Below are 49,066 nucleotides of genomic sequence, written 5' to 3' on the forward strand. Positions count from 1 at the left end.
ACACCAGCTTCGGCGCGGTGATCGGGGTGGGGCTGTGGCTGATCGGCATCCCCTCGCCCGCGATGTTCGGGATCCTGGCAGGGCTGTTGCGGTTCGTACCCTATATCGGATCGTTCCTGGCGGCGCTGGCGCCGATGGCGCTGGGTGCGGCGATATCGCCCGGCTGGGAATTGACGGTGTTCGTCGCGCTGCTGTTCGTGGGCGTCGATACATTGACCGGTTACGTGGTCGAACCGCTGCTGTACGGCCATTCGACCGGGCTTTCGCCGATCTCGGTGATTGTCGCGGCGATCTTCTGGGCGTGGCTGTGGGGCCCGGTCGGCCTGATCCTGTCGACCCCGCTGACGCTGTGCTTCGTGGTGCTGGGGCGGCACATCAAGGCGTTCGAATTTTTCGATGTGCTGCTGGGCGATCGTCCCGCACTGTCCCCGGTGGAAACGTTCTACCAGCGCATCCTGGCAGACAACGCCGACGAAGCGCTGGCGCAAGCCGAGCGCATGCTGGGGGATAAGCCGCTGGTCGACTACTACGACAGCGTGATCGTCCAAAGCCTGCGCCTGGCCGCGCAGGACGAAGCGCGCGGGACGCTCGATCGTGGCCGATTGGTCAAGATCAGGCGGCTGATGCTGTCGGTGATCGAGGATTTGCAACTGTTCCAGGCTGATACCGGCACGGCTCACTCCACCGCCCGCACCGCGATTGCACCCAGCCGGATCGTCTGCGTGGCCGGGCGCGGGCCGTTCGATGGCGCGCTGGCGACGATGTTCGCGCAATTGCTCCAAAGCGCCGGGCACACGGTGCGCGTGGTTTCCTATGAGCAGGTGGCCCGCGAATCGATTGCTGCGCTCGAACCAGATGGCCTGGCGGCAATCGCGCTGATCGGGCTTAATCCTGCGGGTGCCACCGCGCCGATACGCCACCTGATCCGGCGCCTGCGGATGCACGCCCCGAACAGCCGCATTCTGCTCGGGCTGTGGGGCGGACAAGGCTCCGAAGGCACAACCGAGCTGGACGACGCCGATTGGCGCCGCTCGATCGGCGCGGACGAGATCGTCGCCTCGTTGCGCGAAGGCACCCAACGCCTGCTGGCGGGCGCAGACGACAAGACCATCTTCGCACCACAAGCCGCGCTGGCCTGATCTCCCGCAGGATCAAGGAAGCAACAGCGACGAATCCCCATAGCTGTAAAAGCGGTAGCCCGTCGCAATCGCGTGAGCATAGGCCGCCTGCATTGCCTCGCGGCCCATCAGCGCACTGACCAGCATGAACAGCGTTGAACGCGGCAGGTGAAAATTGGTCATCAACCCGTCGATCGCACGGAAGCAGTAGCCGGGTGTGATGAAGATCGCGGTGTCGCCTTCGAACGGCTGGATTGTGCCGCTTTGGTCAGCGGCGGATTCGAGCAGGCGCAGGCTGGTGGTGCCGACCGCGATCACGCGCCCGCCGGCTGCCCGAACCGCATTGAGCCGCGCAGCCGTGGCGGCGTCGATCCGGCCCCATTCGGCATGCATGGCGTGCGCCTCGGTGTCGTCGGCCTTCACCGGCAGGAAGGTGCCCGCACCAACATGGAGCGTCAGCGTTTCGCGCCCGATCCCCGCGGCTTCGAGCGCGGCGATCAGCTCGGGCGTGAAATGCAGCGCGGCGGTGGGCGCGGCAACTGCGCCGTCGTTCTGTGCGAACATGGTCTGGTAGTCGGCCTGGTCGCGTTCATCGATCGCGCGCTTCGAGGCGATGTAAGGCGGCAACGGCATCGTGCCTGCGCGCGCCAGCAGCACTTCGACCGGCTCGTTCCCGCTGAATGCCAACGTGAAGCTGCCATCGGGATGACGCGCTTCGGCGGTGGCGGTCACATCGGCGCCGAAGTCGATGACATCACCCTCGTGCAGCCGCTTGGCATTGCGGATGAAGGCCTGCCAGCGTCGCAAGTCGATCCGCTTGTGCAGCGTGGCGCCGATTTTCGCATCCCCCCGCCGGCCTTCAAGCTGCGCCGGGATCACGCGGGTGTCGTTGAACACCAGCACGTCGCCGGCGCGAAGCTGCGCGGGGAGATCGCGCACCCCGGCATCGACCAGTGGCGCGTTCCCGAGCACGACCAGCATCCGCGCCGCATCGCGAGGCCGCGCGGGGCGGATCGCGATGTTTTCGGGCGGAAGCTCGAAATCGAACAGGTCAACGCGCATGGGGATACCCTGGGGGGTGGCAGCATATCATCGCCCTAACCCCGTTCGTCCTGAGCTTGTCGAAGGACTGCTTTTCTTTAGGGCGTAGCAAGCTAAGAACAGCCGTTCGACAAGCTCAGGGCGAACGGAAGTGCCTTGGGCCGATCTTCAGTTCGACTTCGATTTCGACAGCATGTCCGCCGTGATGCCGGCGCCAGCCGCAGTCGCCGGAGCCGCGCCGGGCAGTTTGGGCGGCTTGTGATCGGCCAGGATCGAGGCTTGCAGGATCTTGGTCGGCGCTTCGGGCGGTTCGCCGCGCTGGATGGCGTCGACCAGGTCCATGCCCGCGATCACGCGGCCGAAGTTGGTGTATTTCCGGTCGAGCGCGAAGCGCGGCATGAACATGATGAAGAACTGGCTGTTGGCCGAATCGGGTTCCTCGGTCCGCGCCATCGAGACGGTACCCCGCAAGTGCGGCGCGCCGTTGAATTCGGCCTTGAGGTCGGGCAGTTTCGATCCGCCCTGCCCGGTTCCCGTCGGGTCGCCGGTCTGCGCCATGAAGCCTTCGATCACGCGGTGAAAGATCACCCCATCGTAAAAGCCCTGCCGTGTCAGCGTCTTGACACGTTCCACCGAACCGGGTGCCCACTTGGGTTCAAGCCGGATCACCACGCGCCCGCCGTTGGACAAATCGAGCACCAGCACGTTGTCCTGGTCGGTTTCCTGAGAGAAATCGACCGTGAAAGACTGGTTCTGGATCGGCGCGGCGGCCGCCTGCGCAACCGCGTTCAGTTCGACCTTCTTGGACTTGCGGGCCAGCGCGGGGCTGGCGGCAAAACTTACCAGGATGGCACTGGTGATAACCAGCGTAGCAGTGCGGCGAAGACGCGAAACCATCAGCAAACCCATTTCCTCAACGATCTTTTGCGCCGATAGGCCGGGGCGACTTTCGTGGCAATGAACGAATGTGGATCAATAATCCCCAAGCCGCCCGATCGTGCCGACCCGCGCAACCACATCTTCGCGCACCGCCGGCGTGACGAAAGCCGAAATATCGCCGCCGAACAGCGCGATTTCCTTGACCAGTTTCGATGCGATCGGCTGGAGGCACACGTCGGCCATCAGGAAGATCGTTTCGATCCGGGCGTTGAGCTGCTGGTTCATGCCGGCCATCTGGTATTCGTATTCGAAGTCCGCCACCGCGCGCAGGCCCCGCACGATCACGCTGGCGCCCTGCTTTTCGGCAAATTTCATCAGCAATGCGTTGAAGCCGATCACCGTCACGTTGTCGATGCCCTGCGCAGCCACTTCGCGTTCAACGCAGGCCATGCGTTCTTCGGGGCTGAACATCGGGTTTTTCGATGGATTGGTGGTCACACCGATGATCAGCTTGTCGACCAGCTTGGCGCCGCGCCTGATGATATCCAGATGGCCGAGCGTGATCGGATCGAAGGTGCCGGGATAGACGCCGATGCGGGTGCCATCTGATGCGGGCATGGTCAGTGCTTCCTTTCGACGATGAACCGCGCCAGTGCGCGCAGCGTGTCGGCCTCTGGCCCATAGCGTTCGAGGTGCAGCACCGCCTGGTCGACCAGCATCGCGGCCTGCGCGCGCGCGCGTTCGGCGCCGAGCAGCGACACAAAGGTCTGCTTGCCGGCTTCGGCATCCTTGCGCAGCGCCTTGCCGGCGGCGGCTTCGTCACCCTCGGCATCGAGCAAGTCGTCGGCAATCTGGAACGCCAAGCCGATTGCGCGGGCATAGCCGCGCAAATGCGTGCGGCCTTCGGGCGGCAGATGCGCCAGGATCGCGCCCATTTCGACCGCCGCTTCAAGCAGCGCCCCGGTCTTGAATTGTTGCAGCCGGGTAACCGTGGGCAGATCGAACTGCCCGGATTCCTGGGCGGCTTCGGCAGCGATATCCATCATCTGGCCCAAGACCATGCCGCTCGCACCCGTCGCCCCCGCCAGCGTGCGGACAAGCTCGATCCGCACGAACGGATCGGAGCTGGTGGCGGGATCGGCCAGGACCTCGAACGCGAATGTCTGCAAGGCATCGCCCGCCAGCACCGCGGTGGCTTCGTCGAAGGCGCGGTGGAGCGTGGGCTTGCCGTGGCGCATGGCGTCGTCATCCATGCACGGCAGATCGTCGTGGATCAGCGAATAGACGTGGACTGCCTCGATCGCGGTGCCCGCGCGCACGGCGGATTCGAAGCCGACGCCGTGAAGCGTGGCGGTGGCGCTGAGCAGCAAGGGCCGCAGCCGCTTGCCCCCGCCGATCGCGGCATAGCGCATCGCTTCGGCCAGCCGCACGCGCGAATCACCCGCTTCGGGCAGCAGCGCATCGAAGGAGGTGTCTATCGCGCGCTGAATACGCGCCATGTCGCCCGCGAGCAGGGTTTCCGGCCCGGTGACCACGTTCATGCGCCCGTCGACTCGTCGAACGGCCGCGTGCCCACGGCGTTGCCTTCGCGGTCCGCCACGATGGCCTCGATCCGCGCTTGCGCCGAATCGAGCCGCGTCTGGCAATGCTTCCGCAGCGCATCGCCGCGCGCGTAAAGCGCAATCGACTGGTCGAGCGGCGCCTCTCCGCTTTCGAGCTTGCGCACCACGTCTTCGAGCGCCTTCAACGCATCCTCGAACGACAGCGAGGAAAGGTCTGCAAGCGTGTCGGTATCTGGCCCAAAATCTGTCAAAGCTATCCGCCCAAAAATCGTTTTGCCGAAGTATCCAGAACTCCCCGACCATTGACGGCGCGGTGCAGCCGGGTCAAGTTGCGAGCGGGGACCTTCTGCGATTTGACGAATATGACAACCGGCGCGCGACCGCCGGCTGTCCGAAGGGGGAACGGTCCATGTTCATCGGCCATTGGGCACCGGCACTGGTTGCGGCAACGGATCGGCGTGCGCCCTCGCTGGGCGTGCTGTTCATCGGTGCGCAGCTTCTGGACTGGGCGTTCTTTCTGTTCCTGCTGCTGGGCGCCGAACACATGCGGATGGTGCCGGGCATCACCGCGATGAATCCGATGGACCTGTACGACATGCCGTTCACGCACAGCCTGCTCGGTGCGGTGGTGTGGTCGGCGTTGTTCGCGGTGGCGGTGTGGCTGCCCAACGTGAACCGGCGCGCCGCGCTGCTGGGTGCGCTGGTGGTGTCCTCGCACTGGCTGCTCGACTTGGCTGTCCACCGCCCCGACCTGACGATCATCGGCGGCCCGCCCAAGCTGGGGCTGGGCTTGTGGAACATGCCGGCGGTGGAGATGCCGCTGGAGATCGGGATCATCGCGGCCGCGCTGCTGTTTTATCTGGCGAAAACGCGTGCCAGATCCCCGGCGAAATCGTCACGTTCGGCCCTGGCGATCGCGGTGCTGGTGCTCCTGCTGGCGGCGGTGCAGGCGATCAACTGGTTCGGCCCGCAGGCCACCGAGGTTTCGCCGGGCACGTCATGGCTGGCGTTCGTGGCCTATGGCACGGTAACCGGGGCGGCGTTCTGGCTGGGCAGCACGCGCGATGCAGGCAGCGCCACACGGCAGGCGCCGGGCGATTATCCGCTCTCGGACTAGCGTACCCGCGCCGGCGACGGTAAAGGCGCGCGCATGACCAATTCAGCGCCCGCAAACACCCCCACGATCACTGGCGAAATCGTCGCCCAGCACGGGCTTTCGCCGGAGGAGTACGACCGCGTCCTCCACGCCCTGGGGCGCGAGCCGAACCTGCTCGAACTGGGCATCTTCTCGGTGATGTGGTCCGAACATTGTTCGTACAAATCCAGCCGCATCCACCTGAAAAAGCTGCCCACAGAAGCGCCGTGGGTGATCTGCGGACCGGGCGAGAACGCGGGCGTGATCGACATCGGCGCTGGTCCCGACGGGACGAAGCTAGCCGCGATCTTCAAGATGGAATCGCACAACCACCCCAGCTACATCGAACCGTACCAGGGCGCGGCGACGGGCGTGGGCGGCATCCTGCGCGACGTGTTTACGATGGGCGCGCGGCCGGTGGCCAACCTCAACGCACTGCGCTTCGGGCGCCCCGATCACCCCAAGATGAAGCATCTGGTGCAGGGCGTGGTCGCAGGCATCGGCGGTTACGGCAATTGCGTCGGCGTGCCGACCGTGGGCGGCGAGACCAATTTCGACCCGGCTTACGATGGCAACATCCTGGTCAACGCGATGACCGTGGGCGTGGCCGACCAGACGAAAATCTTCTATTCAGCCGCGACCGGCGTGGGCAACCCGATCGTCTATGTCGGCTCGAAGACCGGGCGCGACGGCATCCACGGCGCAACGATGGCCAGCGCCGATTTTGGCGACGACATCGAAGAAAAGCGCCCGACGGTGCAAGTCGGCGACCCCTTCGTCGAAAAGCTGCTGATCGAAGCCTGCCTCGAATTGATGGCAACCGATGCGATCGTGGCGATCCAGGACATGGGCGCGGCGGGGCTGACCTCAAGCTCGGTCGAGATGGCGACCAACGGCAAGGCCGGCATCGTTCTCGACATGGACATGGTGCCGTGCCGCGAAAGCGGCATGACGCCCTACGAAATGATGCTGAGCGAGAGCCAGGAGCGGATGCTGATGGTGCTCAAGCCCGGCAAGGAGGCGATGGCCGAAGCAGTGTTCCGCAAGTGGGAACTGGACTTCGCGATCATCGGCCGCGTGACCGATCCCGGCCCCGATGGCGGGCACATGGTGCTCACTTTCAAGGGCGAAGTGGTGTGCGATATCCCGCTGGGCCCGCTGGCTGAGGACGCGCCGCTTTACGACCGGCCGGGCGCGACGCGTGAGGAATACGCCGCCTGGGCCAAAGTGCCGCCGCTGGGGGATGCGCCCGAATGCACCGATCTGGCGGGCGACCTCACAAAACTGATGGCCAGCCCCGCGCTCGCCTCGCGCCGCTGGATCTGGGAGCAATACGACAGCCAGGTTGGCGCCGATACCTTGCAGAAATCGGGCGGCGACGCGGCGGTGGTGCGGCTCCACGGCACGCAAAAGGCGCTGGCGATGACCACCGATTGCACCCCGCGCTACTGCTACGCCGATCCTTACGAGGGCGGCAAGCAGGCGGTAGCCGAGACATATCGCAATATCAGCGCGGTCGGCGCGCTGCCCTTGGCGATCACCAACTGCCTCAACTTTGCCAACCCGCAACGGCCCGAGATCATGGCGCAGATCGTCGGCTGCCTGGAGGGCATGGGCGACGCCTGCCGCGCGCTCGATTACCCGATCGTGAGCGGCAACGTCAGTTTGTACAACGAATCGAAGGCGACTGGCGGCGGCAGCGCCATTCTCCCCACCCCCGCGATCGGCGGCGTCGGGCTGATGGAAGACCATACCAAAATGGCCACGATCGCCTTCAAGGCCGAGGGCGAGATGATCGTGCTGCTGTGCCATTCGCAAGGCCATCTCGGCCAGTCGCTGTACTTGCGCGAATTGCACGGGCGTGCAGAAGGCGCGCCGCCCGCCGTGAACCTTGAAATGGAGCGCAAGACCGGCGAACTGGTGCGCGGGCTGATCGCGGACGGCCTCGTCAGCGCGGTGCACGATTGTTCGGACGGCGGCGCAGCGGTGGCAATGGCGGAGATGGCGCTGGCCGGAAATATCGGCTTCACCAGCGTGATCGCCCCCAACCTACCCCCCCTCGCCGGGCTGTATTTCGGCGAGGACCAGGGCCGCTATGTGGTCACCGCCAGCGACATGAGTGAAATCGCCGCGCGCGCAAAAGCAGCCGGCATCGCGGCCGTGCCGATCGGGCAGACCGGCGGTGAGGCCTGCGTGTTCCGCAAGCAGTCAGACGGCAGCGAAAGCCGCGTCACCATAGCTGCACTGCGCGAAGCCAACGAAGCGTTCTTCCGCGACTGGATGGAAGCCTGATGACGCGCGGGCGGACGGCCGTCCTGCGCTGATGAACGTCTGGCGCATCCTGCCGCAGGAGCTTGCCGATACACCGTCGGCGCCTGCATCAGCGCCAGAAGGTCGTTTCCATCATTCGGGGCAGATCGCGGCCTATGCCTCGTTGACAGCCGAGGGAGCGGAGGTTGCCATCAAGCGTTATCTCGACGTGCCGATCGCACGCGTGCTGGCTGCGATGCACCTCGATGCCGAGCGCATCGCCGACGAACGCGGAAATACGGCCGCTTCGGTGGTGTGGCAGGACATTCGCGCAGGCGGAGCCCGATCGCCCACCTGGCGGATTTCCGACGCTGCCCGCAAGGCCGGTGCGCAGGCCATGCTGTATTCGTTGCGGTCACGACCCGATTTGTCGCACGTCGTCGTGTTCGATCCCGATTGCCTGACCTACGTCGGGCCGACATCGGTTTTCCGCAACCGGCTGGAAGGCTGAGACAGTGGTTGCCCAACCCCCGGCCGGTTATTCGGGCACGCCGCTGGCAAAAAAGCTGTCGCTCAAGCCCGGCCTCACCGCCTGGTTCCACGCCATGCCGGCCAGCGTGCGCGCCGAAATCGGCGATGTTGGCGTGGTGGAGCAGGATGCACCTGCCGCCGGGGTGGAGGCGGTCCATGTGTTCACCACCTCGCGCGCGGAAATGGCCCGATTGCTCACGCAGCTCCGCCACACGATCGCGGCGCACGGCTTTGTCTGGATCAGTTGGCCCAAGAAGGCCGCGAAAGTGCCCACCGACGTGACCGAAGACACCATCCGCGAAGTGGCGCTGCCGATGGGCTATGTCGACGTAAAGGTCTGTGCCGTCGACGCCGTTTGGTCTGGCCTCAAGCTGATGATTCGCAAAGAGTTGCGCTGACCGGGAGCGTCGACGGCTGACGGAGGGGTTGGTTACGCCGCCTTCTTTACCGCACCCAGCAGGTCATACGGATCGATCCCGTTGGCGCGCCACATGGTGTGAACCTGGCTGTAAACCTTGGTCGGCGTGATGTTCAACTGGCGGCGCGCTTCATCGAGCGGCAGCGCGAGCAAGTCGCGGATCGACTGTTCGGTGATCTTCGGGCAGCCGGCGCCCAGCTTTTGCGCTTCGCGGACCGCGGCCAGCACGGGCACTTTCACGCTCTGCTTGCGGCTGATCTCCAGCCCGCCCAGGTAACCGATGAACAAGTGCCCCGGGCTGGGCTGCTGGCCATAAGTGAACGCCAGCACGCATTGTTCGCCCAGCGCATCGCGGCCATAACCGGTCAGCACGTGCTGAAGATCGTGCGTGTCGCGTTGGCGATCGAGGTACCAGGTGAACTGGTCCTTGAATTCGTAGCGACCGGTCCGGAATTTCATCGATTCGTCCACCAATCCGGCAGCCGACAGACCTTCACGCTCCATGAAATCGCAATAGGCGTGCGCGACCGAACCGGCGGGCAGCTTGCGCAGGCCCACGTGATCATCAAGCAGATCGGGCAGATACGGTTCGCTTGCGCGCAGCGCCTGGCCTTGGGGCGTGTTCAGAAAGCGTTCGGCCGCGGCGCGGGCGCCCTTCCAGGGCAGCGCTTCGAAGATGTAGAACACCTCTTCGGTGTTTTCCTTGTTCTTGAGCAGTTCGCGGAAGTGACGGTAGGCCTTGAGCGGCCGCGTGCGCGGCATCACGCGCGTGGGATCGAACATCTGCAGATCGGGCGCCGCCATCGGATGGATCGCGGCTGCAGGAGCGCCCCATTCGAGCGACGGATCGTCACTGGAGAGCCCGAAACAGGCGGGGGCGGCGGGCGAGATGGTTTCGTGCTGTTCCATGATTGCCATATGCGATTAACTGACATTGATGTCAACAAGCTTTTTGCATGGCCAGCGCCGAAACTTGCGCCCAGCCCTGCTACGTGGCACCTCCTGTTCCGCATGGGGTCGATATTTCCGAGGGAATGCTGATGGGCTTGGCGCGCAAATGGCCGCTCGCGTTCGGCGCGTTGGCTGGCTTCATTGCCTTGGGTGCGGCGCTGGCTGTGCTGGGCAACACGCCCGAAGGCTGGCGCCTTGCCGCGCGGCTGACGGCGCGGGTGGGCTTTCCGATCCTGCTGCTGACTTACGCCGCGTCATCGCTCGGCAAAGTCTGGCACAGCCCGATATCGCGCGCGATCTGGCGCGATAGGCGCTGGTGGGGCCTGGGCTTTGCGGCCTGCCACACCATTCATCTTGTTTCGCTGGTCACCGCGATCCGGCTAGGCGCGCCACCGCCGAAATTGCTCACGCTGGTCGGTGGCGGGGGCGGCTACGCAATCATGTACCTGATGGTGCTGACCTCGAACCGCGCTGCGATGCGCATGCTCGGGCGGAGCTGGAAGGGGCTTCACAGCCTGGGTATTCACTGGCTGTGGTTGGTGTTTCTGTTTTCGTATCTCAATCGCGTGGTCAGGCCGGAAACAGCGGCAGAAGGCGTGATCGGCTCTGTGCTGGCTCTTGCCGCGCTGGTCTTGCGGCTGGTGGCGAAGCGCCGCGTGGTTCCCGGTGGCTGGAAACCCGCGCGGACCTGATTTTCATGCGGTAACCCATTCGCTCTGGGGGATACCCAGCAGACGCAGGATCGCGGTGAGGCTCTCGCTTTCGACCCAGCCATCGGCGGCGAGCCGCGCCTTGGGTTTGGCGCGATAGGCCACGCCGTATGTGGCCGCCGCAATCATCGGAATGTCGTTGGCGCCGTCGCCGGTGGCGAGCGAAACGGTGCCGTCACCTGCCCGGGCCGCTTCCTCGATCAGCGTATCGAGCTTGGTGCCGCTGTGACAGATCGCGCCGAGCAACCCGCCGGTCAAGTGGCCGCCTGCCACCTCCAACCGGTTGGCGACCACGCGTTCGAACCCAAGCTGCGCGGCAACCACATCGGCGAACTGGTGGAAGCCGCCGGTCACCAGCACAGCGCGGCAGCCGTGCGCCTTGAGCGTGGCGACCAGCGTTTTCGCGCCTTCGACGGGGCGGATTCGTTCGGCCAGGCACTGGTCGATCGCCCCGGCGGACAAGCCCGCCAGCAGCGCCACGCGTTCGCGGAGCGCAGATTCGAAATCGAGTTCGCCCTGCATCGCACGCTCGGTAATCGCGGCGATCTGCGGCTTGAGCCCCGCGAAATCCGCCAGTTCATCGATGCATTCCTGCCCGATCATAGTCGAATCCATGTCCGACACGAATACGCGCGGGAGCGTGAAAGGTTGGTCCGACAGCAGCAGGTCGGCGCCCGGGAACGCTGCATCGAGCACCGCGCGGACCTCGGCGCGATCGCCCTTGGCCATCTCGATTTCGAGCACGTTCGAGCAGAATTCGAGCATCGTGGCCTGCGCCACCGGCCAACCGCGCGTGGCCAGTGCCGCGCTTGCCTGTGCCAGCCCGCTTTCCAGCGTGGCGGGCTCTGCTATCAGCCGAGCGATGAGCACCGAAAATTCCTCTGCAAGCATGCCAACCACGCATCCGAAGGTGGCGCTCATCGCAGGGCCGACCGCGAGCGGCAAGAGCGATTGTGCGGTGCGGCTGGCGCTGCTGGAACGCGCCGCAGGGCGCGATGCGGTGGTGATCAACGCCGACAGCGCGCAAGTCTACGCCGATCTGCAAGTGCTCAGCGCGCGCCCTTCCGAGGCCGAGATGCGTGGGCTTCCGCACCGTTTGTTCGGCGCCTGGGACGGCGCGACGGCCTGTTCTGCGGCGGATTGGGCAGCGGCGGCGCGCGCTCGGATCGATGCGGCGCACGCATCGGGCGCGCTGCCCATCCTGGTCGGCGGAACCGGGCTCTATATCCGCACGCTGGTCGACGGGATCGCACCGGTGCCCGCGATCGACGCCATGGTGCGCGATGCGGTGCGTGCGCTTCCAGTGGCCGAGGCGCACGCCGCACTATTGGACGAAGACCCCGATCGCGCCGCCGCGCTCAACCCCAACGACACCACCCGCATCGCCCGGGCACTCGAAGTCGTGCGCTCCACCGGGCGGACGCTGACCGACTGGCAAAGCGAACGCACGGGCGGGATTGCCGATCGGGTCACGCTTGCCCCGCTGGTGCTGCTGCCCCCTCGCCCCTGGCTTTACGCCCGCTGCGATGCGCGGTTTGCGGGCATGCTGGCCGGCGGCGGCGCCGATGAAGTGCGTTTGCTCATGAACCGCAAACTCGATCCCGCGCTGCCGGTGATGCGCGCCATCGGGGTGCGCGAAGTGGCGGCGTGGCTGGCTGGTGAAATGACGCGCGCGGAAGCCCTGACCGCCGGCAGCCAGACCACGCGCAACTACGCCAAGCGGCAATACACCTGGTTCAACCACCAACTCCCCGCCGACTGGCCACGCTGGAGTTCCGAAAGTTCCATTCCAAACGACAATCTTGTTTCTTTATTTCAAAACTAGCGCTTGACACGGCACATTCTGAATTCTAGCAGGCTCTCAATTGCCCTTGTCCGGTTCTGGGCGCGGGTGCCCGGAACGGGAGAGACGGCCCGGCGCGGTTAACCCCGTAGCTGGGCCGATTGTTTGAGTGGCGCCGGTCGTTGGTTATGGCGTGGCGCGAAACGAAGGAAGCAAGTCGGTGAGTGGCGAGCAATCGGCAGCAAGCAGCCCCCCACGCGAACGGAGCGGCGCCTCGATCCTGGTGGAGAGTCTGGTCGCCAAGGGCGTCGAATTCGTGTTCGGCTATCCCGGCGGCGCGGTCCTGCCGATTTACGATGCGCTGTTCGGTGATGAACGCATCCGCCACATCCTCGTGCGCCACGAAGCCGGCGCGGCTCATGCTGCCGAAGGCTATGCGCGGTCCACCGGAAAGCCCGGCGTGGTGCTTGTCACCAGCGGCCCCGGTGCCACCAATGCCGTGACCGGGATTGCCGACGCTTATATGGATTCGATCCCGCTGGTGATCATCACCGGCCAGGTCGCGACCGGGTTGATCGGTTCGGACGCGTTCCAGGAAGCCGATACCGTCGGCATCACGCGCCATTGCACCAAGCACAATTACCTCGTGAAGGATCCGGCGCAGCTTGCCGCGACGATCGACGAGGCGTTTCGTATCGCCACCGAAGGCCGGCCCGGTCCGGTGCTGGTCGATATCCCCAAGGACGTGCAGGTGGCGGTGGCGAACTATGATGGCCGCCCGTCGCAACAGCCGCAACGCTACAACCCGCGCACCGAAGGCAGCGCCGACGAGATCGCGCAAGCCGTGCACATGATCGCGCAGGCCAAGGCGCCGATCCTCTACACCGGCGGCGGCGTGATCAATTCGGGCCCCGAGGCCACCCGCCTGTTGCGCGAACTGCAAGCCGCGACCGGCGCGCCCGTCACCTCGACGCTGATGGGGCTGGGCGCCTTCCCCGCCGATCATCCGGCGTGGCTGGGTATGCTCGGCATGCACGGCACTTACGAAGCCAACATGGCGATGAACCGCGCCGATCTGGTCGTCTGCGTGGGCGCGCGCTTTGATGATCGGGTGACCGGGCGTCTCGATGCCTTCGCGCCCCATTCGAAAAAGATCCACATCGATATCGACCGCGCCTCGATCAACAAGACCGTCGCTGTCGATCTGCCGGTGGTGGGCGATTGCGGCAAGGTGCTGGCGCAGATCCTCGATGGCTGGAATAAAGCCAATAACGGACTTGGCCACAAGGGCGCTGACCTCTCCGAATGGAACGCGCGGATCGATGGCTGGAAGGCGCGGCAAAGCCTGGCCTATCCGCCGAGCAAGACCGAGATCATGCCGCAACTGGCGATCGAACGACTCTATGAACTGACCAAGCACCGCGATCCGATCATCAGCACCGAAGTCGGCCAGCACCAGATGTGGGCGGCGCAGTACTTCCCGTTCTTCGCGCCCAACAAGTGGCTGACGTCGGGCGGCTTGGGCACGATGGGCTATGGACTGCCCGCGGCGATCGGCGCGCAGCTTGGCAATCCGCAAGCGCTGGTGATCGACGTGGCCGGTGAAGCCTCGATCCAGATGAACATCCAGGAGCTGGGCACCGCCAGCCAGTACCGCTTGCCGGTCAAGGTGTTCATTCTCAACAACGAATGGATGGGCATGGTCCGCCAGTGGCAGGAACTGACTTACGAAAGCCGCTATTCGAACTCGTACTCGGACGCGCTGCCCGATTTCGTGAAGCTGGCCGAAGCTTATGGCTGGAAGGGCATCCGCATCGAGCACGAGGCGGACCTCGACGCGGGCATACAGGCGATGCTCGACCATGATGGCCCGGTGGTGGTCGATTGCCGCGTTTCCAAGACCGCCAACTGCTACCCGATGATCCCGAGCGGCGCCGCGCACACCGACATGATCCTTTACGGAGACGTGGTGGCCGGCACGATGGACGACGAAGCGAAGGCACTGGTGTAATGATGAGGATCCAGCTCCAGGCCGAAGAACGCCACGTCCTGACCGTGATGGTCGACAACGAAGCGGGCATCCTGGCCAAGATTGCCGGGCTGTTCACCGCGCGCGGCTACAACATCGACAGCCTGACCGTGGCCGACATTACGGAAAACCACTCGGTCAGCCGCATCACGATCGTCACTCACGGGCCGCCGGCGCAGATCGACCAGATCCGCGCGCAGCTCGAACGGCTGGTGCCGGTGCACAAGGTGACCGACCTCACCGAAATGGGGCCGTATGTCGAGCGTGAGCTGGCGCTGATCAAGGTCGCCGGCCAAGGCGAGCATCGCGTGGAAGCGCTGCGGCTGGCCGACGTGTTCCGCGCCAAAGTGGTCGATACCACCACGCAAAGTTTCGTGTTCGAACTGACCGGTGCGCCCGAAAAGATCGACAGCTTCGTGGCGCTGATGCGCGAACTGGGGCTGGTCGAAGTCGGCCGCACCGGCGTGGTCGGCATGATCCGCGGCGCGCTGAGCGCCTGAATTTTCGTTTCCATCCCGCCATTTTGAAGACCGAGGAATACCATGAAAGTCTATTACGACGCCGATTGCGATCTCAACCTGATCGTCGACAAGAAGATCGCGATCCTGGGCTATGGCAGCCAGGGCCACGCGCATGCGCAGAACCTGCGTGACAGCGGCGTCAAGGACGTGGCCATCGCGCTGCGCGCCGGATCGGCCACTGCCAAGAAGGCCGAGGGCGCCGGCTTCAAGGTGATGTCGAACCAGGATGCGGCGAAATGGGCCGATATCCTGATGATCCTCGCGCCCGATGAACACCAGGCCGCGATCTACGCTGAAGACCTGCACGCGAACATGAAGCCCGGCGCCGCCATGGCGTTTGCGCACGGGTTGAACGTCCACTTCGGGCTGATCGAACCGCGCAAGGACGTGGACGTGATCATGATCGCGCCCAAGGGTCCGGGCCACACCGTGCGCTCGGAATACGTCAAGGGTGGCGGCGTGCCGTGCCTGATCGCGGTCCACCAGGATGCCACCGGCAACGCGCACGACGTAGGCCTGGCTTACGCTTCGGGCGTCGGCGGCGGGCGTTCGGGCATCATCGAAACCAACTTCCGCGAGGAATGCGAAACCGATCTGTTCGGCGAGCAGGCCGTGCTCTGCGGCGGCATCACGCACCTGATCCAGGCCGGGTTCGAAACGCTGGTCGAAGCCGGCTACGCGCCCGAAATGGCCTATTTCGAATGCCTGCATGAAACCAAGCTGATCGTCGACCTGCTCTATGAAGGCGGCATCGCCAACATGCGCTATTCGATCAGCAACACGGCGGAATACGGCGATATCACCACCGGCCCGCGCATCATCACCGCCGAAACCAAAGCCGAAATGAAGCGTGTTCTGGCCGATATCCAGTCGGGCCGTTTCGTGAAGAACTTCGTGCTCGACAACCGCGCCGGGCAGCCCGAATTGAAGGCCGCGCGCAAGGCCGCCGAAGCGCATCCGATCGAAAAGACCGGCGCTCAACTGCGCGCGATGATGCCGTGGATCGGCGCCAACCAGTTGGTAGACAAGGCGAAGAACTGAACCCGATCCTTGCCACCCCCGGGCTGGCGGTTTGCCGCTCGCTCGGGGGTTACGCAAGAATCTTGCAAAACCGTCCCGGTTCGGTGCGCCGCGGACGTCAATAAGTTATTGCGTCCAATATGGATATTTCGCTAGTCTAACCCCGGGCCAATTGGGGAAGGACTGCAAAATGGGCACCAGGTTTCACCTGGGACTCGGATGCGTTGCGCTTGTCGCAGCGTTGGTTGGGTGCGGGCGCGCTGGCCAGCAAGCCGAACAGGCCGCTCCCGATACCACCATGATCAACGCCAGCGCCGCTTTGGTCGAAGCGCCAGCCGGTTCGGACTCAGCTTCTGCCACCAACACAGATACTTGCCAGTCAGCCAGGGCGCACCACTTCATCGGCCGGCTTGATGATCCCGCAGTCCGCACCGCGCTGGCAGCGGTGATCGGCAAGCGGGCCGTTCGCTGGATCAGGCCCGGAACCGCGGTTACGCAGGACTTTCAGGCGGACCGGCTCAACGTGATCGTGGTCGAAGACGGCCGGATCGGTTCGTTGCGCTGCGGCTGACCGGCCCGGCCATCCGGCTTCATCCCGGCTGGGCACTTGCAGCTTGCCCGGCGATCCGCGCCGCGCCATGCATGTGGTTCACGCCCGTCCGGAGAAAACCATGCCCAAGTTCACCCCCGCCATCCGCGTCATGATACCGGCCATGCTTGCCCCGCTGGCCCTGCTCGCGCTCGCCGCGCCGGGCGCCGCGCAGATGCCGATGGAACAGCCGGGCAAGCCCCTGCCGGCGCGCGTCACCGCCGGCACCTACACCGTCGATCCCAACCACACGCTGATCGGCTGGAAGGTCAACCACCTCGGGTTCAATGACTATTTCGGCATTTTCGGGATGACCACGGGCACACTGGTGCTCGATCCGGCGCATCCCGCGGCGGCGAAGCTCGACGTGACGATCCCCGTCTCGAAAGTCACCACCGCCAACGCCGGGTTGACCGCGCACTTGCTTCGCCCGGGCAAGGACGGCGGCAAGCCCGATTTCTTCGGCCCCGACCAGGCCGACGCGCACTTCGTGTCGACCGCGGTCAAGGTCCTGCCGGGCGGCCGCAGCGCAACGATCACCGGCAACCTGACGCTCAACGGCGTGACCGCTCCGGTGACGATCGCCGCCAACTTTTCGGGCGCCGGCATGGGCATGACCAAGGCGCTGACCGTCGGCTTCCACGGCAGCACCACGATCAGGCGCTCGGTGTTCGGGCTTGCCGGCTACGTGCCGCTGATTTCGGATGCGGTACGGCTCGATATCACCGCAGCGTTCGAAAAGAAGTAGAAGTGCGGCGCGGGGTCAGCGCATCGTCGCAAACCCCGCGCGCAATTCGGCCACGAACGCTTCGGGTTGTTCCCACGCCGCGAAATGGCCACCCTTCGGCATGTCGCCCCAGTGCGCCAGCGCCGGAAACACCCGCTCCGCCCATTTGCGCGCGGCGGGGATGATTTCCTTGGGAAACTGGCTGACCGCCACCGGCAGTTCGATCACTTGCGGCGCAAAACTGCCGAAGCTTTCCCAATAGAGCCGCGCCGACGAGGCGCCTGCCCCCGTCAGCCAATACAGCATCAGGTTGTCGCACATCGCATCGCGGGTGAGTGCATCCTCGGGCCGCCCGTTGTTGTCGGTCCAGGCCCACATCTTCTCGTAGATCCAGCCAGCCAGCCCCACCGGCGAATCGACCAATGCGTAACCGATCGTCTGCGGGCGGGTGCGCTGCTGGGTCGAATAGCCCGAATCCCACTGCTGGTAGTGCTGCAAGGCCGCCAGCGCGCGAAGTTCATCTGGCCCGGGATTGGCAAGGTCTTCCGCCTCGGGCCGCGCAATCGGCATGTTGAGGTGGATGCCCGCGCAGCCTTCGACCTTCTGGACGCCGATCGCGGTCGTCACCGCCGCACCCCAATCGCCGCCTTGCGCCAGCCAGCGGGTGTAGCCCAGCCGCTCCATCAGCGTGCCCCACGCACGCCCGATCCGCTCCACACCCCAGCCCGAAGCGGTCGGCTTGCCCGAAAAGCCGTAGCCGGGCAGCGCCGGGACCACGCAATGGAACGCGTCCGCGGCCTTGCCGCCATGCGCCTCGGGATCGGTCAGCGCCGCGATCACGCCGCGAAATTCGAGCACCGATCCCGGCCAGCCATGCGTCAGTACCAGCGGCGTGGCATTCGCATGCTTCGAGCGGACGTGGAGGAAGTGGATATCCACACCGTCGATTTCGGTGATGTACTGGCCGGTCTGGTTCAGCCACGCCTCGCACGGCCGCCAATCGTAGCTGTGCCGCCAGTGGTTGACGAAATCGCGCAAGGCCGCGAGCGGCACGCCTTGCGACCAATCGTCCACCGTCTCGCGCTCGGGCCAGCGCGCCATGTCGATCCGGCGGTGCAAGTCATCGAGATCGGACTGTGGAATGGCCAGCGTGAACGGCCTGATTGCGTCGGTCATCTGGCATTCCCCCACTCGATTCTGTCGATCGCAACTCTGGACAACAACCGGCAAGTTGGCCATAGGCTTGGCGCAATGACCTTGCGGCTTGGCCTTACCCTGCGACTTATCCGCCCTTGGGCGTGAGCTGACGCGACGCATCTGCGGCGCGCGCGGCGCCCAAGGGTTCCGATCCGCCGACCAGTTCCTTCGATAAATCAGTTCGAAAGCCCGCACGATGACGATGCTGCGCGACCCTTCGCCCAAATACCGCCCCTTCCCAGCCATCAATCTGCCCGACCGCAAGTGGCCGTCGCAGCAGATCACCAAGGCCCCGCGCTGGCTGTCGACCGACTTGCGCGACGGCAACCAGGCGCTGGTCGACCCGATGGGCGCCGAAAAGAAGATGCGTTTCTTCGACTTGCTGCTGAAGGTGGGCGTCAAGGAAATCGAAGTGGGCTTCCCGGCTTCGGGCGCGACCGATTTCGATTTCATCTCCGGCCTCGTCCGCAACGGCAAAGTGCCCGACGACACGATCATCCAGGTGCTGACGCAATCGCGGCGCGACCTGATCGAAACCTCGTTCGAAAGCCTTCAGGGCAGCCGCACCGCGATCGTCCACCTCTACAACGCGGTCTCGCCTGCGTGGCGCAAGATCGTGTTCGGGATGAGCAAGGAGCAGGTCAAGGAGATCGCGATCGAGGGCGCCAAAGTCCTGTGCGACCAGGCGGCCAAGTATCACGATACCGACTGGCGCTTCGAATACAGCCCCGAGACGTTCTCCACCGCCGAAGTGGAATTCTCGGTCGAAGTCTGCGCGGCCGTGATGGACGTGCTCCAGCCCACGCCCGAAAAACCGATCATTTTCAACCTGCCCGCCACGGTCGAATGCGCGACGGCCAACATCTATGCCGACCAGATCGAACTGTTCGGGCGGCTGATCCCCAACCGCGATGCGGTGGTGATCTCGCTCCACACGCACAACGATCGCGGCACCGGCATCGCCGCATGCGAACTGGGGCTGATGGCCGGCGCAGATCGCGTCGAAGGCTGCCTGTTCGGCAATGGCGAGCGTACCGGCAACTGCGATCTCGTCACAGTCGCTCTCAACATGTACACGCAAGGCGTTGATCCCGAACTCGATTTCTCGAACATCGACGAAATCGCCAAGACCGTGGAATACTGCAACCAGTTGCCCATCCACCCGCGCCATCCTTACGTGGGCGAACTGGTCTACACCTCGTTTTCGGGGAGCCACCAGGACGCGATCAAGAAGGGCTTCGCGCACATGGAGGCGAAGAACGATCCGCAGTGGGAAATGCCCTACCTGCCGATCGACCCGGCCGACCTGGGGCGCAATTACGAGGCGGTGATCCGGGTCAATTCGCAGTCCGGCAAGGGCGGCTTCGCCTGGGTGATCGAGCAGGACCAGGGGTTGAAACTGCCCAAGCGGATGCAGGCGCACTTCTCGCGCCACGTGCAGGAACTGGCGGATTCGGCGGGGCGCGAGTTGTTTGCCAATGACATCTGGGACGTGTTCCAGCGCGTCTACCGGCTCGGCGAACCACAGGCGCTGCACCTGATCGATTACGAGGAAACCCGCGCCAGCGACGGTACGCGCATCTTCGCTGGGAAGATCGGCGTCGATGGGCACGAACGCAGCGTCTCGGGCCGCGGCAACGGGCTGATTTCGTCGGTGGTGGCAACGCTGGCCGAGGCGTTCGGAGTTGCGTTCGAGGTCAAGGACTACGCCGAACACGCGATCGGCCAGGGCTCGGACGCACGCGCGGCGGCTTATGTCGAATGCCGGACCGCCACCGGCGCAACGGTGTGGGGCGTGGGCATCGATGAGGACGTGGCCACCGCCAGCGTGCGCGCGGTGCTTTCCGCCGCCAACGCCGCGCTTGGCTGATCGGTAACGCTGCTCCATAGTCGTGACCTGACGCCGCAACATCGGCGCGATTGTGGAGCAGGACCCGATGGCCGAGACGACCCCCCAACAGACTGTTGGCGAAGCGATCCTCGAACCCGATCTCAAGATCATCGATCCGCACCACCACTTGTGGGACTTGCGGCCGCTGCTGAGCCACTTCCCCGAACCGCGCCATCCGTTCATCGAAGCGATCGCTCGATCGGCCTATTACACGTTCGGCGATCTCTACGCCGATGTTACCGGCGGCCACAACGTGATCGGCACCGTGTTCATGGAATGTGGCGCTTTCTACCGCGCTGACGCGAATGATGCGCTGAAGGTCGTGGGCGAGGTCGAGTACGTCAACGGCGTCGCGGCGCAAAGCGCGAGCGGGCTTTACGGGCCTGGCCGATTGTGTGCGGCGATCATCGGCCACGCCGATTTGCGCTTGGGCGATGGCGCCGCACCAGTGCTTGAGGCGCTTCGATCCGCCTCGCCACGCTTCAAGGGCATCCGTCACAGCGCATCCTGGGACGCCGATCCGAACGTACTGGGCTCGCTCAATTCGGCGCCCGGCCTCTACCTCGATGCCACCTTCCGCGAAGGTTTTGCCCACCTTGGCCGCATGGGCCTGACCTTCGATGCCTGGCTGCTCGAACCGCAACTGGGCGATGTGCTGTCGCTGGCGCGCGCGTTCCCCGATCAGCCGATCGTGCTCGATCACTGCGGCAGCCCGCTCGGCATGGCCAGCTACCACGGCAAGTTGCACGAACGGTTCGACACCTGGCGCACTTCGATCAAGGCGCTGGGTGAATGCCCGAACGTCACGATCAAGCTGGGCGGGCTCGCCATGTCGTTCGCCGGCATGCCCGATCACGGCCCCGAAGCCGGCCTATCGTCCGAGACCCTTGCGGCGATGTGGCGGCCCTACATCGAAACCTGCATCGATGCCTTCGGCCCCACCCGTGCGATGTTCGAGAGCAATTACCCGGTCGACAAATGGGGTGCCAGCTACGCCACGCTGTGGAACGCGCTCAAACGATTGGCGCACGGGGCTTCGGCCGAGGAAAAGACCGCGCTATTCGCCGGCACCGCCGCGCGCGTTTACGGGATCGAACACCTGCTTGAACACGGCTAAGGCCGGGCAAGAACAGCAAGGAGGGATTTGAGATGACACGCTGGATGTTCGGCGCCGCGCTGGCGGCGAGCCTTTGCACCGCCTCCCCCGCGCTGGCTGAGGCGCCTGCCACTGCGCCAGCAGCAGCCCCGGCCCCAGTCGATCCGGCGCGGCTGGCGATCGCACGCACGACAGTCAATTCCATATTCCCGGTAGGTACTTACGCGCGGATCATGGACGGCACCCTGACCACGATGATCCCGCAGATCATGGGCGGCGTGGGCAAGATTCCGTTGCGCGATCTGGCCGGGATCGCTGGATTGAGCCAGGAAAAGGTCGCCGAAATGGGGCCGGGTACGATCAAGCAGATCATGGAAATCCTCGATCCCGCTTACGAAAGGCGCACGCAGGCGATGATGACGGGCATGTTCCGCGAAATGGGCGGGATGATGGCCAGCTTCGAACCGACCATGCGCGATGGCCTCGCCAATGCCTACGCTCGCCGCTTCACCGCGCAGCAACTCGCCGACATGAACGCGTTCTTCGCCACGCCTTCGGGCAAGGCCTATGCGGCAGATGCGATGACGATCTTCATGGACCCCGAAGTCATGTCGGCAATGCAGGCCTTCATGCCCAAGATGATGAAACAGATGCCCGACCTGATCAAAAAGGTCTCCGACAGCACCGCCGACTTGCCCAAGCGCAAGCACATGAACGACCTCACCCCCTCCGAACGCAAACGCCTCGCTGAGCTGCTGGGCGTGAAGGAAAGCGAGCTTGAGGCGAGCGAGGCGGCCAAGCCAGGCGCGTCATCCTGAGTGGGGCGACTGGTCGCCAAGTCCCCGAATTTTGCGCGGACCGAGGGTCAGGCCACACGCAATTGTGATTGCGATGCAGTGGCACCGAAGCAGGTCCCCGGCGCGGTGCGATGGGCCGCGAGGTTTGCACATTTTTTTGAAGGCGATGGGTGCAATCTAAGATTAGGATCGGAAGGTAGCTCTGACCGCCATCCGGCAGGCACTGGAGGAAAGCGGTCATTTCATTGTCCACCCGACGTAGCAGTCCTCATCGATTAATCCGATGAGCTTCTGACCATCCTTGCCCGTAAAGCTAACCTTCGCGACGTAACTTGTAGGGTCCTCGGCGACTGTGGCGGTATCAGACGCGAAGTTTTCCTGCTCAGATCGGACAGAGCGGCTCAGCATTCCTCGCTTCTGTTGTTGCGCCAATTGCACCGCAAGCGGATGAGACATGCCTTTGCAATCCGTTGATGAGATTAACGGCGAGCACGCTGATCCCATTCCAGCGAGGATTGCGACGATGAAGAACCGGGGGAGTCTCATAACGCGACCATGCCGAACGCGGCCAATGTCGGCAATTGGGCGGGAACCGCACTCCAAACAAATGTTACCCCGACCTCGCCCCCTAAATCCCGCTTCCCTGAAGGCAAGCGATCAACCGAGACATCTGCTGCGTTCCACCATGGCCCCCAGGCACATGGCGGCGATGCCGATGCCGACGAAGCGTTGGCAACAGTGGCGCCAATCAGCCCTTTCCTACATCGTCCGGCTTGTGCAAAAGCCGATTCATGGCGCTCCAAAGCACCTAAACTGTCTGCTGTTAAGCGCCAAGGTGGCCGCCCGGCGTTTTCCTCCCAGGACACCGTCAATTGCGTCAACATGTCACCTTGTGCCTTGCCCCATCGGCCCTTTGACAGCCCTCGCCCGGCCCCCTAAGTGCGCTCTTAATCGATCGCTTAACCCGAAAGAACCCGATGCCGCTGCCTTCGCTTTTTGCCAATCTGCGCCTGCCGGTGATTGCCTCGCCGCTGTTCATCATTTCGACGCCCGAGCTGGTCATTGCGCAGTGCAAGGCGGGCGTGGTCGGCAGCTTTCCCTCGCTAAACGCGCGGCCGATCAGCCAGTTGGACGAATGGCTGCACCGCATCACCGAGGAACTGGCCGCGCACAACCGCGATCATCCCGAAGCGCCGGCGGCGCCGTTCGCGGTCAACCAGATCGTTCATCGCACCAACAACCGGCTCGACGAGGACATGGCGATGTGCGCCAAGTGGCAGGTGCCGCTGCTGATCACCTCGCTCGGCGCGCGCGAGGACGTCTATAACGCCGCGCACGGCTGGGGCGGGATCGTGCTGCATGACGTGATCGACGATCGCTTTGCGCGCAAGGCCATCGAAAAGGGCGCCGATGGGCTGATCCCGGTGGCGGCGGGCGCGGGCGGTCACGCGGGCATGCAATCGCCGTTCGCGCTGATGCAGGAAATCCGCCAGTGGTTCACCGGGCTGGTCGCGCTGTCTGGCGCGATCGGGCACGGGCGTTCGATCCTGGCGGCGCAAGCGCTGGGCGCGGACTTCGCCTATATCGGCTCGGCGTGGATCGCGTGCGAGGAAGCCAACGCCATGCAGGGCTACAAGGACGCGATCGTGGCGAGTTCGGCGGGCGATATCGTCTATTCGAACCTGTTCACCGGCATCCACGGCAATTACTTGCGCTCCTCCATCGTCAACGCCGGGATGGACCCCGACAACCTGCCGGTCAGCGACCCGACCGCGATGAACTTCGGTTCGGGCGGCAACACCGAAGCCAAGGCATGGAAAGACATCTGGGGTTCGGGCCAGGGCATCGGCACGATCGACGCGGTCGAACCGGTGGCGGCGCGGGTCGATCGGTTCGCGGCTGAATATCACGAGGCGATCGCCGCGCTGGCAACCAACACCGCTCCGTTCAAGCGCTGAGCGGTTCGTCAGTCGCGCCCCACAGCGCCTCGGCCATCGCATCGAGATGGCTGAAATTGAGCGCGGGATCGCGTCGGTTGAGCGGCCTCGAACGCCAGCAGGCCGGATCGAGCAACTCGCGCCGCAGCGCCTTTTGCAGCGCGTCAAGCGCGACCAGCGCTCCGACCCACGCGACATGCCCGTGGCTGCGACTCCACTCGCGCTCGATCTCGCCCACCCGTTCGATGACCATCTTCGTGTAGATGGCGTGGGGTCCGCGGTGCAGCGGAAGGCCGATGCGCATCGCCTCGATCTCGTTCGATGGGAGCAGCAGCCCGTTGCGGCGAAAGTCGTTCATGCCGACCGGTTCGGGACCGAGCGCGGCGAACATCCTCGCGAAACCCCGCTCGCGCTGTACCTGGCGCGGTAGAATGTGATGGCGTTGGAGACCGGGCCGGTGGGTTGGTAAACCGGGTCGGTTAACCGAGCTGAAAGGCATCGGCCCCGGCCTGTCGCGAACGACGGACCGTGGCCGAACCATCACCTGCGGCGCGCCTCTATCATGCCGCCGGGTTCGCAAGATATCCACACCGATCCGGCACCTTCCAGCTCAACGTCGCGGGGGGTGGCAGGAGCGCCGTGGGCGACCAGCCAATCGGTCAGCCGGATGGCGATGCGCGCGGCATCGTCGGGGGCAAGATCGCCGCAACCGGTCAACCGGAAGTCATGCCCGATCAGGAAGTCCAGCCCACGGCTGGCCAACGTTCCCTGCTCGCCGCGTTCAAGCGCCGACAGCGCAAGCGCGGGGAACGGGCCACCCTTGACCCACGCCTGGACGGCGGTTGCGAACCAGTCCGGGCGTGTGGCGCAATCGGCCGGCAGCCAGGACACCGAAAGTACGCCGGGAAGTGCCGAAAGCGACGCCACCAGCGTTGCGGCCACACGCACGACCGGCAGCAGATGCTCGGCCCCGGCCAGATGCGGCCCCACTGCCAGCGTGATCGCGGCGGCACCGTCGGGCACCGGCTTGACGCCGTACCAGTTGGCAAGCGTTGGCGCCGCTATCACCGGACCAGGCGCAAGGCCTGCCAGGTCGAAGGTCAACCCGTCGCTCAACAATTCCACCCAGCCGGCATCGGCAGACATGGCATTCGAAATCGAAAAAGCCCCAAGTTCGGCCAAACGTGCAACTCCCGCCGCGTCGGGGCGAGCATCGGTTTCGACCAGCAGGCACGCCAGCCTTGTCCCACGCTCGAATTCACCCGTCGCACTCAAGAGAACATCGCCCCGCCCCATTACCAAACGATTGACATAACGCTCAAATCCGAGCGGCTTCTGCAATGGCCTACTTCATCCATAACGAACTAATGAAGCGCATTCGTTTCAGAAAACGCCCAGTGCCAGTCCTTCGGCCAGGGCTTGTCCCATTTCGTGACAGCTTGCCAGTGTCGCGGCATCGACACGCTTGGCCGCAAGGATGGCCTCGGGCGTCTGCGCGTGCGTTATGGCGATGAGCGGTTCCGCCACGCGACGCAACCGCCAACCGGTGGCGATCCGATCGATCTGTGCTTGCGCGCCCGATCCATCCGAACCGGCTGCGATCAACGTGGCATAAGCGCGGCCCTCGATCCGCCCGAGCAGCGGATAGTAGCACCGATCGAAAAATTCCTTCATCGCCCCCGACATCGTGGCAAGGTTTTCGGGGCAGGCAAACACAAACGCATCCGCCAACAGCAGCGCTTCGGGCTGAGCGGATTCGGCTGCGATCAGAACCGCCTCGCCGGCCTCGCAGGCGCCGGTATATGCCGCTTCGGCCATCGCGCGCGCGGCGCCGGTGCGGCTGTGCCAGACGATCGCGAGCACGCCGATCAGGCCTTCTGGTCCGGACGCATCGGCACAGCTGCCCCGAAATAAAACGCGAGTTCCTGCACGAGCGCAATGCGACCATCGCGGCAAGCGCATGTCAAGGCTGTCGCCCATTCGCGCAAGTCGGTCCACAACCCTGCCCGCGCGCCTCTTCCCTCGCTCGCGCAACTGCGATAGCGCCACGCCATGCCCGCAATCAGCGCCGATACCCGTTCGATCCTTGGCCAGCAGTGGCGCTGGCGCGGCGGCAACATGGACCTGGCCTCCGGAACCGGTGACGCCATCGGTGACGGCAACGCCGCGGCCTTCGGCACCGACCTGGTCGACCAGATGCTGATGGCGCGGGGCGTGGCGCGGGATGACCTGCCCCGTCACCGCAAGCCGACCTTGCGCGAATTCCTGCCCGATCCGTCGATCTTCCGCGACATGGACGCAGCCGCCGAACGCCTGGCGCAAGCCGTGCTCGCGGGTGAACGGATCACCATTTATGGCGATTACGACGTCGATGGCGCAACCAGCGCGGCACTGCTGATCCTGCTGCTGCGATCGCTGGGCGTGGAGGCGGCGCATTACATCCCCGATCGCCTGCTCGAAGGTTATGGCCCTTCGCGAGAGGCCTTGGTCAAGCTGGCGCAAACCGGATCGAGCCTGATCGTCACGGTCGATTGCGGGGCGATGGCGCACGAGGCGCTGGCCGCCGCGCACGACGTCGGGGTCGACGTGATCGTGGTCGATCACCACAAGTGCGCGTCGGTGCTTCCGGTGACGGCGGCGCTGGTCAACCCAAACCGGCTCGACGAAAGCGACGAGGCCGCCGCATACGGGCACCTGGCGGCAGTGGGCATGGCCTTCCTGCTCGCGGTGGCCACCGTACGCAGCTTGCGCGCCAGTGGGGCTTTAAAGGGGCGTCAGGAGCCCGACCTGATGGCGTTGCTCGATCTTGTCGCGCTCGGCACTGTGGCCGATGTGGCGCAATTGCGCGGACTCAACCGTGCGATGGTGGCGCAAGGGCTCAAGGTCATGGCGCGGCGCGACAACATCGGCATGGCCGCGCTGATCGACACCAGCCGGCTCAGCCGCGCACCGACGTGCAGCGACCTGGGCTTTGCGCTCGGCCCGCGCATCAACGCCGGCGGACGGGTCGGCGAAGCGGACCTGGGTGTCCGCCTGCTGACCACGCGCGATCCCGACGAGGCCCGCGAGATCGCCGCGCGTCTGTCCGATCTCAACGAACAACGCCGGTCGATCGAAAAGCTGGTTCAAGAAGAAGCCGAAGCGCAACTGCCCGCGCAGCACAATCGCTCGGTCGTGGTGGTGGCAGGGCTTGGCTGGCATCCTGGCGTGATCGGCATCGTAGCCGGACGGATCAAGGAAAAGACCGGCAAGCCCACTGTGGTGATCGCGCTGGAAACCGACGAGGCGGGCCACGGCAAGGGTTCGGGTCGCTCGGTAAGCGGCGTGGACCTGGGTGCGGCAATCATTGCGGCCAAGGATGCGGGCCTGCTCAACGCCGGCGGAGGCCACGCGATGGCGGCCGGGCTGACCGTGGCGCGTGGCGGGCACCTTGCACTGGGCGAGTGGCTCGACGAGCGACTGGCGCGCGATGTGGCTGCGGCGCAAGGCAACCACGCGCTGCCGGTCGACCTGTCGGTAACCCCGCGCGGGCTCAATCCCGAACTGATCGAAGCGCTCGAACAAGCCGGCCCGTTCGGCATGGGCTGGCCCGGCCCGCGCGTTGTGGTTGGGCCGGTACGGCTGCTCAAGGCCGATCTGGTCGGCACCGATCACGTCCGGTTGATCGTGAGCGGTGATGATGGCGGGCGCTTCAAGGCCATCGCCTTCCGCGCGGCCGAGACGCTGCTGGGCCAGACACTGCTCCACGGCATCAGCGGACGCAAGCTGTGGCTGGCCGGCCGGCCGAAGATCGACGATTGGGGCACGCGGCCCGCTGCCGAACTCCATCTCGAGGACGCGGCATTTGCTGACTGAAAGGGAAGTTTTCCCGATCATGCTTGACGTTCCCGTGACCCCCAATTAAGGGCGCACACCTTGCCAACGGCGTTTCGCCGAACTGGCCCCATCGTCTAGCGGTTAGGACGCGGCCCTTTCACGGCTGAAACACGGGTTCGATTCCCGTTGGGGTCACCATTACTGCTTCGCAGGCAACCGCGAGGCCCGGCATTGCCCCCAAGGGCAGAGCCCGGCATCACAAACGTCGGCGCGGCCCCATCGTCTAGCGGTTAGGACGCGGCCCTCTCACGGCTGAAACACGGGTTCGATTCCCGTTGGGGTCACCAGCCGAATAAAATGGCTGACCCCACTGCAATGCAGATTCGTCCAACCCATCCGACTTTCGCATTCGTCGCCCAAACCATCTCTGGCCGATGGCTGCCTGCTCTTGGCCCTTGGCCCTTGGCTCTCGATGCTGGCGCGCCAGGGTACTGCGGCCCGATGGCCATCCGGCAGGTGGCAGCAACAGCGTCGCCAGCAGTCTCGAATGCACTTTGGCAGCGCGATTGCCTCACTGAAGCCCTTGCGGGTGTAAACGCGCGTAATTTCTCTGACCTCCTGTTGAATGCCGATCCCAAACTTCATTTGTACGCTTGTTGACAACTTGGCGGCTCGTCGTTCCAAAGAGGGACGGTTACGATATTAACTACATCTGTATACCGACAGCCGCTTTGTTTTGATGCAGGCGCTTTCACACATCAACCCGATGTGAGGCAGGAGCATCCGATGCGCGATCTTAACATGGACGAACTTGAACAGGTTTATGGTGCTGGCATCTTCGGCCTTTGCGGCTGTGGTAGCTCGCCGACGCCACCCTCATGCAGCAGCTCGTCGAAGGTGAAGCGCAGCCTGGCCAAGCACAGCAAGGCCAAGTCGAAGTCCAAGAAGCACAGCATGAAGTGCCACTGAGCGATCCGATCGGTTCGATCTGGGCGTAGTTGTGGGGCGGGGGTGCATCTCCCGCCCTTACACTTGGGTAAGACAAGCCTGTTAAGCACGGCGGATGACTTACCAGTATGACGCCAAGGCCTTTCAAGGCGAGCAGGATTGCGGCACCTCGGACACGGGCGCAGCACGCTCGATGGTCTGGCTGCGCGGGCAACCGCACCTTGAGGATTATCTCAGCTTCTATCGCAAGAAGGTCATCGGGGGGGACAAGGCTGATCCCCGCATGCTCGCCACGCGGTGGCGCGAAGCCAATGACCTCTACTACCAGCTCGAGCAGGACGAGGCCGGGATTGCGGACAGCATTTCGTGCAAGCCGCTCGACAAGCGCCTTGCCGGACTGGCGGCCACGCTCGAAGACCATGCGTGGTTCCGCAGCTCGTTCGACATCCTGCCCTACAGCATCGAACTGGTTGAGCTCGACAAGCTTGTCGTCTCGCAGATCCAGGTGGAGAACGGCTTTTCGCATGCCATCGCCAAGCGCCTCGGCGCGAAACCGACACCGGCACAACTGTTCCGCTTCTGCCTTCCGATCGAGCGCGATCTGGCACCCGTCAAAATCCAGCGACTCTCCGCCAACCGCTATCAATTCAGCTCGCCATCAAGCGACTTTCGGGCGCACGACACGATCCTGCTGCACGATCCGGATCTGGCTGGCGTAACGCTGCCCGGCCCCGCGGCTGCAATGCTGGGCATATCGGTCGGCTTCGGCTCCAATTTCCTGAGCGCGGTGCGCAGCGAATCGCGCGTGGTGCTGCAGAACGGCTATCACCGCGCCTATGCCCTGCGCAGCGCCGGCCTTACCCACGCCTGGTGCGTTGTCGAGCATGTCACCCGCAAGGATGAGCTGCGCCTAAGTGCAACGGAAGAACTCCTCAGCGACCCGGCGTTCTACCTTGCCGCAAAGCGACCGCCGATCCTGCGCGATTTCTTCGATCCCAGGATTGCCGAGCAGGTGCTGACCAAGCCGGTGGAATGCCTGGTCGAAGTCGAGATCACCGTTCGCTCGACCACCGTCACTCCGGACTGAGCACCCTGATCAGGTCGAAAGCCAGCCCGTAACCGCAAACCGGCGGCGCGGTGCCGCCGGCATCACCATACTGACACTGTGATAGCGCGGGATGGAGAACAGGTTGAGCGTGTTGAACTGCGGCACGACGCCCGACAGTTCGACCGCGCCGATCTCGTGGAACAACAGCAGTCCGCCCCATTCCGGGCGCCATTGTGGTGCCAGGCCCAGCACGAACGCGGCCTGTCGGCCCGAACCGGCGAGGTCGTCGTCATGGCCGGTCAGGAAGTCTCCCGGGCCATAGGCCGTGACCTGGCCGTCGGTGAAACGCGGCGCATCGAGGCCGGTGATCGCCCCCAGCACTCCCATCACTTCGGGCGAGCGCATGAATGTTGCCAGTGCCGTCAGGTAAAGGTCGTGCGAGGGTTCGCCCGGCGGCGGAATGCGCAAGGCAGAATAGCTGTACTGGAAGCCGTCGCGTGCCCGTTCATACATGGCGCGCTCGATCCGCGCCCTTTGCCGCGACCGTGGGCTCGTCCATTTGCTCAAGGCAAGTTCATGGGCCCCTTCGTCGTGCTTGATAAGCTGAATCCAATCGGGGCTGTCGCACAAATGGCGATAGAGATCCGGCGCCCCGCTTGAAAGGAAGCGCTCGATCCGCACGTGCCCGTCGCGGCGGAACACCTCCTGCAAGGCCGGGATGTCGATCTCGGGGTTGATCCGCAGATCGGCGCGCAAGTGGACGCCCCCGGGTGACATGTCGTTCATGGTGCCTTCGCCTTCCAGCCATCCTGTTGGACGCGATCGTCCGGCCTCGCGCCATTTTCCGACCGCCCCTGTTCGCGCTGGGTCACTTTGCCGTTTTCGACATGGAGCACGATCTGCGCGACAGCGACAAGCGCCGGGCGGTGCGAAACGGCGATCCGCGTGATCGGCGTGGCGGCGATCCGCTGCGCCAGGATATGCTCGGTCTTCTCGTCCAGATTGGCCGTGCCTTCATCGAGAAACAAAACATCCGGATCGCGATACATGGCGCGCGCAAGCAGGATCCGCTGGCGCTGGCCCGATGACAGGGCGGTGCCCATGTCGCTGACCAGGCTGCTGTACGACATCGGCATCCTGGCGATATCGTCATGGATCAGCGCATATCGCGAAACGGTCTCGATCGCCGCCTGATCGGGTTGCGGATGAAAGAAGCAGATGTTGTCGCCTAGCGTGCCCGACAGCAGGTAATCGTCCTGCATCACGGCGCCGATCCGTTCGCGCCAATCGCCCATCGTGGCCGGGCCGAGCGGCAATCCGTCGATCTCCAGCGTGCCCGATTGCGGCGTCAGCAGCCCGAGCAGCAGCCGCAGCAGCGTAGTCTTGCCGGCACCGGATGGACCGACGATCGCCACCATCGCGCCGGCCGGTATCGTGAAGTTGACCTTGTCGAGCACCGGGCCATCATCCGATGCATAGGCAAACGTCAGATTTCTGGCGGTGATGGCGGGCGCATTCCCGACTGGGCCGCGGCGGTTCGAGTGGGTGATGGCTTCCTTCTTTTCGCCGATGATATCCGACAGACGCTCGAGATGAACGCTGAGCAGGCGCCATTTCTGCCACTGCTGGACCAGCGCGGTCGCGCTCGAGGTGAAGCTGCTGCGATAGGACATGAACGCCAGCAGCATGCCCACGGTCAGGTGCTGGTCGATGACGGCGCGGGCCCCGATGAACACCGTGATCAGGAACGAGAAGCTGAAGACCAGATCTTCGAAGAAGCCCAACTGCAAGCCGGCCATGCGCGCCTTGTAGGTTGCGGAGATGACCTCGGCATAGCGGTTGCGCCAACCGGCTTCGCGCTCGGCCTCGAACCCGTGCAGCTTGATCGCCCGCATCGCGCGCAGGCTTTCCATCTGGTAGCTTTCTTCCTGCGCGCGCGCGACCAGTTGTTCTTCGGTCCTGACCTTGATGGTCGGATAGACCAGTTGGCTGCCGGCCAGATATACCAATGTGCACAACACCACGATCAGCGCGAGCGGCAGGCTGATCATGGCCATCACCACCAGGGTTGCGATCAGCAGCGTCGAATCGATCGCGGCATCGACCAGCCCGCGCGTCAGCAGTTCCTGAATCGGCTGGATCGACCCGACCCGCGACAGGATATCGCCGACATGGCGCCGCTCGAAGAAGCCCATCGGAAGCCGCAGCAGGTGTCGCACGATGTTGCCGCCAAGCTGGAACGTCAGCGATTCGCCCAGGCAGAGCGTGACCCAGCTTCGCAGAAAGCGGGCAATGGCCTGCAGGATATAGACAAACCCGAAGCCGATCAGCAGCAGCGTCAGGAAGCTGATGTCCCCCTGGTTCACCGCTTCATCGATCACCAGTTGAATGAACAGCGGAACGAGCAATGCCGCCAACTGCACCAGCAGCGACAGCACCAGCACCTGGACGATCGCCGGGCGGAAGTTGCGCAGATGGCTCCACAAGTCCGACAGCCGCGTCTTGACCTGTGCCTCGAGCCGCACGAAGTTGGCGGTCGGCGTCAGTTCGAGCGCCACACCGGTAAAGTGGCGGCCCACCTTGGCCGGCGACATGCGCCTGCGGCCAAGCGCCGGATCGAGAATCCAGACGCCGCCGCGATCGACCTTTTCCACCACCACGAAATGGTTGAGATCCCAGTGCAGGATCGCGGGCAGCCGCAACTGGCCAAGCTCCTCGACCTCGAGCCGCACCGCGCGCGCCGAGAGTTCCAGTTGCGAGGCGACGGCCATGACTTGCCGCAGCGTCATGCCCTTGATCGAGGTGGGAAATAGCTGGCGCAAGCCGGCCAGGTTGACCCGGTGGCCATGATAGCGCGCCACCATCGCCAGCGAAGCCAGCCCGCACTCGGCGGCTTCGGATTGCAGGATCGGGTCGAGCCGTCCCGACCAGGGCCATTCGAACTCTGCCATCACCTGAAGGTCTCGAAAACGGGGCCAAGAAACACTTGCCACAAATTGCGCCGCTCAAGCTGGAGCTTGCCGGTCAGGGTCATGCCCGGCCGCAGGTTCGCCGCGGTGAATTCCGAGCGTTGCGACACGTCCTTGATGCGCACGCGGACGCGGAACACGGGCTCGGTAATCGCCAGCCCCGGATCGACATTCGCCGGATCGGTCGCAACCTGGGCGATTTCGGTCACGACGCCGGCCCCGGAACCATATTTTTCGAATGGAAAGGCGTCGAACTGCAAGCGCACGAGTTGCTGAAGATGGGCGGCGCCAACCGCGCGCGATGGAGCGTAAAGCCAGATTTCCTGCGAGCTGCCCTCGGGAATGATCGACGCGACCGTGCGTTCGGGCCGGGCCAATTGGCCGATCTCGACACCGATATCGCCCACCACACCATCGACAGGGGCGGTCAGCACCAGTTGTGCGGTGCGCGACAGCGCCGCTTTCTGCTCCGAGAGCGATGCGCGCTGGCCGAGCAGGACCGACTGGTTGCGTTCTGTTTCGAGCTTGAGACGCCCGCGTTCGGCTTCGTTGGCCTTTAGCTGGTTACCCTCGGTGATGATCTGCGCGCCAAGCACCTCGGCCTCTGCCCGCCGGGCGAGCATGGCCGAGCGGCTGTCCTCGATCTGTCGCTGCGTACCAGCGCCTTCGCGTGCCAGCCGTTCGGCCCGCTTGACGGCGGCGTCGGCAATGCGGACCTGTTCGCTGGCAATGCGCTGCTGGCGCGACAGCGAACCGATCGTGGCCGTTATCCCGGCATGCTGCACTTCAAGCGCCGAGATCGCCGATGCAGTCTGGACGACGCCCAGTTCGATCTGGCGGCCAAGTTCGGAATTCTGCCGGTCCATCTGGTCAAGCTGGGGTGCAACACCGCCCTGCCCCTGGGCGACCGAGAGCGTGGCAATCGCTTGTCCGGCCTTGACCTTCTCACCAACATGCACATGGATCGCAACCACTTCGGCGGGTGCGCGTGGATAGATCCGGGCAACGCCCGCGTTGTAGGCCACCAGACCGCGCACCGTCGCGGTGCTCGCGTAGCTGCCCAGCGTGAGGATCAGCAGGAAACCCAGCGCGGCAAACAGCACCAGCCGCGTGTAATGCCGCGAAGTTGGCGGGACGGCGGCAATCACCGTCCCGGCCAGCCGATTCCGGCCGGCCTCGATTACCTCGTGTCTGAATAGACGTTCCTGGATCATGCCCCGCGCGGATTCCGATACTTCAATCCACGACCGCTAGGCGCAAAGCCTGAAAACAAGGTAAACCTGGCGTTATCGATGAAGGGCTCAGCCCGGCACGCCAATGGCTCAGGCTATCTTAACGCCTTTTGTCTACCACCGCGGCATGTCGTACCGTCAGGTTCCGGCGGGGATCCTCGTCATCGCCTTCTCCTGCGCAAGCTGCGTTCCCACCGCGCAGCTTGCCAGCGTGCATCCAGTCGAATCCGCCCAGTGGAGCATCGAGGCTGACAGCCTGCCCGCCGAGCAGCGGGCGGTCCCTGCCGATATCGCCGCGCTTCTAGGGTCGCGGGATCTTGCGGAGCTGACCGCAACCGCACTGGCACACAACACCGATATCGCGATTGCCGCCGCCGGGGTCGACCGGGCTTCGGCGCTGCTGAGCGCGGCGCGGCAAGCTGCGTTGCCGGCGATTTCGATTTCGGTCGGCGCGAGCCGCGAGTCAGCCAGGACACAATCGGGCTTCGATTTCCGCTCGACTTTCGCCAGCCTGGATCTCGAATGGAACCTCGATCCTTTCGGTCGGATCGGCGGCGCGAAAAGTGCCGCGCTCGCCCGCACGAGAGCCGCAGAGATCCAGCACGAACTCGTCACGCTGGCAGTCGAAACCAATGTCGCGCAAGCCTGGGTGCTCAGGGCGTCGCTGGCACGCCGCGTCGAAATCCAGGACCAGACCATTTCGCGCGCGGTTGAACTGGAGCGAGTCGTCCGCGTCCGATACCAGGCCGGCGCAGCGACGCGGGTCGATCTGGGCCAACAGTCGATGCGGGTCATGAACCTGCGACGAAGCCGCACCGAACTGGTCGAGGCGCTGGATCAGACCCGCACCGCACTGGCCGTGCTGTGCGGCACCGAGGCGCCCCCGTTCACCTCTGCGCCCGCCAGCATCACCGCCTTCGCCGTGCCTGAACTTGCCCAGCCGAAGCCGTCGGCGCTGCTTGCGGCGAGGCCCGATGTCCGCGCACGAGAAGCCATCATCGCCGCCAGCAAGGGCGATGTGCGCGCTGCGAGGGCGGCGTTCTTCCCGTCGATCGGCATATCGGCGCAGGGCTTGCTGGCCGATGTGTCGGGCGGACTCCTGACGAAGTCTGTAACGATCGGCGCGGCGGTCCTCGCACCGATCTTCAATCGCGGTCAACTCCGCAGCAACCTCAAGGTCACGCAGGCCGATCAGGCCATTGCCGTGGAAGAATACCGCGCGACGGTCCTGGCGGCGCTGTCGGAAGTCGAAAATCTTCGAAAAACGAAGGCCGCGGCCCGGGAAAGGGCTGTGCTTCTCGGCACGATCATCGACGAGGCCCGCCTTACCGCGCGCCTAGCCCGTGCGCAGTACATCGAGGGGCAGGAGGATCTGTTGACGCAGATCGATGCCGAACAACTCCTTGCGAACGCGGAAGATGCGCAAGTGGTCAGCTTGCAGGAACGCCTCCTGACCCAGATTGCCCTGTACCGCGCGATGGGCGGATATTGTGCGTGGTCGACGGGTACTTGCGCCCGACCGTCCGGCTTGCCGACCCGATCGCTTGCCCTTTCCGCGCTCGACAGAGCGCAAGTTTCGCCGTGATGATAGCGGGCTGACGCATATTCATCGCGTCGACGCCCTCTGGAGTAACCGGAACGCATTCCTGGCAATCGTGCCGGCTTTGATCCAGGCGGCAATGTGGCGCTGGCAAGTCGAGGATTTCGCGCAGCAACGGGTTTGGGTATGGAACCGAAGCCGCACCGCCAGTTCAGTCCGTTCGTGGCTGAAACACCGGTTCGATTACCGCAGGGCGTCTCCAATTCATCAGAAGCTTCGCAGGAGTGTCCGATCCTGAATTCACCGGTTCGCGAATGATCCAGACGCTCAATGGTTTTGCGGAATCGCAAAACGGATCGTTTCACTGTGCGCGCTGCAGGCTGCCCCGCCGGTTGGGCGGAAGCTGGCTTCGTAACGGACACCGCGCGCCACTTGTGAGGCCGCTTCCACGAACACGAACGGAGGATAGGCGATCGTCGGACGCGGCGCACCCGTCGTGCCATCGGCATTGATGTTGAATTCCACGCGCACCCAGCCTTCGAAGCCCATCTGCATCGCCTCTGCCGGGAACTTGCTATCTGCCGCACCGGCGTTGCGCAGTGCGGGGGTCGGGCCGATCAGCGAGCATTGTTCCTCGCTCAGCCCGGTTCGCTGGAAAAAGCCCTGTGCTGCGGGGAAATCGCGTTCCACCACCGCAAGATTGGCCAGCTTGAGCAGCGCCAGTTGCCGCAACGGATGGCCGCTGCCCACCCGTTCGTCATCGGCCACACGGCGCAGAAGGGCCTGCGACGGTGCAGTTTGCCCGCGCACTGCAAGGCGGGGCAGCGACAGGATCAGCGCCGTGTCCTGCAGCAAGGGATCGCCCGCGGCAGCAGGATCCTGAGCCAGCGCAGCGTAAGTGTCGCTCGCCATCCGCTCGATCGTCATCCGCCCCGGTCGCCGGCTGGCGAAGTCCCCGGCGAGTTCGGCTTCGGCCTTGGCCAGCCGCAGAAATCCGGTCGCATCGGCCGGCGCCTTGGCGGATTGCGCCAGCGCCAGCGCACGGTCGATCCGGTCGCGCGCGGGCTTGCCCCTCGCCGGTTCGGCCAGTGCGAGCACACCCAGCGCGGCGATGGCACCGGCGGCATCGTGACGGGCATCGGCATCATCGACGATGCGGTGCATCACCTCCACCTCGCGGCGGCGCGTCATGTCGGCAAAATCGGCGTTGGGGATCTGGGCCGAAGCCCATTTCAGGAAGCGCTGGCGCAATGGACTGCTGATATCGGGTACGCCGCCGCCGCTGGCGCTGCATCGCAATTCGACCCGTGTCGAACGCCGGTAGAACGCCGGCACCTTGGCCAGGCTGTCGGGGTCCCAGAACCAGTGGCTGACCGCGCGGGCGAACGCCGATGCCATTGCGTAATTGCCGCGCGAATAGATGGTTTGCGCATGATCGACGGTGCCGTTGGCGCCGATGCCGAATTCTACGATGGCCACGTCTTCGGTCGCCAGTCCCGTTTCGGGCCCGCATGCCGGCAGGTCCATCGCCGCAGCCATGGCGAACGGCGATTCTGCAATGCGCCCGGCGCCGGTATAGGCAAGGTAGGTCCGCGCCTGGTCCTTCCGGCCGACCAGCAGCGCCGCCTGTGCCAGGTCTGCGCGCATCGTGGCCTGTTCGATGCTGACTTTGGTGGTCAGCCCACCCGACAGCCCCAAGACCTGCTGGAGTTCGGTGTAGGCTTCTTTGGTACGGCCCTGGTTGAGCAACACGCGCGCATGCAGTGTTTGGAAACCGGCCTGCTGCAACTTGTTCGGCGCGGGCATGGCGGCCAGAACCCGCATGCCTTCCTCTGCATAGGCCAGCGCCTTGCCATCACCGTCGAACGACAGAAGCTTGGCCAGGCGGCTGAGTGGGCCGATACGGTCGACACCGGTCACCAGCGCCAACGCGGCTGTGTAGTGACCGACTGCGGCATCATGGTCCCAGCGTTCCGCGGCGATGTCGCCCAGCATGGTTTCGCCCAGCGAAACGTCGGCGGCCAGCCCAGGCCCGCCATTGCGCAAGATTGCGACGCCGCGCCCGATCGCGCTTTCGCCCTCTTCGGTCGAACCGGTGCGCACCAGGCACTGGCCCTGGCGCAAGGCGATGGCGCCGGCGGGGACGGTGCCCGGCTTGATCCGCGGGTCCACCGCCAACCGCGCGAAGATCGGCAGCGCGGTGGCGCAGTCGTTGGCTTCCCAGGCTTTGGTTGCTGTATCGAACTGGACTTGCAGCGGAGCCGATGCGTCAGGTGCGGCAACTGGGGAAGCGGCGACGGGGGCAGCGGCCAGCGCAAGGATCGACAATACCAACACGCTGCACTCTCCACTGGTTCGATTGGCGGCTTTGGCCGATTGCTTTAGACGATTGCATTGGCCGATTGCTTTACAATGGCGAGATCGTGATCGCATGGCTAGGTTGCGTCAATGTTCCTGCGTACGACGGTGGCATTTCTGATCGGGATGGTGTGGGCCATGGCGCCGCTGGCCGGCGCCGATCCCGTGCGGGCCGGGCATCCTCCGGCGGCGTGGCCCGCATCGCGGCTGGTCCTGTTCGGCGCCCGCTGGTGCGCGCCCTGCATCGCCGAATTGCGCGATCTGGGACCGCTGGCCATCGCCGCCCACCCGAAAGGTCTGGTGCTTGGCTGGATCGATCGGCCGATCCGCACGCTGGCTGCTGCAAAAGGCATCGAGGCCATGCCGCCCGACGTGGCGCTTGACCTTGCCGAAGTCATCGCCGGGCGCGGTTTCGGCTTGCCGCTGGCAGTGATGACCGACGATGTGGGCAGGCCTTGCGCGGTGCGCCATGCGCGGGTGCTGCCAGGCGACGTGGCCGCGATGCGCGCCGAATGCGCGAAGGGCGTGGCAAAACCCTGATCAATTCGAAGCCGAAACCGCCACCCGCCGCGCCGTCACGATCTTCACCGGCGCGGCCAGCATCTGGCCCTTCATCACGCCTTCGCCCTTGGTGGCCGAAAGCGGCGCGTCCCAGATCTTGCGGACCACATCCATGCCTTCGACCACGTGCCCGAACACCGCGAACCCGGCCTGGGCATCGGGCGTGGTGCCCTTGGGATCGGCGTCGAGCCCCGGCTGGTCCGATAGCATGATCGAGAAATCCCCCGTCGCCGTACCCGGCGCGAACCGCGCCATCGACAGCGATCCGGCCTTGTGGAGCAGCCCGGTCTGGCTGGTCGGTTCGTGCACAATCGGCTTGAGGATGCGCTTGGGATCGCCTTGCGTGCCGGCCTGGATCAGCCCGTTGGGCGGCTCACCCCACGGCAGGTGCATCGCGCGATAGAACACGATCCCGTCGAACCGCCGCTGATCGACATAGCGCACGAAGTTGGTCGCGGTAATGGCTGCGTGCTTCACATCCACCTCGACCACGATCGGCCCCAGCGTGGTGGTGAGCGCCACCCGTACCGCGTCGGGCAGCGGGGCTGGTGGCGGCGCATGCACCACCCGATGCGGCGCGGCGCCAGTGAGCAACAGCGCCAGCGGCGCGGCGAAAAGAGCGAATCGGCGGTCCATGCCCGCGATCATGCCCCGGTCCTCCGCTTGCGCCAAGGCGACGCGCAAAGGTGACATGTTGACGCAAGTGACGGTGTCCTGGAACGAAAGGTGAAGGCGCGGTCGCGTCGCACAATGACAGTTTTGGCAAGGCAGATCGAACGGCAGGTCATCCAAGGACTCTATCCACGATCGAGCATTGTAGGACAGGACAATCGCGTCGGCCACTTCGTGCGCATCACCCAGGCGGTTCATCGCGCTGTGGCGGTTGACGATCTTCGCGAAGAGCGCGGGGTCTGCCTCGACATAGGGATCGACCATCTCCGAATGGCAATATCCCGGGCAGAGCGCGTTTACGCGAAGGCGTTGCTGCGCATAGTCGATGGCGGCGCCCTTGGTCAGGCCGATCACGCCGTGCTTGCGGGCAGCATAGGCGGACGTGCCGATGTCGCTGCCGTTAAGCCCGGCACGCTGACTTTGGCCTCGCGCGCAAGGCCTTGCTTCGGCCGCTTCGCCATCAGCGCTGGACCGCCGAAGCGCGCGGCGGGATGCTGCGGAGCGGACCAGGCTAGTGCGGCGTATCTCGCAACAGTTGTAACAACGCCGCGACGATTCGCGACATGGCCATGTCAGGATGATGTAACTCGCCAGCCATATTGGTAATCTCCGGGGCTAAGCATTGACACATTCGTGTAAGGAACATCACGATGACTAATAATAAGGTCGCCAATTCGCATTTTTACATTCGAGCGGCAATCCTTGCCGGAGCGATTGCTTTCATCCCACTGGCAGCCCACGCCCAATCGGTGGGCGGTGCGCATGTCGAAGTGCAGGGCGGATACGATCACCTCTCGATCCCCGACCAGACCGGCACCGCGCCCGCAGGCAGCACCGGGGGTGGACATGGCATCTATGGCTTTGGCGCGGGCTATGACGTTGCGCTGGCCGGTCACGTGATCGCCGGGGTGGACGCCAATCTCGATTTTGGCGCCGGTTCGCAGTGCGCCAGCGGCGTGGTGGCCGCATCCGACCAGTTGTGCAGCAAGCTGCGCAACGATTTCGATGTCGGCGCGCGGCTGGGTTACCAGGCCGGGCCGGCGCTGTTGTACGGGCGCGTGGCCTTCAACGACACGCACGTGCGATCCAGCTACACCGACCCACTCGGCAACGTCACCACCGCCAGGGGATCGCAGCAAGGCGTGCGGCTGGGCGTGGGCGGCGAATACGGACTGGGCGGCGGCGCCTACCTCAAGACCGAATATCGTTACACCCCGTCAAGCCAGCTTGGCGACCAGCAACAGGTGATCGGCGGCATCGGGCTTCATTTCTGACCGGTTCGGCGTCGGCGCGCGAGGTCCCGCACTCCATCCCCGCGCGCCGCCGTCGATCCAAAGACGTCGATCCGAAGTGGTCGATCGGACCACAAAGCCATCAGGCCAGCACGATCACGTTGCCTTCGCGCCCGAGAACGCGTGCAGGCCGTTTCGCCATCAGCGCGGTTCCGCCCGTCCGGTCGAGCAAGGCGTCCAGCCGTGTGCGATCGGCGGGTGGCAACGCGTCAGCCAGCGCTTGCGCGCGGGCCAGGTGCCACAGCGAGTGGACGTGGCTGGCGCGGCGCATGGTGACGCCGCGCCAGGCATATTCCACGGGGCCGACGTCGGGGTGGACCGAGCGTTTGCCTTGCCTCGAAACCACGGTTCCGGCGGGCGGGTTGCCTTCGGCTGCCACCCAGGCATCGACCGCGGCGGCGTCTGCGGCAAGGCCCGGCGTCCACTGTTCGAAGGCGACCTTGAGCACGGCTTCGAGCGTGGCGGAAATTGCGTCGTCTGCCGGGAACAGCGGATCGGCGGCGGCATCGGGGTAGTCCGGGTCTGCGAACTCGTCCGCGTTCATCCGCTCGGTCCAGCGCGCGACTTGGGGGGCGGTGGTGCGCATCAGCATGGCCGGGACCGGATCGCGCGCGAGATGCGCGTAAAGCGGCGCCACCATCCCGAAATCGGCCAGCGAAGGGCGCGCGCCGAGCAAGTAGGGATAGACGCGGAAATGCGCCTCGAGCACGGCGAGCAGTTCGGCGTAGGCTGCCTCCATCGCCGGGATCACTTCGTGCGTGACCCCGAGCGGGCCGAGCATTCCGGCGAACCGCGTCATCAGCTTGGCGGCGGTTTCGAGCCGTTGTTCGTAAGGCATGCCGATCGAAATCGCGCGCGCGAATTCGGTGCGCAGGAACAGCTCCTGCCGGTTACGGTACGACCAGCGGTAATGCATCGCCAGCGGCAGCAGGTAGTTGGAGCCGAACGCATCGAGGAAATGCGCGACGACTTGCTGTACCGGGCCGGGCGGGGTGATGGCGGGTTCGGGGTGGCGCGTTTCGAGCACATCGATGATCGCGGTGGTATCCTGCCACACCTCGCCATCGGCGGATTCCAGCACCGGGATCACATTGTGCCCGACCCTGGGCAGCACCTCGTCCGCAAAGCGCGGATCGGACGGCGTGGCCTCGCGAAAGGCGATGCGCTTCTTGATGAGGTAGCTGCGCACCTTGCCTGAATAGAGCGAATGCGGGGTTTGCCAGAGCGTGCAAGTCATCGCTTCAGCCCACCCGGTTCGCGACCAGGTCATCGACCACCGCCGGGTCGGCCAGCGTCGAGATGTCGCCCAGGCTGCTCACGTCCCCCTCGGCGATCTTGCGCAGGATGCGGCGCATGATCTTGCCGCTGCGGGTCTTGGGCAGGCCGGGGGCGAACTGGATTTTGTCGGGGCTGGCGATCGGGCCGATTTCGGTGCGGACCCAGGCGCGCAATTCGGTGCGCAAGGCGTCGCTGTCGGGCTCGCCGGCGTTCAGCGTGACATAGGCGTAGATGCCCTGCCCCTTGATCTCGTGCGGCATGCCCACGACGGCAGCCTCGGCCACCTTGGCGTGCGAAACGAGCGCGGATTCGACCTCGGCGGTGCCCATGCGATGGCCGCTGACGTTGATGACGTCATCCACCCGGCCCGTGATCCAGTAATACCCGTCCTCGTCGCGCCGACATCCGTCACCGGTGAAGTAGAGCCCGGTATAGGTGGTGAAATAGGTCTGAAAGAAGCGTTCCTCGTCGCCCCATACGCCGCGCATCTGGCCGGGCCAGCTTTTGGTGATGCACAAGTTGCCGTCGGTGGCGCCGTGAAGTTCCTGCCCCTCGGCATCGACCAGCAGCGGGTGGACACCGGGCAGCGGCAGCGTGGCCGATCCCGGCTTGGTTTTCACCGCGCCGGGGATCGGCGCGATCAGGGTGGCGCCGGTTTCGGTCTGCCACCAGGTGTCGACGATTTCGCAGCGGCCGTCACCGACCACGCGGTGATACCACTCCCACGCCTCGGGGTTGATCGGCTCCCCCACCGAACCGAGCAACCGCAGCGACGAGCGATCGTACTTGTGCACAAACGCATCACCCTCGCGCATCAACGATCGCAGCGCAGTGGGGGCGGTGTAGAACACCGTGACCTTGAGCCGCTCGATCGTCTCCCAGAAGCGGCCGTGATCGGGGTAATTGGGCACGCCGTCGAACATCACCGTGGTCGCCCCGCACGCCAGCGGGCCATAGACGACATACGTGTGCCCGGTAACCCAGCCGACATCGGCGGTGCACCAGAACAAGTCCTTTTCGGTGGCCGAGAACAGCAGGTCGAAAGTCCACGCCGCCCAGAACAGGTAACCGCCGGTGGTGTGCATCACGCCCTTGGGCTTGCCGGTACTGCCGCTGGTGTAGAGGATGAACAGCGGGTCCTCGGCGTTCATCGGTTCGGGCGGGCATTCGGGCGCCATGGCGTCGCGGTGTTCGTGCCACCACACGTCGCGGCCGTCCTCCATCGCCACCGGGCGGCCGGTGCGGCGCACGACGATCACGCTTTCGATCGACGGGCAGTGCGCCAGCGCCTTGTCGGCATTGGCCTTGAGTGGAATGTGCTTGGCCCCGCGCAAGCCTTCATCGGCGGTGACCAGCAGCTTCGATCCGCAATCCTCGATCCGCCCGGCCAGGCTTTCGGGGCTGAAACCGCCGAACACCACCGAATGGATCGCGCCGATGCGGGCGCAGGCCAGCATCGCCACCGCGGCTTCGGGGATCATCGGCATGTACAGCGTGACCCGGTCGCCCTTCACCACGCCTTGCGCTTTCAGCAGGTTGGCGAAGCGGCAGACGTCCTCGTACAGTTCGCGGTAAGTGATGCGGCGGCCTTCTCCCGGCTCGTCACCCTCGAACACGATCGCGGTCTGGTCGCCGCGCGTGGCGAGGTGGCGGTCGAGGCAGTTGACGCTGAGGTTCAGTTCACCATCGGCGAACCAGCGCACGCCGAAATCCTCCCGGTGGAACGAACTTTCATCGGCGCGGGTGGGCGCGCGGCTCCAGTCGAGCCGCTGCGTGGCTTCGGCCAGCCAGAACGCCTCGCTGTCCTGCGCCAGGGCCGCTTGCATGGCCGCCAGTCGCTGCGCCGCACCGTCGGTCATTGTCACTCTCCCATTCGCGATTCCGTCGCTACACCCATGGCACAGCCCCTGCGGCGCGCCAATCTCCCGTAGAGTTGGCCGCTCGTCTTGCTCTTGTCACAATCGCATGGCTATGCCCCGGGTTCGCGCCGCCGCCTTCCCTTCGTAACCGGTCCCCTGCTGCCGATGAACCGCCTGCAAGACCTGTACTGGCCCCCGATCGCGCTCGCGCTGGCGGGTGCGCTGGTGCTCGTGCTGAGCGGGACCGAGCCGTTCCTGGTGATCGCGGTGCTGGTGGCGTGGATCGGATCGCTGTGGCTACGACGGCGCCAGGCGAAGATCGAACCGCGTGCAGCCGATAGCGGCGTGCTCTCGAACAGGATGATGATCGACCTGATCGAACCGTTCGGTCTGCCGATCCTGATGCTCGACAAGGACCGCATCGCCGGCGCCAACGCCGCCGCGCGCGAGGCGCTGGGGCAGCACGTCGTCGGTCAGGATGCGCGGGTGGCCTTGCGCCACCCCGAGGCGATCGCACTGCTCGAAACGCCGTCCGGAACGGTCATGGTCAAGGGCCTGACCGCGCCGCGCAGCATCTGGCAAGTCAGCCGCGTGCCGATCGATGCGCGCTTTTCGCTGATCGAACTCGTCAACCGCACGGCAGAGGCCGATATCAGCCGTGCGCACACCGATTTCGTCGCCAATGCCAGCCACGAATTGCGCACCCCGCTGGCCTCGATCATCGGCTACATCGAAACGCTGTCCGACCCCGATGCAAAGGTCGACAAGGCCACATCCAAGCGCTTCCACTTGATCGTGCTGCGCGAGGCAAGGCGGTTGCAGACGCTGGTCGAAGACCTGATGGCGCTCTCGCGCATCGAAGCGGAAAAGCACGACCCGCCGCGCAATCCGATCGACCTGGCGATGCTGGCAAGCGGCATCGCGCTGGAAATCGCCGAATCCACCAGCAACGACAGCGATGGTGCACACCGCGTCATCTATGCCGGTGTTGAAGAAGGCCTCACCGTGGCGGGAGATCGCCAGCAGCTCGATCAACTGGTGCGCAACCTTGTCGACAACGCGCTCAAATACGGCGATCCGGTCAAGCCGGTGGTGGTGGGCGTGGCGCACGAGGGCAACGAGGCCGTGCTGACCGTGCGCAACGAAGGCGAAGGCATCGCGCCCGAGCACCTGCCTCACCTCACCCGGCGCTTCTATCGCACCGACCCCGGCCGCAGCCGCGCCGCCGGCGGCACCGGGCTGGGGCTGGCGATCGTCAAGCACATCGTCGAACGGCACCGCGGGCGCTTCGATATCACCAGCAAGCTGGGCGTGGGAACCACCGTCACCGCGCGGTTCAAGCTGACTGCCACGCCGGCGCTTCCGCTGGCCCAGGCTGCCGGATGATCGGCAATACGACTTTCCGCGCGATTTCGAAGACTCGCGCGATCTGCTAAACACACGATCAAAGAGGTGAAATCATGGTTGCACAACACACCGTAAAGGCTTTCGACGACGAACTGGCCCGCCTTCACGGGTTGATCGCCGAGATGGGCGGCCTGGCCGAGCTTTCGGTCCACGAAGCGATGGACGCGCTGGTCAGCGGCAACCTCGAACTGGCGCAACAGGTGATCGAGCGCGACAAGCGGATCGACGCGCTCGAGGCCGAAGTCGACCGGTTCGCGATCACCGTATTGGCGTTGCGATCGCCGGTAGCGGACGATTTGCGCGATGTGATCGCAACGCTCAAGATCGCCGGGATCATCGAGCGCATCGGCGATTACGCCAAGAACATCGCCAAGCGCGTCGGCCAGATCAGCGGGCGCCGCAAGTTCGAACCGCTCACGCTGCTGCCCGCGATGAACGACCTGGCCGCCGAAATGGTCCACGACGTGCTCACCGCCTTCGCCGCGCGCGATGCCGAAGCCGCCGCCGAAATCCTGACCCGCGACAGCCGGGTCGACGCGTTTTATGACAGCATCTTCCGCAACCTGGTGTCGTACATGGTCGAAAACCCGGCCACGATCAGCACCGCCGCGCAATTGCTGTTCGTGGCGCGCAACATCGAACGGATCGGCGATCACGCCACCAACATCGCCGAAGTCGTGCATTACTCGGTTACCGGCAAGACCCTGCCCGAGCGCGAGAAAGGGCCGCTGCCGGTTTGATGGAAACGAGCCCGCGAATGTGACAATGTGGTTCGCCGCACCGGATATGTCATTCAAATGTAACGTGCGTGGTGTTGGCACAGGGTACATTCGCGGAGTCTGAAACGACATGCCTGCCCCCAAGTTGCTTCTGGTCGAAGACGATCTCGCGCTCGCCGAACTGGTCGAATACCGCTTTCGCGGCGAAGGCTATGCCGTGCGCACCACCGGCGATGGCGATGAAGCGCTGCTGCTCGCCACCGAAGACGTGCCCGATCTCGTCCTGCTCGACTGGATGATCGGCGGCACCAGCGGCATCGAAGTGTGCCGCCGCCTGCGCCGCAACAAGGCCACCGCGCACGTGCCGATCATCATGCTGACCGCGCGCAGCGACGAGGAAGACCGGGTGCGCGGCCTTGAAATCGGTGCGGACGATTACGTCACCAAGCCGTTCTCCCCGCGCGAACTGATCGCCCGTGTCGGCGCCGTCCTGCGCCGCGTGCGCCCGGCGCTGGCAGGCGAAACGCTGGTGGTGGGCGATATCTCGCTCGACCCGACCGCGCACCGCGTTGTCCGTCGCGGCCAGGTCATGAAGTTCGGGCCCACCGAATTCCGGCTGCTCAAGCACCTGATGGAACACGCCGGCCGCGTGTTCTCGCGCGGGCAATTGCTCGACGCGGTGTGGGGCAGCGGCAGCGACATAGAACTGCGCACGGTCGACGTCCACATCCGGCGGTTGCGGCAAGCGGTGGCGCTGGACGGCGCGGCCGATCCGATCCGCACGGTGCGCTCGGCGGGCTATGCGTTCGAGGCGGTTTGAGCTTGGACTGGCGTACGGGATGCCACTTCCCCCTTTCCTACCAGCCCCCCGCCTGATACGCGCGCCCGGCCATTTGCCTGCCGGAGTTACCAGCCCATGTCGGATATCAAGCGCGTCGTCCTGGCCTATTCGGGCGGTCTCGACACATCGGTGATCCTCAAGTGGCTGCAGGTGACTTATGGCTGCGAGGTCGTCACGTTCACCGCCGATCTCGGCCAGGGCGAGGAACTCGAACCCGCGCGGGCCAAGGCCAAGCTGATGGGCCTGCCCGACGAGCACATCTACATCGACGACGTCCGCGAGGAATTCGTCCGCGATTTCGTGTTTCCGATGATGCGGGCGAATGCGCGGTATGAAGGCGATTACCTGCTCGGCACGTCGATCGCGCGGCCGTTGATTACCAAGCGGCTGATCGAGATTGCGCACGAAGTCGGCGCCGATGCGATCGCGCATGGTGCCACGGGCAAGGGCAACGACCAGGTGCGGTTCGAACTGTCTGCTTATGCGCTCGATCCCAACATCAAGGTCATCGCTCCGTGGCGCGAGTGGGAGCTGACCAGCCGCACCGCGCTGATCGCCTGGGCCGAGGCGCACCAGATCCAGGTGTCCAAGGACAAGCGCGGCGAAAGCCCGTTCTCGACCGATGCCAACCTGCTGCACACTTCGTCCGAGGGCAAAGTGCTCGAAGACCCGTGGGAGGAAGTGCCCGATTACGTGTTCAGCCGCACGGTGAACCCCGAGGACGCGCCCGACGTATCCGAATACATCACCGTCGAATTCGAAAAGGGCGACGGCGTCGGGCTGAACGGGGTGGCGATGAGCCCAGCCACGCTGCTCACGGCTTTGAATGAACTGGGTCGCAAGCACGGCATCGGCCGGCTCGACCTGGTCGAGAACCGCTTCGTCGGCATGAAAAGCCGCGGCATGTACGAAACCCCGGGCGGCGAGATCTACGCCCGGGCGCACCGCGGGATCGAAAGCATCACGCTCGATCGCGGCGCGGCGCATCTCAAGGATGAGCTGATGCCGCGCTATGCCGAACTGATCTACAACGGCTTCTGGTTCGCCCCCGAGCGCGAAATGTTGCAGGCCGCGATCGATCACAGCCAGGCCAAGGTCTCGGGCACGGTGCGGCTCAAGCTGTACAAGGGCAATGCCTCGGTGGTGGGGCGCAAGTCGGCCAATTCGCTCTATTCCGAACGCCACGTCACGTTCGAGGACGATGCCGGCGCTTACGACCAGAAAGACGCGGCAGGCTTTATCAAGCTCAACGCGCTCCGGCTTCGTTTGTTGGCGCAAAGGGATCGCTAAACTCACCGGAATCGTACCGCCCCAAAGTTATCCAGAGTTGTCCACCGCGAATGCGGCGGCCTGTGGATAACTGTGCCGTTTTGCGCTTGCGCGACTCGGGATCGAGGCGCAGCATTTGTGTGTCGGAAGCGAGGATCGACCCTGGCAATCAAGGCGCAAGCCTCTGAAAATCAGAGACAATCCCACGTATCGATGCAGACTTTGATGGCTTTGCGATCGACCAATCCAGCAGATCCGTTTCGGCGGAATTGCTGCGGCGGAACATTGCAGCACGATGGTCTCGAAACCGGTTGGCCAAGGCTTTCCGAGGTGTAAAATTCAACCGCGCTTCGGGGCGGAAGAACGAACCATCGACGGTGCCGAAGCCAGCCGGATGATCCTTCCCTTGCGGAAGGCCGTCCGAAGCGGATGCCGCGAGGCATCGCGGCTGAGGGAGCGGCGTCGCAGCGGAAAGATCAACGCCCATCCCAGGCCGCAAGGCCGGTGGAGCGGCGATGGCGCCCAGCCAGGCTGGCGCAGGAGGCTTCCTGCAAAGGAGCAGCCTTCTGCAAGCGCAAGGCAGCGTGGCGGACCGGGCCCCGGAGCAATCCGGAAGTGCGGCCTGCGATGATCGAAGGCGAAATCGTGGCTTGCCAGTGGTGAGCGAGCGTGGGGGCCGGGAGCAATCCCGGCCCCCATTTGCGTTTGCCGCCCACACGGCCCCGAGTGACTGGCCCCGAGTGACTTGAATTGGCCCCGAGCGACTTGAGCTCGGCCGGCAAATCACCCCCCTCTCCCGCATCCTCGCCTTCCTCCGCAGCATCGGGCGGGAGCAGCGCGTCCACCCCGGCGATGCGTTCCGCAAACCCGGCGTCCCATTGCGCAGCGGCGGTGCTGCGGGCCTCGTCGGCGGCGGCGCGCAGGCGGTCGAGCACCGCGTCTTCGATCGCCTGCTTTTCGGGCCGATCGCCCAGCGGCAACCCGGTGCAGAGCGCGTCGGCGGCCTCCGCGCGCAGGGTCTCGACATCCTCGATCAGCTCCGTCTCGGCCTCGCGGACCGCTTCGGCGATGGCCG

The 49,066-nt window shown here is 64.9% G+C and carries 47 protein-coding genes and 2 tRNA genes (1 of these 49 only partly in view); 28 read left to right on the top strand and 21 right to left on the bottom strand.

Annotated elements, in window-relative coordinates; translation table 11 throughout:
• Positions 1–1,139, top strand: partial view of an AI-2E family transporter gene (locus Q0R16_RS18345; RefSeq protein ID WP_295639785.1) — the 3' portion only. The gene continues 784 nt to the left of window position 1, outside the view; only the last 1,139 of its 1,923 coding nucleotides appear in the window; the start codon falls outside the window, past its left edge; its stop codon occupies positions 1,137–1,139.
• 12 nt (positions 1,140–1,151) lie between these two features.
• Here the strand turns inward: Q0R16_RS18345 and queA are convergent, their stop codons facing one another.
• From queA to Q0R16_RS18370, 5 genes are all read right to left on the bottom strand, one after another.
• Positions 1,152–2,180, bottom strand: coding sequence for a tRNA preQ1(34) S-adenosylmethionine ribosyltransferase-isomerase QueA (queA, locus tag Q0R16_RS18350; RefSeq protein ID WP_295639650.1), 1,029 nt, complete (start codon positions 2,178–2,180; stop codon positions 1,152–1,154).
• Between the two features lie 147 nt (positions 2,181–2,327).
• On the bottom strand, positions 2,328–3,056 hold the full coding sequence (locus Q0R16_RS18355) for a peptidylprolyl isomerase (protein ID WP_295639653.1): 729 nt from the start codon (positions 3,054–3,056) through the stop codon (positions 2,328–2,330).
• 75 nt (positions 3,057–3,131) lie between these two features.
• Complete coding sequence (coaD, locus tag Q0R16_RS18360) at positions 3,132–3,656, bottom strand: pantetheine-phosphate adenylyltransferase (RefSeq protein WP_295639656.1); 525 nt, start codon at positions 3,654–3,656, stop codon at positions 3,132–3,134.
• A gap of 2 nt (positions 3,657–3,658) precedes the next feature.
• Positions 3,659–4,579: a polyprenyl synthetase family protein gene (locus Q0R16_RS18365; protein WP_295639660.1), complete on the bottom strand. Its 921-nt coding sequence runs from the start codon at positions 4,577–4,579 to the stop codon at positions 3,659–3,661.
• Positions 4,576–4,851 (bottom strand): exodeoxyribonuclease VII small subunit, encoded by a 276-nt coding sequence (locus Q0R16_RS18370; protein ID WP_295639663.1) that lies wholly within the window; start codon positions 4,849–4,851, stop codon positions 4,576–4,578. Before Q0R16_RS18370 ends, Q0R16_RS18365 begins: the two co-directional genes overlap by 4 nt.
• 158 nt (positions 4,852–5,009) lie before the next feature.
• On the opposite strand from Q0R16_RS18370, the gene Q0R16_RS18375 reads away from it, so the two are divergent.
• From Q0R16_RS18375 to Q0R16_RS18390, 4 genes are read left to right on the top strand one after another with little or no spacing between them, the layout of a single operon-like run.
• Positions 5,010–5,717: a hypothetical protein gene (locus Q0R16_RS18375; RefSeq protein ID WP_295639666.1), complete on the top strand. Its 708-nt coding sequence runs from the start codon at positions 5,010–5,012 to the stop codon at positions 5,715–5,717.
• 33 nt (positions 5,718–5,750) lie between these two features.
• The gene (gene purL, locus Q0R16_RS18380; protein WP_295639669.1) at positions 5,751–8,027 is read left to right on the top strand and encodes a phosphoribosylformylglycinamidine synthase subunit PurL; all 2,277 of its coding nucleotides are present in this window, start codon (positions 5,751–5,753) and stop codon (positions 8,025–8,027) included.
• Positions 8,028–8,058: 31 nt separating this feature from the next.
• Positions 8,059–8,496 carry an RES family NAD+ phosphorylase gene (locus tag Q0R16_RS18385; RefSeq protein ID WP_295639671.1) on the top strand — a complete coding sequence of 146 codons (438 nt, stop codon included), beginning with the start codon at positions 8,059–8,061 and terminating at the stop codon, positions 8,494–8,496.
• A 4-nt stretch (positions 8,497–8,500) separates the two neighbouring features.
• Positions 8,501–8,914, top strand: a complete 414-nt coding sequence (locus Q0R16_RS18390; protein WP_295639674.1) for a hypothetical protein — start codon at positions 8,501–8,503, stop codon at positions 8,912–8,914.
• A gap of 32 nt (positions 8,915–8,946) precedes the next feature.
• Here Q0R16_RS18390 and Q0R16_RS18395 read toward each other — a convergent pair whose 3' ends face one another.
• Positions 8,947–9,843 carry a Coq4 family protein gene (locus Q0R16_RS18395; protein WP_366857996.1) on the bottom strand — a complete coding sequence of 299 codons (897 nt, stop codon included), beginning with the start codon at positions 9,841–9,843 and terminating at the stop codon, positions 8,947–8,949.
• Between the two features lie 83 nt (positions 9,844–9,926).
• Here Q0R16_RS18395 and Q0R16_RS18400 point away from each other — a divergent pair, with 83 nt between their 5' ends.
• The gene (locus Q0R16_RS18400) at positions 9,927–10,577 is read left to right on the top strand and encodes a hypothetical protein (protein WP_295639677.1); all 651 of its coding nucleotides are present in this window, start codon (positions 9,927–9,929) and stop codon (positions 10,575–10,577) included.
• A 3-nt stretch (positions 10,578–10,580) separates the two neighbouring features.
• Here the strand turns inward: Q0R16_RS18400 and serB are convergent, their stop codons facing one another.
• Positions 10,581–11,465 carry a phosphoserine phosphatase SerB gene (serB, locus tag Q0R16_RS18405; protein WP_366857998.1) on the bottom strand — a complete coding sequence of 295 codons (885 nt, stop codon included), beginning with the start codon at positions 11,463–11,465 and terminating at the stop codon, positions 10,581–10,583.
• On the opposite strand from serB, the gene miaA reads away from it, so the two are divergent.
• From miaA to Q0R16_RS18435, 6 genes are all read left to right on the top strand, one after another.
• Positions 11,458–12,420: a tRNA (adenosine(37)-N6)-dimethylallyltransferase MiaA gene (gene miaA / locus Q0R16_RS18410; RefSeq protein WP_295639681.1), complete on the top strand. Its 963-nt coding sequence runs from the start codon at positions 11,458–11,460 to the stop codon at positions 12,418–12,420. The genes serB and miaA overlap by 8 nt on opposite strands.
• A gap of 178 nt (positions 12,421–12,598) precedes the next feature.
• Positions 12,599–14,389, top strand: a complete 1,791-nt coding sequence (gene ilvB / locus Q0R16_RS18415) for a biosynthetic-type acetolactate synthase large subunit (protein ID WP_295639684.1) — start codon at positions 12,599–12,601, stop codon at positions 14,387–14,389.
• 2 nt (positions 14,390–14,391) lie between these two features.
• Positions 14,392–14,907: an acetolactate synthase small subunit gene (gene ilvN / locus Q0R16_RS18420; protein ID WP_295639791.1), complete on the top strand. Its 516-nt coding sequence runs from the start codon at positions 14,392–14,394 to the stop codon at positions 14,905–14,907.
• A 42-nt stretch (positions 14,908–14,949) separates the two neighbouring features.
• On the top strand, positions 14,950–15,969 hold the full coding sequence (ilvC, locus tag Q0R16_RS18425) for a ketol-acid reductoisomerase (protein WP_295639687.1): 1,020 nt from the start codon (positions 14,950–14,952) through the stop codon (positions 15,967–15,969).
• 169 nt (positions 15,970–16,138) lie between these two features.
• Entirely contained in the window at positions 16,139–16,519 is a 381-nt protein-coding gene (locus Q0R16_RS18430) for an I78 family peptidase inhibitor (RefSeq protein WP_295639691.1), read from the top strand.
• Between the two features lie 100 nt (positions 16,520–16,619).
• Positions 16,620–17,285, top strand: a complete 666-nt coding sequence (locus tag Q0R16_RS18435; RefSeq protein WP_295639693.1) for a YceI family protein — start codon at positions 16,620–16,622, stop codon at positions 17,283–17,285.
• 15 nt (positions 17,286–17,300) lie between these two features.
• On the opposite strand, the gene Q0R16_RS18440 is transcribed toward Q0R16_RS18435, so the two are convergent.
• On the bottom strand, positions 17,301–18,440 hold the full coding sequence (locus Q0R16_RS18440; RefSeq protein WP_295639696.1) for an epoxide hydrolase family protein: 1,140 nt from the start codon (positions 18,438–18,440) through the stop codon (positions 17,301–17,303).
• Between the two features lie 217 nt (positions 18,441–18,657).
• Here Q0R16_RS18440 and leuA point away from each other — a divergent pair, with 217 nt between their 5' ends.
• The 3 genes from leuA (at position 18,658) to Q0R16_RS18455 (ending at position 22,266) form a co-directional block, all read left to right on the top strand.
• The gene (gene leuA / locus Q0R16_RS18445; RefSeq protein WP_295639700.1) at positions 18,658–20,331 is read left to right on the top strand and encodes a 2-isopropylmalate synthase; all 1,674 of its coding nucleotides are present in this window, start codon (positions 18,658–18,660) and stop codon (positions 20,329–20,331) included.
• A gap of 67 nt (positions 20,332–20,398) precedes the next feature.
• The gene (locus tag Q0R16_RS18450) at positions 20,399–21,469 is read left to right on the top strand and encodes an amidohydrolase family protein (protein ID WP_295639703.1); all 1,071 of its coding nucleotides are present in this window, start codon (positions 20,399–20,401) and stop codon (positions 21,467–21,469) included.
• Between the two features lie 32 nt (positions 21,470–21,501).
• Positions 21,502–22,266, top strand: coding sequence for a DUF2059 domain-containing protein (locus Q0R16_RS18455; protein WP_295639706.1), 765 nt, complete (start codon positions 21,502–21,504; stop codon positions 22,264–22,266).
• A gap of 216 nt (positions 22,267–22,482) precedes the next feature.
• On the opposite strand, the gene Q0R16_RS18460 is transcribed toward Q0R16_RS18455, so the two are convergent.
• A complete protein-coding gene (locus tag Q0R16_RS18460) occupies positions 22,483–22,701 on the bottom strand; it encodes a hypothetical protein (RefSeq protein WP_295639708.1) in 219 nt (72 codons plus the stop codon).
• A gap of 521 nt (positions 22,702–23,222) precedes the next feature.
• On the opposite strand from Q0R16_RS18460, the gene Q0R16_RS18465 reads away from it, so the two are divergent.
• The gene (locus tag Q0R16_RS18465; protein ID WP_295639710.1) at positions 23,223–24,203 is read left to right on the top strand and encodes a nitronate monooxygenase family protein; all 981 of its coding nucleotides are present in this window, start codon (positions 23,223–23,225) and stop codon (positions 24,201–24,203) included.
• Here the strand turns inward: Q0R16_RS18465 and Q0R16_RS18470 are convergent.
• The 3 genes from Q0R16_RS18470 to Q0R16_RS18480 all read right to left on the bottom strand — a co-directional run bounded on the left by Q0R16_RS18470 (position 24,193) and on the right by Q0R16_RS18480 (position 26,000).
• The gene (locus Q0R16_RS18470) at positions 24,193–24,723 is read right to left on the bottom strand and encodes an AHH domain-containing protein (RefSeq protein ID WP_366858003.1); all 531 of its coding nucleotides are present in this window, start codon (positions 24,721–24,723) and stop codon (positions 24,193–24,195) included. The genes Q0R16_RS18465 and Q0R16_RS18470 overlap by 11 nt on opposite strands.
• Positions 24,723–25,328 carry a hypothetical protein gene (locus Q0R16_RS18475; RefSeq protein ID WP_295639716.1) on the bottom strand — a complete coding sequence of 202 codons (606 nt, stop codon included), beginning with the start codon at positions 25,326–25,328 and terminating at the stop codon, positions 24,723–24,725. The genes Q0R16_RS18470 and Q0R16_RS18475 overlap by 1 nt, the downstream gene beginning before the upstream one ends.
• A gap of 237 nt (positions 25,329–25,565) precedes the next feature.
• Complete coding sequence (locus Q0R16_RS18480; RefSeq protein ID WP_295639794.1) at positions 25,566–26,000, bottom strand: NAD(P)H-dependent oxidoreductase; 435 nt, start codon at positions 25,998–26,000, stop codon at positions 25,566–25,568.
• Positions 26,001–26,234: 234 nt separating this feature from the next.
• Here Q0R16_RS18480 and recJ point away from each other — a divergent pair, with 234 nt between their 5' ends.
• From recJ to Q0R16_RS18505, 5 genes are all read left to right on the top strand, one after another.
• A complete protein-coding gene (gene recJ, locus Q0R16_RS18485; RefSeq protein WP_295639719.1) occupies positions 26,235–28,037 on the top strand; it encodes a single-stranded-DNA-specific exonuclease RecJ in 1,803 nt (600 codons plus the stop codon).
• Positions 28,038–28,121: 84 nt separating this feature from the next.
• A tRNA-Glu gene (locus Q0R16_RS18490) sits at positions 28,122–28,196 on the top strand.
• A gap of 74 nt (positions 28,197–28,270) precedes the next feature.
• Positions 28,271–28,345: transfer RNA gene (locus Q0R16_RS18495), tRNA-Glu, on the top strand.
• Positions 28,346–28,784: 439 nt separating this feature from the next.
• Entirely contained in the window at positions 28,785–28,967 is a 183-nt protein-coding gene (locus tag Q0R16_RS18500) for a hypothetical protein (protein ID WP_295639722.1), read from the top strand.
• A 94-nt stretch (positions 28,968–29,061) separates the two neighbouring features.
• The gene (locus tag Q0R16_RS18505) at positions 29,062–30,033 is read left to right on the top strand and encodes a hypothetical protein (protein ID WP_295639725.1); all 972 of its coding nucleotides are present in this window, start codon (positions 29,062–29,064) and stop codon (positions 30,031–30,033) included.
• 9 nt (positions 30,034–30,042) lie between these two features.
• Here the strand turns inward: Q0R16_RS18505 and Q0R16_RS18510 are convergent, their stop codons facing one another.
• The 3 genes from Q0R16_RS18510 to Q0R16_RS18520 are packed head-to-tail and all read right to left on the bottom strand — an operon-like array spanning position 30,043 to position 34,177.
• The gene (locus Q0R16_RS18510; protein ID WP_295639728.1) at positions 30,043–30,780 is read right to left on the bottom strand and encodes a 2OG-Fe(II) oxygenase family protein; all 738 of its coding nucleotides are present in this window, start codon (positions 30,778–30,780) and stop codon (positions 30,043–30,045) included.
• On the bottom strand, positions 30,777–32,945 hold the full coding sequence (locus tag Q0R16_RS18515; RefSeq protein WP_295639731.1) for a peptidase domain-containing ABC transporter: 2,169 nt from the start codon (positions 32,943–32,945) through the stop codon (positions 30,777–30,779). Before Q0R16_RS18515 ends, Q0R16_RS18510 begins: the two co-directional genes overlap by 4 nt.
• Positions 32,945–34,177 carry an HlyD family efflux transporter periplasmic adaptor subunit gene (locus Q0R16_RS18520; RefSeq protein ID WP_295639734.1) on the bottom strand — a complete coding sequence of 411 codons (1,233 nt, stop codon included), beginning with the start codon at positions 34,175–34,177 and terminating at the stop codon, positions 32,945–32,947. The genes Q0R16_RS18515 and Q0R16_RS18520 overlap by 1 nt, the downstream gene beginning before the upstream one ends.
• Before the next feature lie 145 nt (positions 34,178–34,322).
• Between Q0R16_RS18520 and Q0R16_RS18525 the strand changes: the two genes are divergently transcribed.
• Positions 34,323–35,780 (top strand): TolC family protein, encoded by a 1,458-nt coding sequence (locus Q0R16_RS18525; RefSeq protein WP_295639737.1) that lies wholly within the window; start codon positions 34,323–34,325, stop codon positions 35,778–35,780.
• A 282-nt stretch (positions 35,781–36,062) separates the two neighbouring features.
• On the opposite strand, the gene Q0R16_RS18530 is transcribed toward Q0R16_RS18525, so the two are convergent.
• The gene (locus tag Q0R16_RS18530; protein ID WP_295639740.1) at positions 36,063–38,072 is read right to left on the bottom strand and encodes a hypothetical protein; all 2,010 of its coding nucleotides are present in this window, start codon (positions 38,070–38,072) and stop codon (positions 36,063–36,065) included.
• Between the two features lie 111 nt (positions 38,073–38,183).
• On the opposite strand from Q0R16_RS18530, the gene Q0R16_RS18535 reads away from it, so the two are divergent.
• Positions 38,184–38,633, top strand: coding sequence for a hypothetical protein (locus Q0R16_RS18535; RefSeq protein ID WP_295639743.1), 450 nt, complete (start codon positions 38,184–38,186; stop codon positions 38,631–38,633).
• On the opposite strand, the gene Q0R16_RS19625 is transcribed toward Q0R16_RS18535, so the two are convergent.
• On the bottom strand, positions 38,634–39,926 hold the full coding sequence (locus Q0R16_RS19625; RefSeq protein WP_366858013.1) for an SDR family oxidoreductase: 1,293 nt from the start codon (positions 39,924–39,926) through the stop codon (positions 38,634–38,636).
• Positions 39,927–39,976: 50 nt separating this feature from the next.
• On the opposite strand from Q0R16_RS19625, the gene Q0R16_RS18550 reads away from it, so the two are divergent.
• Complete coding sequence (locus Q0R16_RS18550; protein ID WP_295639746.1) at positions 39,977–40,600, top strand: outer membrane beta-barrel protein; 624 nt, start codon at positions 39,977–39,979, stop codon at positions 40,598–40,600.
• Positions 40,601–40,700: 100 nt separating this feature from the next.
• Here the strand turns inward: Q0R16_RS18550 and Q0R16_RS18555 are convergent, their stop codons facing one another.
• Together Q0R16_RS18555 and acs are read right to left on the bottom strand one after the other, a co-directional pair.
• Entirely contained in the window at positions 40,701–41,888 is a 1,188-nt protein-coding gene (locus Q0R16_RS18555) for a glutathione S-transferase family protein (RefSeq protein ID WP_295639749.1), read from the bottom strand.
• Positions 41,860–43,755 carry an acetate--CoA ligase gene (gene acs / locus Q0R16_RS18560; protein WP_295639753.1) on the bottom strand — a complete coding sequence of 632 codons (1,896 nt, stop codon included), beginning with the start codon at positions 43,753–43,755 and terminating at the stop codon, positions 41,860–41,862. Before acs ends, Q0R16_RS18555 begins: the two co-directional genes overlap by 29 nt.
• Before the next feature lie 165 nt (positions 43,756–43,920).
• Between acs and Q0R16_RS18565 the strand changes: the two genes are divergently transcribed.
• The 4 genes from Q0R16_RS18565 to Q0R16_RS18580 all read left to right on the top strand — a co-directional run bounded on the left by Q0R16_RS18565 (position 43,921) and on the right by Q0R16_RS18580 (position 48,012).
• Entirely contained in the window at positions 43,921–45,141 is a 1,221-nt protein-coding gene (locus Q0R16_RS18565) for an ATP-binding protein (protein ID WP_295639756.1), read from the top strand.
• 74 nt (positions 45,142–45,215) lie between these two features.
• Entirely contained in the window at positions 45,216–45,902 is a 687-nt protein-coding gene (phoU, locus tag Q0R16_RS18570) for a phosphate signaling complex protein PhoU (protein WP_295639759.1), read from the top strand.
• A 109-nt stretch (positions 45,903–46,011) separates the two neighbouring features.
• The gene (gene phoB, locus Q0R16_RS18575) at positions 46,012–46,701 is read left to right on the top strand and encodes a phosphate regulon transcriptional regulator PhoB (RefSeq protein ID WP_295639762.1); all 690 of its coding nucleotides are present in this window, start codon (positions 46,012–46,014) and stop codon (positions 46,699–46,701) included.
• 96 nt (positions 46,702–46,797) lie between these two features.
• The gene (locus Q0R16_RS18580) at positions 46,798–48,012 is read left to right on the top strand and encodes an argininosuccinate synthase (RefSeq protein WP_295639765.1); all 1,215 of its coding nucleotides are present in this window, start codon (positions 46,798–46,800) and stop codon (positions 48,010–48,012) included.
• Between the two features lie 148 nt (positions 48,013–48,160).
• On the opposite strand, the gene Q0R16_RS18585 is transcribed toward Q0R16_RS18580, so the two are convergent.
• The gene (locus Q0R16_RS18585) at positions 48,161–48,478 is read right to left on the bottom strand and encodes a hypothetical protein (RefSeq protein WP_295639767.1); all 318 of its coding nucleotides are present in this window, start codon (positions 48,476–48,478) and stop codon (positions 48,161–48,163) included.
• A partial coding sequence (locus Q0R16_RS18590; RefSeq protein WP_295639771.1) for a hypothetical protein occupies positions 48,468–49,066 on the bottom strand: 599 nt, incomplete at its 5' end. The genes Q0R16_RS18590 and Q0R16_RS18585, both read right to left, overlap by 11 nt.

Source organism: Novosphingobium sp., assembly GCF_025351285.1.
Lineage (GTDB): Bacteria > Pseudomonadota > Alphaproteobacteria > Sphingomonadales > Sphingomonadaceae > Novosphingobium.

What these genes read in the sequence shown, in the direction of transcription:
- queA (WP_295639650.1), bottom strand. Translation starts at nt 2,180, where the DNA reads ATGCGCGTTGACCTGTTCGATTTCGAGCTTCCGCCCGAAAACATCGCG.
- Q0R16_RS18355 (WP_295639653.1), bottom strand. Translation starts at nt 3,056, where the DNA reads ATGGTTTCGCGTCTTCGCCGCACTGCTACGCTGGTTATCACCAGTGCC.
- coaD (WP_295639656.1), bottom strand. Translation starts at nt 3,656, where the DNA reads ATGCCCGCATCAGATGGCACCCGCATCGGCGTCTATCCCGGCACCTTC.
- Q0R16_RS18365 (WP_295639660.1), bottom strand. Translation starts at nt 4,579, where the DNA reads ATGAACGTGGTCACCGGGCCGGAAACCCTGCTCGCGGGCGACATGGCG.
- Q0R16_RS18375 (WP_295639666.1), top strand. Translation starts at nt 5,010, where the DNA reads ATGTTCATCGGCCATTGGGCACCGGCACTGGTTGCGGCAACGGATCGG.
- purL (WP_295639669.1), top strand. Translation starts at nt 5,751, where the DNA reads ATGACCAATTCAGCGCCCGCAAACACCCCCACGATCACTGGCGAAATC.
- Q0R16_RS18385 (WP_295639671.1), top strand. Translation starts at nt 8,059, where the DNA reads ATGAACGTCTGGCGCATCCTGCCGCAGGAGCTTGCCGATACACCGTCG.
- Q0R16_RS18395 (WP_366857996.1), bottom strand. Translation starts at nt 9,843, where the DNA reads ATGGAACAGCACGAAACCATCTCGCCCGCCGCCCCCGCCTGTTTCGGG.
- miaA (WP_295639681.1), top strand. Translation starts at nt 11,458, where the DNA reads ATGAGCACCGAAAATTCCTCTGCAAGCATGCCAACCACGCATCCGAAG.
- ilvN (WP_295639791.1), top strand. Translation starts at nt 14,392, where the DNA reads ATGAGGATCCAGCTCCAGGCCGAAGAACGCCACGTCCTGACCGTGATG.
- ilvC (WP_295639687.1), top strand. Translation starts at nt 14,950, where the DNA reads ATGAAAGTCTATTACGACGCCGATTGCGATCTCAACCTGATCGTCGAC.
- Q0R16_RS18430 (WP_295639691.1), top strand. Translation starts at nt 16,139, where the DNA reads ATGGGCACCAGGTTTCACCTGGGACTCGGATGCGTTGCGCTTGTCGCA.
- Q0R16_RS18435 (WP_295639693.1), top strand. Translation starts at nt 16,620, where the DNA reads ATGCCCAAGTTCACCCCCGCCATCCGCGTCATGATACCGGCCATGCTT.
- Q0R16_RS18440 (WP_295639696.1), bottom strand. Translation starts at nt 18,440, where the DNA reads ATGACCGACGCAATCAGGCCGTTCACGCTGGCCATTCCACAGTCCGAT.
- leuA (WP_295639700.1), top strand. Translation starts at nt 18,658, where the DNA reads ATGACGATGCTGCGCGACCCTTCGCCCAAATACCGCCCCTTCCCAGCC.
- Q0R16_RS18450 (WP_295639703.1), top strand. Translation starts at nt 20,399, where the DNA reads ATGGCCGAGACGACCCCCCAACAGACTGTTGGCGAAGCGATCCTCGAA.
- Q0R16_RS18455 (WP_295639706.1), top strand. Translation starts at nt 21,502, where the DNA reads ATGACACGCTGGATGTTCGGCGCCGCGCTGGCGGCGAGCCTTTGCACC.
- Q0R16_RS18460 (WP_295639708.1), bottom strand. Translation starts at nt 22,701, where the DNA reads ATGTCTCATCCGCTTGCGGTGCAATTGGCGCAACAACAGAAGCGAGGA.
- Q0R16_RS18465 (WP_295639710.1), top strand. Translation starts at nt 23,223, where the DNA reads ATGCCGCTGCCTTCGCTTTTTGCCAATCTGCGCCTGCCGGTGATTGCC.
- Q0R16_RS18470 (WP_366858003.1), bottom strand. Translation starts at nt 24,723, where the DNA reads ATGGTTCGGCCACGGTCCGTCGTTCGCGACAGGCCGGGGCCGATGCCT.
- Q0R16_RS18475 (WP_295639716.1), bottom strand. Translation starts at nt 25,328, where the DNA reads ATGTCTGCCGATGCCGGCTGGGTGGAATTGTTGAGCGACGGGTTGACC.
- Q0R16_RS18480 (WP_295639794.1), bottom strand. Translation starts at nt 26,000, where the DNA reads ATGGCCGAAGCGGCATATACCGGCGCCTGCGAGGCCGGCGAGGCGGTT.
- recJ (WP_295639719.1), top strand. Translation starts at nt 26,235, where the DNA reads ATGCCCGCAATCAGCGCCGATACCCGTTCGATCCTTGGCCAGCAGTGG.
- Q0R16_RS18500 (WP_295639722.1), top strand. Translation starts at nt 28,785, where the DNA reads ATGCGCGATCTTAACATGGACGAACTTGAACAGGTTTATGGTGCTGGC.
- Q0R16_RS18505 (WP_295639725.1), top strand. Translation starts at nt 29,062, where the DNA reads ATGACTTACCAGTATGACGCCAAGGCCTTTCAAGGCGAGCAGGATTGC.
- Q0R16_RS18510 (WP_295639728.1), bottom strand. Translation starts at nt 30,780, where the DNA reads ATGAACGACATGTCACCCGGGGGCGTCCACTTGCGCGCCGATCTGCGG.
- Q0R16_RS18515 (WP_295639731.1), bottom strand. Translation starts at nt 32,945, where the DNA reads ATGGCAGAGTTCGAATGGCCCTGGTCGGGACGGCTCGACCCGATCCTG.
- Q0R16_RS18520 (WP_295639734.1), bottom strand. Translation starts at nt 34,177, where the DNA reads ATGATCCAGGAACGTCTATTCAGACACGAGGTAATCGAGGCCGGCCGG.
- Q0R16_RS18525 (WP_295639737.1), top strand. Translation starts at nt 34,323, where the DNA reads ATGTCGTACCGTCAGGTTCCGGCGGGGATCCTCGTCATCGCCTTCTCC.
- Q0R16_RS18535 (WP_295639743.1), top strand. Translation starts at nt 38,184, where the DNA reads ATGTTCCTGCGTACGACGGTGGCATTTCTGATCGGGATGGTGTGGGCC.
- Q0R16_RS18550 (WP_295639746.1), top strand. Translation starts at nt 39,977, where the DNA reads ATGACTAATAATAAGGTCGCCAATTCGCATTTTTACATTCGAGCGGCA.
- Q0R16_RS18555 (WP_295639749.1), bottom strand. Translation starts at nt 41,888, where the DNA reads ATGACCTGGTCGCGAACCGGGTGGGCTGAAGCGATGACTTGCACGCTC.
- acs (WP_295639753.1), bottom strand. Translation starts at nt 43,755, where the DNA reads ATGACCGACGGTGCGGCGCAGCGACTGGCGGCCATGCAAGCGGCCCTG.
- Q0R16_RS18565 (WP_295639756.1), top strand. Translation starts at nt 43,921, where the DNA reads ATGAACCGCCTGCAAGACCTGTACTGGCCCCCGATCGCGCTCGCGCTG.
- phoU (WP_295639759.1), top strand. Translation starts at nt 45,216, where the DNA reads ATGGTTGCACAACACACCGTAAAGGCTTTCGACGACGAACTGGCCCGC.
- phoB (WP_295639762.1), top strand. Translation starts at nt 46,012, where the DNA reads ATGCCTGCCCCCAAGTTGCTTCTGGTCGAAGACGATCTCGCGCTCGCC.
- Q0R16_RS18580 (WP_295639765.1), top strand. Translation starts at nt 46,798, where the DNA reads ATGTCGGATATCAAGCGCGTCGTCCTGGCCTATTCGGGCGGTCTCGAC.
- Q0R16_RS18585 (WP_295639767.1), bottom strand. Translation starts at nt 48,478, where the DNA reads ATGGGCGTTGATCTTTCCGCTGCGACGCCGCTCCCTCAGCCGCGATGC.